Genomic DNA, 55634 nt, shown 5'->3' with positions numbered 1-55634 from the left:
ACAACGCGGAGCGTGCGGCGACGGGAATAGAGGGTCTGGAGAAGGCATTCTCCAGCCATTGGAGCATTATTCTGCTCGATATCATGCTGCCGGAGCTGAACGGGTTAGAGGTGCTGCATCGTATGCGTCAGAAGGATTCGAGCACGCCTGTTATCTTGCTTACCGCCCGCAATGCCACCGCAGAGAAAGTGAACGGTCTTGATCAAGGCGCGAATGATTATATAACCAAGCCCTTCGAAATGGAGGAGCTGCTGGCCAGAATTCGGGCTTGTATACGTCATTCCAAACGCGACATGACCATTTCTGCTATTTTTACAGATCATGTTCCCGTTTTACAATCGCGGGATCTTATCGTCAACCCCATAACGAGAGAAGTGACCCGCAGCCATATGAAAATTGATTGCACGCCAAAGGAATTCGAGCTCCTTGTTTATCTGTTGAACAACCGAAATCAAGTGATGACTCGCGAACAGATCATCCGTCATGTTTGGGGAAACGATTTTGCAGGAGATTCCAATATCGTTGATGTCTATATCCGTTATTTGCGAAAGAAAATCGATCATCCATTTACGGAAAAATTGATTCAGACCAAGCGGGGAGTCGGTTATGGCATTATGGAGAGCGGTTAATGAAAATTAAACATAAAATTACTTATATTACTACCTTATGGCTTATTCTTATCCTGATTCTCTTTAATATGATCGTTTACTTTGCTTTTCATCGAATAACGACGGAAAATGAAGAATATCTGTTAGCCGGCAGGGCCCAGGCGCTTCTGCAGAGAGTAAGTCCCGTTGACCTCATGCAAGGAGCTAAGAGTGAACTTCTTGAAAGCTTTTTACCGGATAACGGCTCAATCCGTTTAATAAATTCCGCCGGCCAAGTGGTTCAAGCTTTCAAAAATAACGATCAAATTGGGGCGGACAAATACATGGAGCTTGTTCAGACCCCGGTAACGGAAGAATATGAAACCGGGAAATTAAAATTGCTAACCGTGCGGATTCCCATCCTCTCCAATAACGAAGTCATCGGAAATTTGGAGATGGCTGAAGTATTGGACTCGCTTGAAGAAAATATCAGTATTCTCATTTCGATTATGGCGTTCACGACGCTGGGTGCCTTATGCATGAGCCTGATTAGCGGCGTATGGTTGTCCAAGTTCATATTGCACCCCATTTCCGGGATGATTCGCACGATGGAAGAAATTGAACAAAGTCTTGTTTTCCGGAAAATTCCGTTGAACCCCAATACTAAGGATGAGCTGACCGCCATGGCTTCCACGTTTAATCGGATGATGGATAGAATCGAGGATAGCTTCATCCGGCAAAAGCAATTTGTCTCCGATGCATCCCATGAATTAAAAACCCCTCTAACGATCATAGAAGGCTATTCCAGCATGCTGAGCAGATGGGGCTGGAAAGATCAATCCATTGGCTTGGAAGCGGTGGATGCGATCTACACAGAAGCTGTTCACATGAAGCGGATCACGCAGCAGCTTCTGGAGCTCGCTTCTATCGAGAATGAGCAGGAACCGGCTAAAGAAAGGATCGAGCTGGTCGCTTTCTCCGAAGGATGCGTTGCTTTACTCCGCAAGCTGTATAAGAGGAATATTGATGTTCAATCGGTATCGAATGAGTTGTATCTTAGAGCGGACCCCCTAAAACTCAAACAGCTTCTGCTGATTCTGTTAGATAATGCTTTAAAGTACAGTCAGACGGATATTCGCTTAACTTTATCCGAACATCCTCAGCAGCGCGGTGTTGAAATCCGCGTGATTGACAAGGGGATAGGTATACCGAAGGACGATCTTGACCGCGTATTCGAACGGTTTTATCGCGTGGACTCAGCACGTAATCGAAAATCGGGCGGAAGCGGACTGGGACTTTCTATCGCGAGAAATATCATTCGACTTCATCAAGGAACGATTGAAATCGTAAGCGACGAACATATTGGAACGGAAGTCATCGTGTTCATTCCTTATGAGTAGTCCTCGGCTTAGGTTTTGCTTTTTTTCAGGAAAGCGACGGTCTGCTCCAATTTTAAAAGATGCGTGCCTTTTACAAGGATTGCGGTGTCCGGCTTAATGGCGGCGGCCAGCGCTTTATGCAGCTCCGGCTTGGAAGTAAAGCAGCGGATCCGATTCGCCGGGAGCCCGGCTTCTTTGGCGCCTTGAGCGATATGCCGGGCAAGCGAGCCTACCGTGAACAATCGGGTGACCCGTTTCCGGGAGGCGTGCCGTCCGACATCTTTGTGTCCTTTTACAGCGTAATCGCCCAAGTCCTTCATATAACCGATGACCGCAATGGTCCGCTGCCGGCCGATGGAGGCAAGAACGTCCAGCGCCGCTTTGGCCGCGTTCGGATTGGAGCTGAAGGTATCGTCAATTAAGGTAACCCGATTCGGCAGTTCCGTCCGCACCAGCCTGCGGTAAGGGATCGGGTAGCGGGCCAATCCGGTCTTGATTTCTTTGGCGGTAAATCTCAGACGATGAGTGACGGCAATGGCATTCAGCGCATTATAAACGTTGTGGTCCCCCAGGCACGGAATAAAAAATTCCGTGTCTTTTCCGTCCAGCCGTACCCGAAAAGAGACTCCGCGGCGTGTGGAATGGATGCTGTGCGCCTTGTAATCGGCCTTATTCCGAATCCCGATTCGAATCCTTTTTCCTTGAAAATCTTGGGTCGCGAGCAGTCCGGAGTTGCGATCATCCGCATTCACCACGAGCGTTCCCTTCGGATTCATATACCGGATCAGCTCGGATTTCGCGCGGGCGATCCCTTCGACCCGATTCCCGACGTTGCCGATATGAGCCGTCCCCACGTTGGTTATAACTCCGATGCTAGGCTGAATTACTTTGCAGTGCGCTTTAATATGGCCGGGCTTAAGCATGCCGAATTCCAGCACCGCCGCCCGGTCTTGCTTACGGATCTGCTTGATGTGTCTGCGGGTAGAAGGAGGCAGGTTCTGATTGGAATGAGATTTGAATATGTTCCACCGCGTTCGCAAAATGGAGGCAATCATTTCTTTCGTTGTCGTCTTGCCTGCGCTGCCGGTTACGGCGATGACAGGGCGGCTGAATTTCGGCATGAACGTATCCCTCTTTCCCCGAAGGTTCTCTAGCTATAATCTATGCCGGACATAAGCGGATTGGAATGGGTGTTTGCCTGCCGTAACAATTCCAAATAGGCTTGCATTTTGTGTCACGGATAGGTACCCGCTCGTATATTGAATAGAGTTTTACAAAATTTAGCCAACGGGGAAAAGACGGGTGGAATTCGTTGAAACGATTACCCAATCTTACAAGATATGAATCGATCGGCATCAATCGAACGTTTAATGTGGCGGACGGCCATGCGCATCAGCCGCAAACCGCCGGGCAGCGGCAGATTGTAGGCCGCCTGCCGGAATTATTCTACGAAGCGGAAGCCCTGCGCCAGTCCGATCTGGAGGGGGAGTTTCGCCGTCTCTTCTTTAACTTGTCGGGACAGTTGTCCGCGGCGGATCTCCCGAGAACGTTGTTTTGTTATTCCGCATCGTTATCGACCGACTTGATCGCCACTTATTTGGCTGCGCACCGGCTGTCCGCCGCATTGCTGCATCCTTGCTTCGATAACCTGGCCACCATTCTGCGGAGAAGAAATGTACCGCTCACCCCCCTCTATGAACAGGAGCTGGCGCTTGACCGGTTGGAGGAAACTTGGGCGAGCTTGACAGCGGATGCGGTATTTCTTACGGTGCCGAACAATCCGACAGGCTTTGAATTATCCGTAGAGGCGTGGGAACGGATCGTAGGTTTATGCGGGAAATATGACAAGCTGCTGATTGTGGACTGCACCTTCCGTTTTTTCTCCAGGAACCGGTACTGGGATCAATATGAGCTGCTGGAGCGTTCCGGGATTCGTTATTTGGTCGTGGAGGATACGGGGAAGACCTGGCCGACCCAAGATTTGAAATGCAGCATTCTCGCCATGAGTGCGGATTTGCACGAGGAGATTCTGGAGCTTCATAACGATATCTTGCTGAATGTATCGCCGCTCATCCTGAAGCTGCTCATTGAATATATGAAGGATACGCAGAGGAATGGGCTGGCATCCGTTATTTGGGAGACGATCGACCGGAACCGCAGACAACTGCGGGAGGCAATTCACTCCTCTTGTCTAATAGTCGAGAATCCCACCTCTGCTATCAGCGTCGAATGGCTGAGGATCACGGACCCGGAGCAGCGCAGCGTGGACTTGGTGGACCGTTTAAACAGGCTTGGACTCGGAGTATTGCCGGGGGATCATTTCTATTGGGCGGATATGGGCGAAGGCGAGCGTTTCATCCGCATTGCGCTTGCGAGGAATCCGGTGATGTTCGCTGAAGCCTGCGGCATCTTGAGAATAGCTTTAGGCGGGAGCTGTCCGGCATGAGAATCATTTATTTGGATGAACCGACCTATCTGCCGGATTCATTTGTTCGCGAGATGGAGAAGCTGGGGGAATTCGAGGTTTATGACGATCGGCCGGATGAGGAAACGGCTGTTCGAAGGCTGTCGGCTGCAGACATTGCCATGGTGGAATGGACGCCCCTTCGGGCAAGGATGTTTCGGCAAATTCGAAGGCTGCAGTATATTAGTCTGGTCATGACGTCATGCGATTTAGTCGATTTGGAGGCCGCGGGAGCCGCGGGGATCCCTGTCTCGAACTGCCCCGTCTATTCGGCGCAATCGGTGGCTGAGCATGTATTTGCGCTGTTGCTCGCGGTGCACCGGAAGATCATTAAGGCGGATGCTCTCGTAAGAAAAGGGGGAAGCCATATTTACGGGCCTTTCCTGGCAAGCGAGCTCTCGGGGCAAACCTTCGGCGTCATCGGCACCGGCCGGATCGGGCAGGCGGCGGCCCGGATCGCCCGGGGCTTCGGGATGAAGGTGATCGGCACCAACCGCTCCGGCCGTCCTGCAGAGGGAATCGAATTGAAGGGGCTTCAGGAATTAGTGCGGGAGAGCGACGTCATTTCGCTGCATGTTCCGGCCAATAATTCGACGGAGGGCTTGCTGACGGCGGAGCTGCTGGCTTCCATGAAGCCGTCGGCGCTGCTGATCAATACGTGCCGGGGACGTTTGGTGGATGAGGGAGCCCTGTATACGCTGCTGAAGGAGAAACGGCTCGCCGGCGCGGGACTTGACGATGTAACGACGGTTCGGCACAACCCGTTATATGCGCTGGATAACGTCGTATTCACGCCCGGTACGGCATGGTATACCCGCACGGCGCGGGAAGCTAATATGGAGGAGCTGCTCGGAAACATTCAAAGCTACGTTCAAGGAGCGGTGCGGAATATCGTGAACGGGGAGTTTCTGGACGGAAAATGAACTGCAAAAAATGAAACGCGCGCCGGAACGGCGCACGCATGACATTATGCTAAAAGCTTCCGAATAGGCTCCCAGTAGTTGGCATGCCATCCGGATGCAAGGTGTTCGCCTTGGCCCTCCGGGAAACCGGCATGATCGAACACCAGTTGTGTTTCGGAGCCTTGCTGCACCAGCTCGAATTTGACTATCGAGTAATGGCCCTCAGCCCAATTAGCAGCGCGCCATGCTTGTACGATGCGCTTGTCAGGTACGAGTTCGATGGTGCGTCCCAAGATCATGCCTCCGAAGCAAGAGAATGTACCGCCTGCTTCCGGTACGATCTCGGTCGGTGCGCCGCCCGTAGCCTTACTGAATCTTTCGCTGCTGATGAGGACATCGTAAACTTGAGCAGGACTAGCTTTAAACGTAACTTCTTGATGGATCGCGGCGGACATCGTTACGCACCTGCCTTCAGCTGCTCGTCCTTATTCATTAACCATTGCTCCAGCATGTCAACGGTCATGCTTTTCAACATATCGGCGTGATCGTGGATGGCATGATGCCACACCGCAGCTTCTACTTTATATTTATTTTCGTCCGTTACGGAAAATCCGCAGTTGCAAGAAAGTGTAGTCATATGTTGGGAAGTCTCCTTTATATGGTTTTATCGGTTAATGCATAGGCTGTTCTGACCAAGGGTCGAGGCCCGGATCTTGCCCTTGCGCCAGCATTTGCAAGCGATCCATGTAATGCGTCCATCCCTGCTGATGGGATGCGATTTCCGTGACGGGCAAACCGTAATGAGTCAATACTAAAAGGGTGCCGTTATCTTTGGGTGCCAGCTTGAACTCAACGGTACTCGATCCCGGCGGTACAAGCTTCGACTTTTCCCAGCCCCATGTCATAACGATTTTCTCGTTCGGGACGATTTCTTTATACTCACCCGTCGCAATGTCGTTTCCGTTGACATCGATTCGGTATTTGCCGCCGATGCTTGGCTCGAGAAGAACGTGGCGTCCCATCCAACGAACCAATTTGTCGGGGTCGGTAAAGAACGAGAATAACGTTTCCGGACGGCATTCGATAAAAATTTCTTTCGTGATCACATCACTGCTGCTGATTGGATTCATGCTTTCTCCTTTCTTCCTGTTCCGCGGCTTCTTTCAACTTCATCAGGCTGTCATCCCAGAAGCTCTCGATATACTGCTTCAATTCGGCGAATCCTTCCCTCCTTATGCCGTAGAATCGTTTCGTACCCGCCCGCCTAACCACGACGAGCCCGGCTTCTTCAAGAACTTTAAGATGCTGGGAAATGGCCGGCGCCGAGATATCAAAATGCGACGCAATGGCGCTGGAGGTCAGTTCTCCATCACGGACGAGATGTAAAATATCTCTGCGCCTGGGTTCCGTTAATGCATGGATGGCTCTATCGATCATGTCATTAATTTAGCATATACTTAATTAAGTGTCAACTTAAATATAGAATGACTTTATAGCTAAGCTTGGGAAGAAGCGAAGCAATTTTGAAGATGGAACTGCTAATGCTATAATTCTAGAAAAATGAGGGGGAATGAGATGACAACCGTCATTGATAAGATTGCATGGATCTATATTGTTCATGGTCAAATATTAGGCGCCCGCTCCAAAGGAAAAGATATTTATTATTTGCCCGGAGGAAAAAGGGAGCCCGGTGAAACGGATGCCGACACTCTTTTACGAGAAATAGAGGAGGAATTATCCGTTCGAATCAAGCCCGAGACCATCTCGTATTTCGGAACGTTCGAAGCTCAGGCCCATGGCAAATCGGAAGGCGTTCTGGTCAAAATGGCTTGTTATACGGCGGATTTCGAAGGAGAGCTGAGTCCGGCTTCCGAAATAGAGGAATTGGTCTGGCTAACCTATAATGACCGGGAACGCGTATCCCCTGTTAACCAAATCATTTTTGAAAAATTACGTGCCATGCATTTGCTTTCGTAGAGTAGGCTGGCCGGATGCGATGAAAAAGTTGATGAAGGGTCCTCGATCGCGGAGGACTCTTTTTTGTTTGCTCGACCTTGCACGTGTTTACAAATGTCGACATCCAAGTTAACAGGATGTTGACAGAGCTTTTTTATAATAAAACGTAGACAAACCAAAATACATAACGTAGGGAGAGAATCGTCATGATTAGAAAAGGGTCAATATTGATGAGCTTGACGGCACTGCTCGTATTTAGCGGCTGCGGGACAAGCGGACAACCGTCGGCTAGCCAGGGAACCGGGGCGGCTCCTAAGCAAGAAACGCCTAAGCAGGATACGGCTGCGCTTTCGGGCAAATTATCGTTCTACACGTCTCAGCCGGAAGAAGATGTCACGAAGCTGGTTGCGGCTTTCAATAAGAAATATCCCGATGTGAAGGTGGAAAGCTTCCGTTCCGGCACCGAAGAAGTTACCGCCAAGCTGCAAGCGGAGAACCAGGCCGGCAAAGTGCAGGCCGATGTGCTCCTGCTGGCCGACTCCGTTACGTTCGAGGGCTTGAAGAAGCAAAACTTGCTGGCCTCCTATAAATCGCCCGAGCTGGCGAAAATCCCTAAAGATCTTGTCGATCCGGACGGCACTTACTCCGGGACGAAAGTGATGGCGACCGTACTGGCCGTCAATACGCAAAAAGTAAAAACGCTGCCGACCTCGTGGAAAGCGCTCGCCGCAGCGGATGCCAAAGACGCCGGCATCATGCCAAGCCCGCTGTACTCCGGCGCTGCCGCTTATAACGTAGGCGTCTTTTCCCGCACGGACGGATTCGGTTGGGACTACCTCAAAGGCCTCAAGGCGAACAACATCTCCGTCGTCAAAGGAAACGGCGCCGTGCTGCAGGCCGTAGCCGGCGGAGAGAAGCCGATCGGCATGGTTGTCGATTTTATGGTAGCCCGCGAGAAAGCGAAAGGCTCCCCTATTGAACTGGTCTACCCGTCGGAAGGCGTACCGGTCATTACCGAGCCGATCGGCATTGTGAAAAATGCGCCTAACGAAAAAGCGGCTAAAGCCTTCGTCGACTTTGTACTGTCCGAAGACGGCCAAAAGCTAGCTTCCAGCATCGGCTACACGCCGATCCGCGAAGGTGTGGAAGCGCCGAAAGGACTTAAAAGCATCAATCAATTCAAAGTGCTTTCTTCCGATATCTCCAAACTGACGGAAGCTCGCGAAGCGGACAAAAAACAGTTCACTTCCATCTTCGGACAATAAGAAAGCGGAGCGCTTTAAACTATGATCGATTCCAACCGGATTGAGCTTGAGAGGAAGGGGGAAGGGGAGAAATACGTCATTTTCTCCCGTCCCCTTTTGTTTTTGAAACAAGTATTGGTAGGCCTTGCCCTCGTCTTACTGCTCATATTTTTCGTGCTGCCGGTCGGTAAGCTCGCGGTATTAAGTATCCAGGGCAATGGCGGTCTCACGTTTGCGCATTACTCGGAGATGCTGCAGCAAAGCCGCCTGTGGAAGACATTGAACGATACGTTCGTCATTATCGTCGGCTCTTCTCTCGTCTCGGTTGCGCTTGGCGTGCTGGCCGCCTGGCTGATGGCTTACACCGACATGAAGCACAAGAAAGCACTGCACATGGCGATGCTGCTTCCCTTTATTTTGCCGTCTTATGTTCTGACGCTGTCTTGGTCTTCCTTCATGGGCAATCAGGGGCTCGCGGCCCAGCTGCTGCATCTGCTGAACCCGGACGCCAAGCCATGGAGCATGTACAGCTACGGCGGCATCATTTTTGTCATGGGTATCCACCACTTCCCGCTTGTTTATCTGCTGACCGTTGATATCCTGAGGAAGATACCCCGCGATTTGGAGTGGGCTACAAGAGCCAGCGGCGCCGGAAAATGGAAAACGTTCCGCCTGGTCACCTTTCCCTTGGCTTTACCCGGTCTGACCGCCGGCGGCTTGCTTGCTTTCCTGGCATCGCTCGACAACTTCGGAATCCCTGCGTTCCTGGGCATTCCCGCACATATATCCGTTCTGAGCACGTTAATCTATGAAGAAATTATCGGCTTCGGCCCTTCCGCCTTCGCCAGAGGAGCCGCTTTATCCGTCATGCTGGGGATGATCGCCATCCTCGGAACGCTTTTGCAATGGCTTGCCGTCCGAAAAATCAAAACGACCGATACCGTGATTGTGGATAATAGCCCGCGCTATGCGCTTGGGAGGCACCGAACTTCAGTCACAGCAGCCGTGTGGGTGTCCCTTGCGTTCATTACCGTTGTCCCGATCGCGTCCATGGTGGCCATCTCCTTGAAAAGAGCATATGGGCTTCCTTTTCAGCCATCGAATATGACGATTGTCAATTATACTTACATTTTGCTGGAAAACCCGAAGGTGTGGCAATCCATCCGGAATAGTCTGACGCTATCCATCGTTACCTTGGTCATCTGCCTGGTGATCGGTTCTTTACTAGCTTACGTGCGGGTGCGCAGGCCCTCATGGCTGACCAAGTCGGCGGAGCTAGCCGTTGCTCTTCCTTATACGCTGCCTGGCATCGTGTTCGGTCTTGCGATGATCCTCGCGTGGATGCAGCCCATCCCCGGTTGGAATCCCGGCATTTACGGCTCGATTCGCATTTTGTTTATCGCTTACGTGTGTCGTTTTATGATCCTGCAGGTGAGAGCGGGAATCGCGGCCTTTACCCAAATCGATCCTTCCATGGAAGAGGCGGCTCATATATTTGGTGCCGGTTTCTGGAAGAAGTGGTTTTTCATCCTGCTTCCGCTGCTGCTTCCGGGACTGATCAGCGGCGCGTTCCTCGTCTTCCTGACGGCGCTTACGGAGCTTACGGTATCCGCGCTCTTATGGTCGAGCGGCTCGCAAACGATCGGGGTTACGATATTCGGCTTCGAGCAGGCCGGCAACACGCTGTATTCCACGGCGCTGTCCAGCTTGATCGTTCTTTTGATTATGGCGGGTATGGGACTCTTGCATCTTATCCGGAAGCTCTCAGCCAGAAAAGGAGTTCAATCGTCATGAGCATTCAATTGACGGAAGTCAGCAAAACATTCGGAACCTTCCAAGCGCTGAAATCCTTGAATTTAACGATAGAGAAGGGCGAATTCATCGCCATTCTGGGCCCTTCCGGCTGCGGCAAGACAACCCTGCTGCGCCTGCTTGCAGGCTTCGAGCAGCCGACAACGGGCGAAATCCGCATGAACCGGCAAGTGGCGGCGAAGCCGGGCTTCAGCTTGCCGCCGGAGAAACGTCACATCGGCATGGTGTTTCAGTCGTTCGCCCTCTGGCCGCATATGAATGTGACGGAACACGTTCGGTTCCCGATTCGTCACCATCAGGAGACTCCGGCCCATATTCGCGATAAGGAGCAAGAGAGGATCGCGAGCGTGCTGCAGATGGTTGGCTTGTCGCAGCACGGAACCCGCATGCCGCACGAGCTGTCCGGCGGGCAGAAGCAGCGGGTGGCGATCGCTAGAGCGATCGCTTCGGAGCCGTCGCTGCTGCTGATGGACGAGCCGCTCAGCAGCCTGGATGCGATGCTGCGCATGGATATGCGCCGCGAGATTCAATCCATTCACCGGCAAACCGGAACGTCCATCGTGTACGTGACGCACGACCAGAGCGAAGCGCTCGCCATGGCGGACCGGATTGTCGTCATGAAGGACGGGGGGATCGAGCAAATCGGCGCGCCGCAGGACATTTACCTGCGCCCGCAGACCGAATTTGTCGCCAAATTCGTATCAAAGGCCAACCTGATCCGCGGGCGCTGGAATCATGATCGATTTGTACCGGCGGGCGCGGATGGCTCCGTGGAGTGGCAGGGAAGCCGCGTCGCCGAGTATTTTAAATCATGCGGGTTGTACCCGGTCCGGCCCGACCAGTTTCAGCTTGACTCCCCGGACCCATCCGGCATTCCGGGCGAAGTGACGAACGTTCAGTTTCAAGGGAAAGAATTCCATTATCACATCCGCACCGAGGACGGCCAGTGGGAGATCAGCTCCCCTCGGCAATTTCACCTGCGCGACAAGGTCTCGCTTCAATTGCCGGCTAGCGAACAGCTATAGACTTCTGCTGCTGCGATACTGTCTTCATTGTGTACAGCTTCCAGGCAGCCATAGTGATTGCGGCCGTTCCCGAGAATCCATAGCATTGCGAGGGTAGTCTTGACGGAGTCAGCTCCGAGGGATTACCCTCGTTGCTTTTCTGACAGATAACAGCCACGGCCGAAATTGAGGTAATAGATGTTACGAGTGGGGTGGGGTATCTACTTCCGTCGCTGTTGTCTGCAGGAAATTTTTTTCGAAGCTCTTAGCAGCGGGTATTTCCCGCAGACAAAGGCGAACGCTATCGCTCCTCCAGTATATACCCCCCGTATGTATCTATATTCTTGTCAAAAATCACTTTCTAGGGCACTCTGTGGGGCCGAATCGGCCCCTTATTTTTGTGTGTAAAGGGACATAAGGCCGCAACCTGATTGTTTCCTTGCCGATGTTTAAGTTTCTCGTGCGTTAGGGGGGCAGCGGTTTTCTTCTTGACTTAGAGCGCGCTCTAAGATGTAAACTGACGGTATGGAACCTTACTTAAGCATTCAATCCATTGCCGAGTTAACCGGAATTACAGCGTATACCCTGCGTTACTACGAGAAGAACGGTCTGATTCATGCTATTACGAGAGGCCCAAACGGCCGCCGCCTCTATTCCGAAGCCGACCTGGCCTGGATTCGTTTTTTGGTCAGGCTTCGGGCTACGGGGATGAGCATTCGGCAGATGCAGCAGATTGCCGAGCTAAGAAGACAGGGCGCCTCAACAACGAAGGAAAGAAGGGTGCTGCTTGAAGCTCATAGGAGCAAGCTGGCCGAACAGATCGGGAAGCTTCAGGAGCATCATGCGGCGATTCATGAGAAAATCAGGATTTACCGGGAGTGGGAGGAAGAAAATGAAAAGCGGGAGGAGGAGCGGCCATGAACCCAACCTATGACATCGGGAGAAGCCTGCTGCACGGTATTGACGAAGAAGCCATTCAAGGAGTCCTTCTTAGCCTGCAGGAGATGTCTCCGCATATCGGTCGATACATTGTGGAAGTGTTCGGGCAATTATTCAGCGATCCGGCACTCACCTATGCGCAGCGGGAATTGGTCATTATCTCGGCGCTAATCTCGCTGGGCGATTGCCCGAATCAGCTGAAGTGGCATATCGGTTTCGGCTTGAAGGCGGGGCTTATGCCGGAGGAGGCGGTTGAAATCGCCACTCACTGCATTCCATTCTGCGGCTTCCCACGCGCACTGAATGCCATCGGTGCGGCGAAGCAGGTCTTTGCGGAGCGGGGGATCGAAGTCCGCGTAGAGGATGAACTGGAGGATCACGTCCAGGCAAGACGGGAGAGAGGCCTCAAGAAGCTGGAGGAAATCGACGGCGAACACGGAGAAGCGGTCGTACAGTCGCTGCAAACGATGGCTCCAAGGCTCGTGGAGCAGATCGTGGAATTCACCTTCGGGGAAATCTACAGCCGGTCCGTACTGGATGTGAAGCAGCGCCAGCTTGTCACTATAGCCGCCTTAACGGCCCAAGGGGGATGCGAACCGCAGCTGCAGGTTCATCTGAATGCCGCCATTCGCGTAGGCCTGACCGAGCAGCAGGTGATGGAGGCTTTGCTCCAGTGTGCACCCTATGTTGGCATCCCCAAGACGATTAACGCCGTTCATGTTGCGCGAAATGTGTTCATGACGTAGATTGAACCGAGCGGCCGAATGGCTTATGATGGGTCTATGAAAAAAGGCTGGGAGGGAAACCATATGCTGACCGAGCTTCGAATCTACACCATTTATCCGGAACGAATGGATGCCATCCATGAGCGCTTCTCGAATCATACGCTCCACATTTTTAAGCGGCTGGGCATGAAGGTGACGAACTTCTGGGTAGACCGGAATGAGCCTAAGCTGTATTACACGATGGAATACGCCGATATGGAGGAACGGAACCGTCAGTGGGATCTGTTCAGGAAGGACCCGGAGTGGAGCGAAGTGAAGATGAGGTCGGAAGCAAACGGTCCGATCGTCAAGAAGATCGAGGAGATCTATATGCATCGGGCCGATTATTTTCAACATGAAGCGTAAGCGTTGAGCGCACCTATCCCTGCTAGCCGAGCGGCCAGCGGGGATTTTTTTGCCTGGAGCAAGTAGAGAACATTCCGCTTGATGGTGCTGCAATGGATTAATTTTGGCTTTGTTTGGTAGTTCGGCCTTTATTATGTTGCAGCGCGATGCGGCCAATCCCCACTTGCGGTTGATGGGACTGGCGCTCGTTTTATATGCGGAGGGCTTGATGAGCGTGAACGTTAACGGCAGCAATGATTTAGGTGGCGAATCATCGGCGGCCGCTACGGCTTTAGGAACATCGAAGGATTGGTCCTCGTTCGCCAAGACGAGCTGTCCGTTCAACTGTGCTTGCTCAAAGCACTTCTCCGCTGCGCAAGCTTCGAGGGTAGCCCGCCTCGCTCAGCACCTCATGGTGCTGATAGACGATAAGCGAGATGAGCGGCGTAACCTCCGGATGGTTCCGCAGCGGCTCATAAGCGGCCGTCGGATGCTCTCCGTATAGGCCTTAAGAAGCAATGAATGAGGTAATTTGCGGGGGTTTACGGACACAACAAAAAAGCCGGTTATTCCCTGAACTTGAGGGATAGAACCGGCTCGTTTCGTCGTTATCTTAGAGCGGCAAGGTCGAACTCCGGTACGAGCCCTTCCTGCGCCGCACGGCCGAGCAGCGCCTCAATCGCGCCGTAGCCGCTATCGCCGAGGTCGACGGTGAACTCGTTTACGTAGAGGTCGATATGCGCCTGCGCCACCTCCGGAGCCAGCTCCTGCGCATGGCTCATGACGTAAGCGCGCGACGCATCGGGATGCGCCCAGGCGTATTCGACCGAAGCGCGGGTCCACCGGGCCAGCGCATCAAGGTCCATGGATCTCCGGGCGATGATGGCTCCGAGCGGAATCGGCAGCTGCGTATCGCTCTCCCACCAGCTGCCGAGGTCGGTCAGCAGCTGGAGGCCATACGATGGATAGGTGAAGCGCGCCTCGTGGATGACGAGTCCGGCATCGATCCGGCCGTCGCGCACGGCGGGCATGATCTCATGGAACGGCATGACCACAATCTCGCCTACGCCTCCCGGCACCTGCTGCGCCGCCCATAGGCGGAACAGCAGGTAGGCGGTGGAGCGTTCGCTCGGCACGGCTACGCGCTTCCCGGCCAAGACGGCGGGATCCTGCACGCCCGCATGCCGGCTGCCCGTCAGCACCAGCGGACCGCAGCCCCGGCCGAGCGCGCCTCCGCAGGGGAGCAGCGCATATTCGGACAGCACCCAAGGAAGGGCGGCGTAGGAAATCTTCAAGACCTCAGGGCCGGTGCCGTTAGCCGCCAGATGGTTCGTAATATCAATGTCGGCATAGGTTACATCGAGCTTGGGCGCCCCCGGCACCAGGCCGTGAACCCAAGCATGAAAGACGAACGTATCGTTCGGGCAAGGAGAAAAAGCAATATTCATCTTAACACCTCCAGTAGTACGGGACCGGCGGCTTCCAGCGCTTGCAGCGCATCGCCGATCCGCCAGGCGCCCCGGTCCCGCGGGCCGACGGGGTTGGATATGGCCCGGAGCTCCAGCACCGGTACACCCCGGTCCCGGGCCGCCGAAGCCGCGCCAAAGCCCTCCATGCCTTCCGCGGCGGCGCCGGGGTACAGGGCGGCGAGCTTGTCCGCCGTTGCGGCTGTTCCCGTCACGGTCGATACCGTCAGAATCGGCCCGAAGCAGACGGCCCGTGCAGAGCCCTTCAAGGCTTCGGCCAGCCGGGCCGCGCGGCCTTCGTCGACCGGGACGCGGGCCGTACCGAAGCCGAGCTCGTCCAGGCTGCAGAAGCCGTCCGGCGTCTCGGCCCCCAGGTCGGCGGCGACGATCTCGCTCGCTACGACAAGCGAGCCCAGGGGGGCCTCAGCTGCGAAGCCTCCGGCGATGCCGGCGATCACGACGAGGCCGTAGTCGCCGGCGGCCAGCGCTTTGGCCGTACCGATCGCCGAGGCGACCGGCCCGACGCCGGCGGCGATCGCTTCGAACCTGCCGCTGCCGCCAAGGCCGCGGAGGACCGCATCCCGCTCGGCGGGAACCGCGGTAACGACGAGCACCCGCAGAGGGGAGTCTATAGGGGGATTCATGGGATTCATCACAGGTACGCTCCTTTTCGGCGGTTCCGCAGGCACTCGCGGACACCTTACTATACAAGGATAGCTCTATCCTCGTCCGGTGTAAAGCCGTGCGGAAACGGGCAGAGGGCGGGGTGCTTGTTACAGGCATATAAGAAAAAAGACGCTAGCCCCCATGGTCAAAGGACTTAGCGTCGTGAGGCTTCGCAACCGTTATTGTCCGGACTCCTTGCCGGCATCCACGAGTCTGGGGCCCTTCGGGCGCAGCGGCTCGGGATCGTCCGCTTCGACGAACTGCCTGAGCACCGTCAGCTTGTTATCCCAGAACCGCTCATAATACGCCAGCCAGCGCTTCAGCTCCAGCAGCGGCTCCGGCTGCAGGCTGTAGCGCGTTTCCCGGCCGACCTTCTGCTCCCGGACCAGACCGGCGTCCGACAAGATGCGCAGATGCTTGGATACGGCCGTACGGCTGATCGGGAAATGCCCGCTGAGCACGGTCACCGCCATGTCCTTGTCCCCAAGCAGCTGGAGCAGCCGGCGGCGGGTAGGATCGGCAATCGCTTGAAACACGTCATGCTTGGGCGAGGGAGCACTCATATCAGGCCTCGACGAATTGGCCGAGCCGCGGCAGGATGACCGCGCCCCAGCCATGATTCATCCGGTCGCGAACGACGCCGGTCGTTTCCCGGGCTTGAGGAAGTACGGCTTCCGCCGCTTTCCAGCCGGAGTGAACGAGCGTGAACTCCGTGCTGCCGCCCAAATCCTTTAATTCAAACGAGACGATCCAATCCTCTCCCCATGTGAACGCGAGGCGATGAGGCGGCTCGAGCTCCGTCACTTTGCAATAGGACGTGCCGTACGTCGATTCCAGCGTAAATTCGTGCCCCAGGGTTCGCTCGAACGTATTGGGCATCAGCCAAACGGCGATGCCCTCCGAGGTGGAAACGGCATTCCACACTTTCTCGATCGGAGCTTGGAAAACGACGGTATGACGGATATCGGGAACGGAAGTTTGCGGATTTCCTTGATTATTTGACATGGGTTTGTCCTCCATCTTAAGGCCCGACGGCGAGATCAGGCGCAACAATATACCTCATTATAAGAAACCAAAAGGTTTCGTGTCAAGGAAGCCGTCCGCCCAAGCTTCCCGGTGCCGTCCGCCAGAACCTTCCCTTACCTAATAACCCCGCTGCTCATGATCTTGACTTTGACGGTCACCTCGAACTTCAGGTTCGGGTAGCTTGCCAGCCACTCCTCCCACTCCTTGTCGCTGACATGCCCTAGCGCACGGTAGCGCAGGCCGAAGCCAATCGGGTCCACCCGGTGCTTCTGCATGACGGTTAGCAGGTGCTCGACGCGTTTGCCCGATTGCTCCCCGGCAAGCCGGCCCAGCTTGTCCCAGTCCGTACTGTAGATCGGCCCTTCCGCTTCCTCGGCCTGTCCCGTGAGGCTGATGTGCATTTTGATGGCGTCGGGCCTTCCTTCCGGCGTTTCGTGAATGGAATAGTTCATCTTGACGGAATTGACGGAAAGGACGATGTTTTTATTCTCCTGATCCTTGAAAGTAAGATCGAACTTCGAGAAGCCTGTCCCGAGCTCATGCAGGATGCGCGTTTCATCCGAATCGAGAATGTGTACCATCTTCTGCTTATCCAGCAAGGCGGCTTGGTCGATGATGAACGTATCGCCCGCCGTACGGATCACCGGCATATAAGGGTCCTTCCCCCGCTCGGACATTCGGCGCATAAGATCCGATAAGGTTTCCGTCACGATAAAAGCGGACTCCGTCCCTTCTTGATTGAAGCTGAGGAACAGGCTGTTGGCCGGCAGGCGCTCCGATTTGGGATTCGTCCCAAGCACGGCTGCGGCGGAAGGATCGCCGATGGCGGTGAAGCCGATCATTTGAATGTCCCTGCGGCGATTGAACCAATTCAGGGGACGCGTGATATTCTGCTCGGCCAGCGCTCTGCCGAAGACGAAAATTTTGGCGTGACCGAAATCCAGCTCCTTGTCGACCTTCGATTTCATTAATCGGACGGCCTCCGACACCGTTTCTCCGTCTTGGGTAATGAGCTCAAATGTATTTGTCCGTCCCGGCTCGATGCGCGGGGCGGGAATGCCGAGCTTCAGCGTGACCCGATAAGGCTTCTTCTCGTTGCCTGACGGATCGACGCCGACGGCCAAGACGAAAAACCGCTTGTCGATATCTTTAAAGCCGCAGCCGCCGAGCAGAAGCCCGAGCAAACCAAGCACCGCGAGCAGTCGCCTCATGCTTTCCGCCTCCTCCTTCGTGCGAGCCATACCATGAGGGCAACCAGCGACAGCTCGCTTACCAGCCGCAGAACAAACCAGTGCGAAGCCACTGCCGCCGACTGCTTCTCATTGAGGTAAACGGCAGTCCACAGCACGATCCCTCCCGAGAACAGGAAGACAAGCCAGGAAAGCCAGGAACCGCTCTGCCTATCGTTCTCATCCACATGGTTGAGGTGGAAAATCCCTTTGAACAGCTCGGCACCCACATGCCACGTTACGCTGACAAAAAGCAGCGATATGCTCAAATACAGCAGGAGAAATACGTAAAGCACCCGCTCGATGAAGCCGAATTCCATCCGCATTGAATCGGAGGTACTGACCCAGGTATAGATGTATTGATCGACACCGTAGGTCCCGTGGTAGCCGATCGGAATGAAGAAGCTGGTTGCCAGCACGAGCGTACCCAGTACGGGAACGGCCCAGAACCATTGGATGCGCTTCACGTCCTGGAAGGTCCGGTTGAAGATGGCCATATTGATATAGCCAGTAAAGACGTAAGTGGCCCCCGAGACGGAATTCAGGGTGGGCAGCTCGCCCATATAATGCGTCATGACCCTCACGGCGTCCCAATCCATGCTCTGGCTGCGTATCGCCTTATACAGAATGAAGACGATCAGGGGCAGGTTGATGATGATCACGATCTCCATCAAGTAGAGCACGGACCGGGAGCTGCCCGCCGCCACCCAGGCACTGACGATAAGGAAGAAGGCGAGCAGCGCTAACAAATTGAAATCCGGATTGACGAAGCGCTGAATGATGCGGGCGTACGATACGACGACGAAGCTTCCCGCCGCGATCCACATGGCCGCCAGGAAGATCAGGTAAGGCACCCGGAACCATGCGGGAAAAGCCGCTTCGAAGATTTCCGGCAGTCCTTGTCCCGGGAAGGCGAGAATGGATTTGGTGAACCAGTATGAGCTTAAGCTGCCGACCGCAATACTCACGATGATGCTCATCATGGCGCCGCTGAACCGTTCGGTGAGCAGCATTCTGGGAACGAAGACCACCGTATTGGTCAGCATGCACATCAGCACCATGTATATGAAGTAGCGGTTCAACCGGTATCACCTGCTTGGCTTTTTCTACGGCCGGCACGGGGCTCTTCGACATAGACTTTCAGATAAGGCAAGCCGAAGCTGCGAAGCTTCGTTAAATAGGCGATCAGCATAAAGAGACCGACCGTCGCACCTATAATGCCGAAGGCGGAGGCCAGTATAATGAGCACGTACTTTACCGCTCTCATGGCGAAGCTCATGGTATTGATCGGGATGACGAAATTCGAGATGGCCACGACCGATGTGATAATGATCATGATGCTGCTGACGAGCCCCGCCTGCTGCGCGGCCTGGCCTAGGATCAGACCGCCGACGGTGGTCGCCGTGGAGCCGATATATTTGGGCAGCCTGAGGCTCGCTTCGACAAGCGCTTCGATCATGAACAGCATGATCAGCACCTCCACATAAGAGGGATAAGGAACGGCCGCCCGGCTGCCGGCGATTGACATGGTGAGCTGCACTCTCGTAATTTCCGGGGTATAGGAAATGATGGAGATGTAGAGCGCGGGCAGCGTGATCGTGAGCAGCAAGCTGATATAGCGCAGGATCAGCAACGTGCGCGTAACCCAGAAAGTCTGATAAATATCGTCCATAGCCGACATAAAATCGAAGAAGACGGCCGGCAAAATCAAGGCGAAGGGGGATCCGGCCACGATGAGCACCATCTTCCCTTGAGACAGATTCAGGACGATCCGATCCGGCCGTTCGGTGATCAGCATGGTCGGGAAGAGCGTATGCCTCCGGTTATTCATCAATGTCTCCAACTGGCCCGCCGCTTGGAGAACGTCGATCTTCACCTTGCGAAGCTTCGCTTTCACTTTCGACAGTATCGCCTGGTCGACGATGGAGGTGTCATAGAGCATCGCAACCTGGGTGTTCGAGACTTCTCCGATCCGGTACATGTCCACCTTCAGCTCCGGTTTCGGATAGCGTGTCCGGATCGCATAAAGGTTCAGGGAGAGGTCCTCGCAAAGCGCCTTCTGCGGACCGAGCACCGTGCTTTCGATCTTGAGATCGCCGGGCTGCTCGTTCATCGATTTAAGCGCTGACATGAAGTACAGAGAGCTTCCGAACGCAATAAGGACGTAACCCTCGAACAAGGGAGAGCGAACATCCCCGAGCGGATCCGCGGGCTGGGCGCCGACGGTTTCCAGGCTCAACTGGAAATCTTGGAGCGTCTCGCTGCTCAGGAACGGTTCAAGGACCGTCTGACGCACGAGGTTCTCGTCGCACAGACAGGACAAGCGGTAGACTACCAGATTCCAACCGTCCTTCTGCAGCTCGGTTCTCTCCAGATCGTCCGTTCGGGGCAATTGGCTCCGAATTGCATTCATCATCGGGTTATCCTTCACGGGACCTGCCCCCTTTGCTCGTCATCGGTTCTCCTCGAACCGCCTTTGACCGGCAGCGGTCCAACTCACGGCCGGCGAAGCCAGGCGGAAGTAACAGCATTCCAATGCTAATGCCTATTTTCCCCAAGAGGGTGAAATGTATCCTTTATTCCGGAAGACCCGGGTGAGACAGCGACCTGGCGTTAAAACGGCAAAAAAAATAGAGCCTGCCTTGAGGCAAGCTCATCTTGGAATGGCTTCCGCTTATTCCTCCGGGAAGAGCGGCGTGGATAAATAACGTTCGCCCGTGTCGGGCAGCAGGACAACGATATGCTTGCCCCGGTTCTCCGGCCTTTTGGCCAACTGGACAGCGGCGTACACCGCGGCGCCGGAGGAAATGCCTACAAGCAAGCCTTCGATCCGCGCCAGCTGACGGGCTGTGTCGAACGCCTGCTCGTTCTTGACCTTCAAAACTTCGTCCACGACCCGGGCGTCGAAGATGTCAGGGACGAAGCCTGCGCCGATACCCTGAATCTTGTGCGGACCGGGGCGGCCGCCGGATAGTACGGGTGAGTCGAACGGCTCTACCGCTACGATGCGGACGCCGGGCTTGCGGCTCTTCAGCACTTCCCCTACGCCGGTAATCGTTCCGCCGCTGCCGACGCCGCTGACGAACAGGTCCACTTCGCCGTCCGTATCCCGCCAAATTTCCTCGGCCGTCGTTTCCCGGTGAACGGCCGGGTTGGCCGGATTGCTAAACTGCTGGGGGATGAACGCGTTCGGCATCTCCGCCGCGAGCTCCTCGGCTTTCCGGATGGCGCCGGCCATCCCTTCGGTTCCGGGCGTCAGTACCAGCTCCGCTCCAAGGGCTTTCATCAGCTTCCGCCGCTCAATGCTGAACGTATCCGGCAGCGTGATGATGAGCCGGTAACCAAGCGCCGCCGCCGCGAAGGCGAGCGCAATCCCTGTATTTCCGCTGGTCGGCTCGATAATAACCGAATCCCGGTTGATGCGCCCGGAGGCTTCCGCATCCTTGATCATGGCGAAGCCGATCCGGTCTTTGACGCTGCCGGCCGGATTGAAATATTCGAGCTTCGCTAGGAGCCGGGCTTCCAGGTGAAGGCTTTGCCGGTAGCGATTAAGCTCCAGCAAGGGGGTTTTGCCGATCAGTTCGGTTAAGTTTGCTGCAATATTAGGCATTCAAGATCCTCCTCATAATACATATCCGAGCGAATGAGTCGGCTTATTTTCTAACATAGCATGTTTGGTATGGAGGAGGCAATTCTTTCTTTCTTCCAGCGCAGCCTAATGGGAATTCCCGTTAGAGAGCGCTGGTGAAATAAGAAAAACTCCTTATCGGAGTCCTTCAAAGCAGCCAGACCGTTTTTAGAGGTCGTTTTTCTTGGTATAGAAAGTTGCAGTCCGCTTAAGCGCTTTAGCGAACTTAAACTTTCTTAACGTTCATAAAACCGCCCGGGACCAAGAGGTCCGGGGCGGCGGCGAAGAGTATAACGAAGCTTACAGCTGAGCTTGGATGTCCCGGATCAGATCGGCATACTCGTCTTCGCTAAGGTATACTTGACCGGGATTCATCTCGAACGGCTTGCCCCAGCTCGGGCCGCCTTCGTACTTCGGCACAATGTGGAAATGCACGTGCGGCATCGTATCGCCGTAGGCGCCGTAATTGATCTTGCCGGGCTGGAAGGCGCGCTCGACCGCGGCAGCCGCTTGCGCTACGTCCGCCATCAGCAGCTGGCGGCGCTCGTCGGAAAGATGGAACATCTCGCGTTCATGCTCGTTCAGCGCGACGACGACGCGCCCCCGATACGTTTGCTCCTTAAAGAGAAACAGCGTTGATACGCGGAGCTGGCCGATTTCGATCATCAGCTGATCGAGCCGCTCGTCCTTGGCGCAGTAAATACATGGATTCATAGGAAAGCCTCCCGGATAGGAAATCATGGTTCCTCTATTATCCTATTAAACTTCCTTCCCGGTGTCCATGGAGGATCGTGCTCGAAGGCTCACCCGTACGCCGGCGTCAGCGGCTGACTTCGGGCATGTATTTTTGGATAAAGCGGAAGAGGATCAGGTTTAACCCATAAATAACGATATAGGCGGGACCGGAATACCAGAGCTTCCAGCCTTTATAAGTAAAAACATGAAAGCCGTAAGCCGCTATGCCCTCTAGTCCCATGGTCACCAAGGCCCATGCCAGCATGTAACCGAACAGCTTCCATCCGTGGGGCTCCCAGTATGTATATCCGTACAGCATATAGAAAACGGAGGGCGGATACATGAAGAGATAGAGAAGAACGTCGAACCATTCGAATTCCGGACGGTCGTTGAAATCGTAGAGATCGAACGGGTCAATGCCGATCGAGAAATCCGCAGTGAACGCCAGAAGTCCGTTGAACAGCCAAATGATGAACAGCGTAACGAAAGGAAGACGCCGGGGAACCAGCAGAAGCGCTCCCCAGATCAGTGCGGAGACGATCAGGATGAACCATTCGTTGGCGTCGAAGCGGACGGGCGGATACAGGATCATGCCAGCACCTCCGCACGGCGGAGCCAGGAGCGGAATAGGACGGCGAATCCCGTCACGACAGTCACCAGGCAAGCGTTCTTGATCAGGATGAGGATGGAGCCTGCAGTCCAATGAACGTTGACGAGAATATGCATCGCGAATAAATAATAGGACTGCGCTGTGAGCAGCAGAATAGCTGCGGCCCAGACAAGCGCCCGGCGGACCGGACCTGCCTTTTCATGGAAGATAGCGCCGGCGGCATAGGTCAGAATTAGCGGCGCAACAAGGAGCTGGTCGACCTTCAAGGTCAGGAAATCCGTGACGCTGCCGCTGAATTGCAAGTATTGTAGATTGATAATAAGGATGGCATAAGAGAACTGCTGCAGGATAGCGGTCAGGAAGCAGACGGTTACCACTTCGAGCGGGTGCAAGGCGGTCCGCAGTACGGGAAGCCGCCAAAGTCCGAGGGCGCTAATCAAGAGCAAGGCAATCAAGCTGTACATCGAGTCGGCCTCCGCTGAATTGCTTTAACCTATATGTGGTTTATCATTCCCTATCCGTGTCCATTTATGCTGTGGCCGACCGCCTTTGGCAACGTTATTTCACCCGGAAAATGCTATAAAATGGCAAGCCGGCCTTTACTTCCATTCCATGGAAGCCGCTCACTCCGATTGCCATTTATTCATTGACGGATGAGGGTTCACCGTAATAAGATATACATTATTGCTTTAAAGCATTTTAACGTTACACTGGAGGTCTGCTAATGAAATCCGTCAAATGGTTATCGCTGCTCGTAGCCGTGCCGCTCATCTTCGCGGGCTGCGGTACGAAGAGCCCTGCTAATGACGCTGCGGGAGGCGCTTCCAAACCGCAGGACAAGAAGGTCGTCAAGATCGGCATTACCCAAATTGTCGAGCATCCTTCGCTTAACGCAACACGGGAAGGCTTCCTCGCCGCACTGAAGGACAGCGGGTATGTAGACAAAGATAACCTGCAGGTCGACTATCAGAACGCGCAAGGCGACAGCACCACGAATTTAACCATCGCTCAAAAATTCGCCGCCGATAAGAAAGATCTCGTGCTGGCGATCGCAACCCCGTCCGCCCAGGCGGTCGTTCAGAACGTAAAGGATACGCCGGTTGTGTTCGCGGCGATTACCGACCCGGTCGGCGCCAAGCTGGTGAAGAGCCTGGATAAGCCGGGCGGGAATGTCACCGGGGCGGCGGATACGCATCCAGATGCGGTACCGAAGCTGATGGATTTCATCGCTTCCGACTTCCCGAAGGTGAAGACTGTCGGGATCGTGATTAACGAAGGCGAGCCAAACGCCGCCATTATGGCGAAGACGGCGGAAGCGGCGCTTGCAAAGCACAACATCAAGCTCGTGAAGGCGGCCGTGACGAACAGCTCGGAAGTGAAGCAGGCGGTGGAATCGCTGGTGGGCCGTGTGGATGCCTTCTACATTACGCTGGACAACACGGTTGTCAGCGCGGTGGATTCGATTATTAAAGTAGCGAACGACAAGAAGCTGCCGTTCTTCTCGAGCGATCGGGATACCGTGGAGCGCGGTGCACTCGCCACTTACGGCTTCAAGTATTACGACCACGGCTACCAGGCCGGCAAGATGGCGGTCGAAATCTTGAAGAACGGGGCGAAGCCGGGCGATATGAAGGTCAGCTATCCGGATAAGCTGGACCTGATCATCAATACGGATGCGGCCAAAGCCCAAGGCGTAGAGATCACCGATTCCATGAAGAACAAGATGCAGGATAAGAAAAACTTGATTAGCGGAACGGCGAAATAATGCGGTACAGGGTGACCTTCTCCTCGCGGAAAGGTCATTCTTCATTCCTAAGAGGAGGAATCACGAATGCTTGATGCACTGACCGGCTCGGTAGAGCTCGGCCTGCTGTATGCCATTATGGCGCTCGGCGTCTATATTACTTTTCGGATATTGGATTTTCCCGACCTGACGGTGGACGGGAGCTTCACGACGGGAGGCGCGATCGCCTCGGTGATGATTGCGGGCGGGGCCTCGCCGGCGTTGGCGACTCTTTGCGCGTTTCTCGGAGGACTCGTGGCGGGGGCGATTACCGGCTTGCTTCACACGAAGGGGCGGATCAATGCGCTGCTGTCGGGGATATTGATGATGATTGCGCTGTATTCGGTCAATTTGCGCATCATGGGCAAGGCGAACATCCCGCTTCTTGGCGTGGATACGCTGCTGACGGACGTCAAGGTGCTGCTCGTCATGCCGTTCGTGCTGCTCGTCGTGAAATTCGCGCTCGACTGGTTCCTTCATACGGATCTGGGCCTTGCGCTGAGGGCGACAGGCGATAATCCGCGCATGATCCGCAGCTTCGGGGTGAACACGCACGGCACGATCATCGTCGGCGTCAGCTTGTCCAACGGCCTCGTTGCGCTGTCCGGCGCGTTGATCGCGCAGTATTCGGGCTTCGCCGACATTACGATGGGCATCGGCATGATCGTCATCGGACTAGCCTCCGTCATTATCGGCGAAGCGATCTTCGGACACCGCACGGTCATCCGGGCGACGTTCGCCGTAGTGCTGGGTGCGATCGTTTACCGCCTGGTTGTGGCGCTGGCGATCCGGATCGGACTCGAGCCGACGGATATGAAGCTGATGACGGCGCTCATCGTCATCGTGGCGCTGACGCTGCCGATGGTACGGGGATCGTTGCGCCAGAAGGCGCTCGTCCGCAAGCGGGCGGCGCAGCTGGAAGCTTCAGGCCGAGGAGGTGAGCGCTCATGCTGAGCATCGAACAAGTAACGAAGCTGTTCAACCCCGGCACGCCGGACGAGAAGGTCGCGCTCTCCGGCATCAACCTGCATCTGCGGGAAGGAGACTTCGTCACCGTCATCGGCAGTAACGGGGCCGGGAAGTCTACACTCATGAACATCATTTCGGGCGTAATGGCGCCGGACCTCGGCAAGGTGTCCATTGCGGGCCAGTCGGTCGGACACTTGCCGGAGCACCGCCGCTGCGATTGGATCGGCCGCGTATTCCAGGACCCGATGGCCGGTACGGCGCCGACGATGACGATCGAAGAGAACTTGGCAATGGCTTACCGGCGGGGTAAGCCACGGGGATTGTCCATCGGCGTCACCGGGAGGAAGAGGAAGCTGTTCCGCGAGCAGCTCAGCCGTCTCGGCATCGGGCTGGAGAACCGGCTCGGCGCGAAGGTCGGACTGCTCTCCGGAGGGGAGCGGCAGGCGCTGAGTCTGCTGATGGCGACCTTTACGGAGCCGCGCATCCTGCTTCTGGACGAGCATACGGCTGCTCTCGATCCTTCGCGAGCCGAGCTGATCACGAAGCTCACGAAGCAGATCGTAGAGGAGATGAAACTTACTACGCTCATGGTGACGCACAACATGGAGCAGGCGATCCGTCTCGGCAACCGGCTCATTATGATGGACAAGGGGCGAATCATCCTGGACGTGCCTGAGACCGAGAAGCCGGATCTCACCGTCGAGGGACTGCTGAATGAATTTGCTCGTATTCGCGGAGAGAAGTTCGTAGACGACCGCGTCGTCCTGGGATAAACCAAAAGAAGACCGCAGCTTGCGCTTCCGGTGGGGGAGCGGGACTGCGGTCTTTTTGCTTTCTTGACGCTGCGGAAGTGAATGGTCCTTCAAGCGCCACCCGGCTTTAGTTCACTTTGGCGCCGAGCGAGCGGGCAAGAAGAATGGCCTGGCCCGTATCCAAGCGGGCTCCCTTGACGTCGAGCGCCTTGAAATCGACGCCCTCCATCGCCGCTCCCCGCAGATCGGCGCCGCCAAGCTTCGCTTTGGCCAGGTTGGCCCGGGTGAAATCGGCATCCCGCAGGTCGGCTTTTTCCAGTCCGGCGGAATAAAGGTCGGCCTCCAGGAAGCGGATGCCCCGCAGGTTCTGCTTGGCAAGGTTCACATGCCGCAGCAGGGTGTAGGACCAGTCTCCGCCCCGGATCGTCATGCCATCCATATTGGCCTCGGTGAAATCGGAACCGACCATCTTGCATTCTTCAAGTTTAGCGACGAACAGGTTCGCTCCGTTGAACCGGCAGTTGGTGAAGGCCGAGCCCGTATGGACGGAGGCGTTCAGCTGCGCGTTCGTGAAATCGCATTCGATAAACCTGCAGGCGTAGGTATGGCTTTCCTCAAGACGGGTTCCCCGAAAGCGGCAGCGGATGAAGGTGCAGCCCCGCAGCTCGCCCTCCCGCAGATCGGACCCGCTAAAATCGGTTTCGGTATACTCCCGGTCCATATATTGGTACATCAGAAAATTCACTTCCCTATCCTATTCGTTCGACAATATGTAAACATACTATAATTCAGCCCTGCGGAGAATTCAAGACGATTCCGTATAACCGCACCGCAGCGGTGGGACATTAGTTCTGGGGAAAGCTGCAAAATCGGGAAAACGACGATAAAGTCAGGGAGGATACTTATGCGCAAAAGCATCTGCGCTCTGGCCGCCGCCGCTTTGTTATACGTAACGGCACTGCAGCCTGCGGCGGCGGAAGATACGGGGACTCCGCATCATTTTGGGTTCAGGAAAAGCGTGGACCATAAGCTTCCGTCCATCGACGACGAAGGATTCAAGGAAGAGCTGCAGAAACATGAAGCCATCTTCCTCGGAGACACAAGCCGCAAGGAGCTCTACCTGACGTTCGACAACGGCTATGAGAACGGATATACGCCGAAGGTGCTCGACATGCTGAAGGAGAAAGGCGTTCCTGCGATCTTCTTCGTCACGGGGCATTATTTGAAGGATAAGCCGGACCTCGTGAAGCGGATGGCGGCCGAAGGGCATTTGGTCGGCAATCATTCGTGGAGCCACCCCGACATGTCCCAAATATCCGAAGCGCAAATCCAGAAGGAGCTTGACTCCGTGAAGGCCGAGATTATCCGGCTGACCGGGCAGCAGGAGGTGCGGTATCTCCGCCCGCCGCGGGGCATATTCAGTGAACGGATGCTCGCGGCGACCCGCCGTCTAGGCTATACGAACGTATTCTGGTCGATCGCTTATAAGGACTGGGACACGAAGGCGCAGAAGGGATCGGGTTATGCGTACGAGAAGGTCACGGAGCAGCTCCATCCCGGTGCGGTCATCCTGCTGCATACGATATCCAGAGACAATGCGGAGGCGCTCGGCCGCATTATTGACGCAGCCCGGAGCCAGGGATATGAGTTCAAAAGCTTGGACCAGCTGACGGCCCGGACTTATTGAACGAGGCAGCCGCCATCCAGCGGAACGTAGGACACCCTCACCCGGGTGTCCTGTTCGTTATGCTGCATTTTCGGGCGAAATAGCCGGTGATGCCCGGACATGCAGACCCCTTGCTGCCGTCTATAGGGCAGCGTCAAGCACGAATCGTCACGCGTGTACCGATGGGAACAAGCCGGGCGAGCGTCAGCACGTCGGCGTTATACATCCGGATGCAGCCGTGGGAGACCGCATGGCCGATGGATGCCGGGTTGTTGGTGCCGTGAATGCCGTAGTGTGGCTTGGACAGACCCATCCACATTACCCCGAACGGACCGCCGGGATTCGGTACTTTATTGATAATCCGGAAATCCCCTTGGGGGGATTGCGTCAGCATGGCTCCGACGGCGATCGGGTACGTCTGAACGACCCGGTCGTTCTCCAGCAGATGCAGCCGCCGCTGCGAAACATCTACGATGATCCGGTAAGCCATAGATGGACACCTCCGCTCATGTGTAAGCAGCATTTGCTATAGCTTATGCGCGGCGCGGACGGTGGGCGTGAGGCAAATGCCCGGGGCTCGGTAGGTTCAGCGGGCATATGCGGCTCCTTCTGGCGGGAGCGCATTGGCTTCAAGGGGGATCCCTGGACTATAATGAAATCATCTAGGGCAAGGAACCGAACTATAGGAGGGATGAGGGATGAGTTCATCGGCTCAAGTAGAGCAAGTTCAGCTGGCTACCTTTGCGGGAGGATGTTTCTGGTGCATGGTGACGCCGTTCGAGGAGCTGCCGGGCATCATTCGCGTCGTATCTGGCTATACGGGGGGCCATACGGAGAATCCGACCTACGAGGAAGTATGCTCCGAAACGACGGGCCATGCGGAAGCCGTGCAAATTACGTTTGATGCGGGCATCTTCCCTTACGAGAAGCTGCTCGAGCTGTTCTGGCAGCAGATCGACCCGACGGACGAAGGAGGACAATTCCATGACAGGGGCTCGTCCTACCGGACCTCGATTTTCTACCATACGGAGGAGCAGCGGGAGAAGGCGGAGGCATCAAAGCGCAGGCTGGAGGAAAGCGGCCGTTTCGACCGTCCGATCGTAACGCCGATTGTTCCGGCCGGCCCGTTCTATCCGGCGGAGGAGTACCACCAGGATTACCATAAGAAAAACCCGTTCCGTTACAAAATGTACCGTAAAGGCTCGGGCCGGGACGCTTTTATCGACATGCATTGGCGCGGTCCGAAGGACCTCGGCTCGCTGAAGCGGAAGCTGACGCCGTTGCAGTATGAAGTCACCCAGAATAACGGGACGGAGCCTCCGTTTAAGAACGAGTTTTGGGACAACCATCGTGAGGGGATCTACGTGGATATCGTCTCGGGAGAGCCTTTGTTCAGCTCGCTGGACAAGTACGATTCGGGCTGCGGCTGGCCTAGCTTCACTAAGCCGATCATAGCTGCGAACGTGAAGGAGAAGTCGGATCTCAGCCATTTCATGGTCCGAACGGAAGTACGCAGCCGCGAAGGCGATTCGCACCTCGGCCATGTATTCAGCGACGGGCCGGCGCCGACCGGCTTACGTTACTGCATCAACTCGGCCGCCCTTCGGTTTATCCCGAAGGAAGAGCTGGAGCAGGAAGGCTACGGAGTATACATGCGTTTGTTTGAGCAAGCTTAATAAAAAGCGGGCCAGAGCGCCGCAAAGACCCTTTCCCGGACGGAGAAAGGGTCTTTGTGCGTTGATAAGACTTTATAAATTTTACAACTTATAGCTTCGCATCAACCTTGATAAACGCGCTGGTCCTTGTAAGACAAGGACGGCGTAGCCGTTTATCCTGGTGCAGCCGGAGCGCCGTACCCAAATTTGTCCCGAAGGGATAATCATACAGGATGGCCGGTGCACGGGAGCATACTGTATTAGGGACAGGAGTGACCTAGCAATAGGCGAAGGAGGTGAAGGGGTTGCCCAGAACCATTTCCGATAAGTGGCTGAAAACCGGGGTGTTGTTAAAGCATAAAGGAATTGCCGGCTGTATCCCGGAGACCCAGCGTTACAGCGAACATCGGCTGCGTCACATGCTGGACCGTTACGGAAGCGTAGTGGCGAAGCCTGCGACAGGCACGGGTGGACGGGGGCTGATGCTCCTGCGGAAGCACCGCGGCGGATATTCGTGCCACTATTATGGCCGAATCAAGCGGGTCGGCTCGTTCCGGGAGCTGGCAAGGCGTGTGGACCGGATTCGCCGGCATCGGTCGTACCTGCTGCAGCAGGCGATCCAACTGGCCTCCATCGGGGGCCGACCCGTCGACTACCGGGTAAAGACGATCCGGCGGTCGGGACGCTGGCGTATCAGGGCGATCGTGGGGAGGCTGGCCCGTCCGGGCCTGTTCGTAACCAACTTGTGCCGGGGCGGCCTTCAGCTTCGAGCCAATAAGGCGATCCGGCGTTCGCTTTCGGTCAATCCCGCGCGTAAGATACGGGAGATGCAGCGCTTGACGTATCAATCCGCCTCCCTGCTCAGCCGGGCGTTCCCGGGGCTGGATCAGCTCGGCTTCGATTACGGGCTCGATACCCGCGGCCGGGTCTGGATGTTCGAGGTGAATACGAAACCGAAATAACGGGGGAAGCTCTGCTTGGTGGATGAAGCAGAGCTTTTCTTATTGGCGCAGCCGGATGTGCGAATGGCCGCCGGATACCGGGAGGACGCTATCGCAATTAATAATCGAAATGAAAAGTTAACGTTGACGTCAACGTTAACTAAGTCTATAATCATTTGTATTGAAACAGGAGAAGGGGGCTGATGATGCTGCAATTCAAGATCGAGGACGTAGCCAGGGAGACCGGGCTGACGAAACGGACGATCCGGTATTATGAGGAAATCGGCATTCTGGCTGCGCCGCAGCGCAGCGAAGGCGGCGTCCGGCTGTATACCCGGGAGCATATCGATAGGCTTAAACGGATTATCGATGCCAAAGACGTGCTCGGCTTCTCGCTTCAAGATCTGCAGCGCTACCTCTCGTTCAGCGATGAGCTGAGCGAGCGCCGGCAGAGCTATAAGGACGCGCTGGACCGGGAAGACCGGACGCGCCGGCTGCTGGAGCTGGAGCGTATGCTCTCCGAGCAGCTGGAGCTTTTGGAACGGAAGGCTCAGAAAATTATGGAGGTCCGTTCCGAACTGGAGTCGCTGCATGATCGGGTAACGAAGGGTCTTGCCCGGCTCGCTTCGGAGGCGGAGCAGGAATGAAATCTTTGAACCCATACGATTCGGAGGAATGAATATGTTAAGCAAAGAACAGGCGGCGCCTGAATCGCCGCTCTCTTCCGGCGGCCTCTTCCACCAGCCTAAAGCGGTGTGGGCGGTCGCTTTTGCATGTGTCATCTCATTCATGGGACTGGGTCTGGTCGACCCAATCCTTCCGGCCATTGCCAGCAAGCTGCAGGCCACACCGAGCCAAGTGGCTCTCTTGTTCTCCAGCTATAACCTGATTACGGGGCTGGCAATGCTGATTACCGGGGTGACGTCAAGCCGGATCGGGCCCAAATGGACGATGTTGGCAGGAATGCTGATCATCGTCGTGTTCTCGGCGCTGGGCGGCTCGGCCGGCAGTATCTGGCAGATCGTCTGGCTCCGCGGCGGCTGGGGGCTTGGCAATGCGTTGTTCATCGCAACGGCGCTCTCAGCTATCGTCGGGCTGTCTTCGGGCGGCACCGCCAAGGCCATTATTTTGTATGAGGCGGCGCTGGGTCTCGGTATTTCCGTTGGCCCGCTGCTGGGCGGGGAGCTTGGCTCCATCTCTTGGAGGGGGCCCTTCTTCGGCGTCAGCGTACTGATGGCCATCGGCTTCATCTCTGTAATGGTGCTTATGCCGAAGGTTCCGAAGCCGAAGGTCCGCGGCACCTTGAAGGATCCGTTCCGGGCGCTGAAGTATCCCGGTCTGCTGACGCTCGCGGTGACCGCGCTGCTGTACAACTTCGGCTTCTTTACGCTGATGGCGTACACGCCTTTCGTAATGAATTTGGATGAGCACGGATTAGGTTACGTCTTCTTCGGATGGGGCGTCATGCTGGCTATCACGTCGGTCTTCGCTGCGCCCAAGCTGCTGAACCGGTTCGGAACGATCCGTTCCATGATGGCGATGCTAACTTTATTTGCAGCCGATCTGCTAATTATGGGATGGTTTACTTCATCGAAAACAACGGTCATCCTGGCCGTCATCCTCGCCGGAGTGTTCCTCGGCATCAATAATACACTGATCACCACGGCCGTCATGCTGGCCGCACCCGTCGAACGGTCGACCGCTTCCGCAGCCTACAGCTTCGTCCGTTTCTTGGGAGGAGCGGTCGGCTCCTGGCTTGCCGGCAAGCTGGCCGAATGGTTTAACCCCCATGTGCCGTTCTACTTCGGGGCGCTGGTCGTGTTCTGCGGGGTGCTGATCATTTACGCCCGGCGCCGTTATTTGGAGCATATCGACGGCGCTGAGGCAGGTCATTAATTATACGGGGCAACCCTTAACTGAACGTCATCTCCGTCCCCAGTCCTTGATCCTGCCGCAAGGGGAGCGGCAACCGGCCTTCTTCGGGAGGCCGGTTTTTTTTCGTTCGTGTCCTTCATGCATTCGTTCCCCGGTACTACGGCAAGTTAGTACTATCCGAAAACAGCTGAGACGGTACACAATATAAATATGGAACCAGGTACTAAGAGGAATTGTCCGAAAGGAAGTGGCAAGATCCGCCTCCCGCGGAATAGGTTAAAGATATAGTAGTGTTTCGTACCGTGTTTCCGGATGAAATACACGCAAAGAGAGCCGCGGCGGACGAAGGAGACGCCGGGCGGGGAAGGAGCCCTTGTTATGCTGTACGCCATCGTTCGTTTGCTTGGCCGCGCGTTGTTCCGGCTGCGTCTGTCAGGACTCGGCCGGCTTCGCTTTGAAGGTCCGGCGATCCTTATGCCGAACCATTTATCGTTTCTGGATGCGCTGCTGCTCGCGGCGTTCCTGCCGAAGGAATTGACCTTCGTCATCAATACGGGGATCGCAAAGAAGCTGGGACCCGTCGTCCATCTGTTCCGGCATATTGCGGTCGACCCGCTGAACCCTTATTCGGTCCGGACGATGGTTCGAATCGTACGCGCAGGCACGCCGCTCCTGATCTTCCCCGAAGGGCGCATCACCGTAACCGGCGGTCTGATGAAGGTGTACCCCGGCATCGGCTATATCGCGCTGCGGACCGGGGCCAGACTGTATCCGATCGCCATTAACGGGCTCGAGCGGAGCAAGCTGTCCCGAATCGGAGATAAAATCAAGACCGTCTGGTTTCCTGAAGTGACGATCGATATCGGAGAGGCGTTCGAGCTTCAGGCTCAGCCGGAATTACCTATGCGCGTGCAGAAGGAGCGCGCTGCCGACCGAATCCTGCGCGAGCTGCAGGAGCAGCTCGTCACAAGCCGGCTCCGTCCGGACGTGAACCTGTTCGACGAGCTGCGGGCCCAGGCGAAGCGCAGCGGATGGGGGCTACCGGTTTGCGCCGACTCGGGGCAGACGCTGACTTACCGCAAGCTGCTCATCGCTGCGTACCTGTTCGCCCGGAAGCTGTCTCGCCCGCTTCACGGACAGGAGCGTGTCGGGCTGCTGCTGCCGAACTCGGCCGGCCACGTGATTGCGTTCTTTGCACTAGTGCGGCTTGGCAAGACACCGGCGATGCTGAACTTCTCCGCCGGGCAGATGAGCCTGCAGGACGCCTGCGAAACGGCGGACCTCCGGACAATCGTCACGTCGAGGGAGTTCATCGAGAAAGCGAACCTTGGGCCGCTCGCGGAAGCGCTGGAGCAGCGGGTCCGGCTGCTGTATCTCGAGGATGTGCGCGGGCAGGTGCGGTGGAGCGATAAACTCGCAGGTCTGCTGGATTTGTTGGACGGAAGAAGAGCCGTTAAGGGCGCAGGGGAGGTCGTGCTGTTCACCTCAGGGAGCGAGAACAAGCCCAAGGGTGTCGTGCTCGGCCACGGCAATCTGTTCGCCAACATTCAGCAGGCGCGGACGCTGTACGATTTTACGGCGAAGGATACGCTCTTCAATGCGCTGCCCATGTTCCATAGCTTTGGACTCACCGCAGGCACGCTGCTGCCGCTGCTGACTGGGGTGAAGGTGTTTCTGTACCCGAGTCCGCTTCATTATAAAATCATCCCGGAGCTCGTCTACGACCGGAACGCGACGATTCTGTTCGGCACGTCCACGTTCCTTGCCGCTTACGGACGCATGGCCCATCCGTACGATTTCCGCTCGCTGCGCTACGTCGTGGCCGGGGCGGAGAAGCTGAAGCCGGAGGTGATGGAGCAGTGGAGCGCCAAGTTCGGCCTCCGTATCTTCGAGGGCTACGGCACAACGGAGGCTTCCCCGGTGCTTTCCATCAATGCGCCGCTCGGCTGCAAGCAAGGGACGGTCGGCCGGCTGCTTCCGACGATCCGTTACCGGCTGAAGGAGGTGGAGGGCATTGAAGAGGGCGGCAGTCTGCAGGTGTCCGGGCCGAATCTGATGAAGGGGTACCTGATTCACGGCCAAGGGTTCGTCCCGCGGGAGGAATGGTATGACTGCGGAGACGTCGTGACGATCGACGGCGAGGGCTACCTTCGCATCGTGTCGCGGCTGAAGCGCTTTGCCAAGGTAGGGGGCGAGATGGTGTCCCTGAACCTCGTGGAGGAGCTGGCACAGCAGGCATTCGGCGGCGGCGGGTTCGCGGCGGTGTCCGTCAGTGACGGGCGCAAGGGGGAGCGGATTGTTTTATTCACGACGGAGGATGCGGCGGCTCCGGGCTCTTTCAAACAGTTTATCTCTGCGGGCGGCTATTCCCCGCTGCTTGCGCCCTCGCGCATCGAGCGGGTGGAGCGGCTGCCTCTGCTTGGAAGCGGCAAGACCGATTACGTGGCGTTGAAGAAACGGGCGGAGCCGTCACTTGTCTGACCCAAGCCACCTTGATGAAGGAGCGTAGCCCATGAACGAGATCCAACGATCGCTGCGGTCGCTGTATGTTTCGCAATTTTTATCCGCTTTTGTCGACAACGTCGTTTTCTTCGTCATTCTGGGGCTATTAAGCCGGCGGGGAGCGGTGAATCCCGAAGCCGGCATGCTGGTCGTACAGATGGGATTTCTGTTGTCCTACATTGTATTCGCGCCGTTCGTGGGTACCTTCACCGATAAGAACAGCAAAGGCTTCACGCTGCTGATCGGCAGCCTCATCAAGCTGGCGGGCACCGCTTGCTTATTCACGCCGCTCCCTCCGCATTGGTCCTATATGATCATCGGCATCGGGGCCGTTCTGTACGGCTGCGCGAAGTATGCGGCGATCAAGGGCATTGCGGGAAGCGATACGCAGCTGCTGCTGAAAGCGAACGGGTACCTTGAGTCCGGCACGATCGTTGCGATCCTGCTCGGCACAGTAGCCGGGGGCTTCCTGTCCCGGACGCCGCTCGCCGGTTTAGCCGTTTGCGTGATCTTGTACCTGATCTCCGCCGCCGCGACCCGATGGGTTGTTTGCGAGGATACGAATCCGAGCCTGCGGTACGGAGAATCGGCGAAAACTTTCCTGAGAGATGTGAAGCGGCTGTTTGCCAATCCGAGAGCGCGTTTCTCGCTCATTGGAACGAGCTCCTTCTGGATGGTGTCCTCAGTGCTGCGCATTACGTTCCTGATCTGGCTTGCGCAGCGGCTGTACATCGAGGATACGTTCCTGCAGTCGGCCATCGTGGGCTCCACAGGCATCGGGATCGTGGCGGGGGCTCTGCTCGCGCCCTATCTCACCCGTCCCGGCAAGCTGAGCCAAACGACGTATTACGGCCTTGCGATGTTCGCTTGCATTCTGCTGGCGCTAGTCCCGCTGCATTGGGGCGTGACCGTGGGCTGGCTGCTGCTGATCGGAGCGCTGGGCGGATTATTCCTGATTCCGATGAATACCGCGCTGCAGGTGGCGGGCCATCCGCTCGTCGGAGCGGGCAAGACGATTGCGATCCAGAATTTCACCGAGAATTCGTTCATGATCGCAGGCATTGCGCTCACCCGTCTCGTCGTTACCGCAGGAGCCGATATTACGCTGACGATCGGCGGGGCGGCTGCCGTATTCGGATTGTTGATGGCGGGCCTGCTGAGGCTGAGCTCGAAACGTTCCGCGGGCGTGTAGCGCCGGCAGGTGAAGAACCGATCTCGCCCTCGGCGATATCCCCTCGCATAAGGCTGTTCCTTACTGGTCCATGGGCCGGAAAGGAACAGCCTTTTTACGTTGATAAGAATTTATAAGTTTTCGTAACTTACAGCTTCGCATCAACCTTGGTAAACGCGCCGGTCCTTGTAAGACAAGGACGGCGTAGCCGTTTATCCTGCATATGCGATCGGACTATTGATCGGCATCGAGCTCGTAAAGGACCGAGCGACAAAGGAGCAGGCGGAGAACGCGATGTACCCCAGCTTGGAGCCCACTTCTATAAAACAAAGTAAATAAAACTAAAACAGTAATAAAAACAATTTATTAATGTGTATTTAACATGTATTTTACAAAAGGGACTTATAGTTAGACGTGTGAGGCCAAACGAGAATTCGATTTAAAGGGAGAGAAAATGAAGCAATGAAAAAGCTAATACCTGTAATCGCAGCAAGTCTGATGACGTTCTCCATTCTTACCGCCTGCGGCAAGAGTGATACCGGCGTGCAGCAATCCGGCAGTGCAGGGAAGGCTTCGGCCACTGCTGAATCGAACATCGACACCAAGAGCAAGGATTTGACGATCTACACCGCACTCGAAGACGACCAAATCAAAGCTTACTTGGACTCGTATAAGAAAAAATATCCCGACGTAAAGCTTAACATCGTTCGCGATTCGACGGGCGTTATTACGGCTCGCCTGCTTGCGGAGAAGGACAACCCGCAGGCCGACGTCGTCTGGGGAACGGCTGCGACGAGTCTGCTCGTGCTGGATCAGAACAGCATGCTGGAAGGCTATGCGCCAAAGGGCGTGGAACGGATTCAACCGGAATTCAAGGACAAGAACAGTACGCCGCATTGGGTTGGCATTGACGCTTGGGAAACGGCGATCGTCGTGAACAAGAAAGAGCTGGAGAAGAAAAACCTTGCCATTCCAAAATCGTACGCCGATCTGCTCAAGCCGGAGTATAAAGGCATGATCACGATGCCGAACCCTTCGTCCTCCGGTACGGGCTTCTTGACCGTCAACGGTCTGATCCAGCTGATGGGCAAGGACAAAGCCTGGGACTACATGAACAAGCTTAATGACAACGTCGCGATGTATGTCCATTCCGGCTCCAAGCCGGCGAAGCTGGCGGGCACAGGCGAATATCCGATCGGTATTTCCTTTGGCTATCGCGGGATCCAGGAGAAGAAGAACGGTTCCCCGGTTGAGGTGGTGTTCCCGCAGGAAGGCTCCGGCTGGGATGTGGAAGCGAACGCGCTGATGAAGAAGAAGACGATCAAGCAAGCGGCTAAGGATTTCCTCGATTGGGCGATCACGGACGATGTGATGAAGGAGTACAACAAGAATTATGCCATTCTCGCGGTCAAATCCGATTCGAATGCCATTCCGGAAGGCTACGAGAAGGATCCGCTCAAGCAGCTGATCAAAGTGGATCTGAACGATGCCGCGAAGAACCGGGACGGCATCCTGGCTGAGTGGGACAAGCGTTATAATGTCAAAAGCGAACCGAAATCATAAGCAGCCGCAAGCGGCAGAAAAAGCTGCATGGGACCGTCCCGTGCAGTTTTTTCGTTGATAAACGCGCCGGTCCTTGTAAGACAAGGGCGGCGGAGCCGTTTATCCAGGTCGGCTGAGAGTGAAGTTATTGCAACCAAAAACAACTAAAACAAGATAAATAACACAAAATATACATGCATTTAACCGTGAATTAACAAATCGAAATTATAATGGACATATGACATCCGAAGATGAAACCAAACAAAGGAGGCACATATGACGTCATCTTATTTGACCTTAGATGGAATTGATAAGCTGTTCGGTTCGTTTACGGCATTAAAGAATATTCGATTAGATATCCGCAAGAACGAATTCATCTGCCTGCTCGGCCCCAGCGGCTGCGGCAAATCGACGCTGCTGCGCATCATTGCAGGGCTGGAGAAGCCTACAAAGGGGAGGCTCCTGAGAGACGGACAAGACATTACGTCGTTCTCTCCCGCGGGCCGCAATATCGGGATGGTGTTCCAATCGTACGCTTTGTTTCCCAATTTGACGGCATTTCAGAATGTGGCGTACGGCCTGCAGGGCAAAGGCTTCTCCAGGAAGGAAATCGAAGAGAAGGTCAAGGAAGGACTCTCTCTCGTCGATCTCGAGAATGTGCACGCCAAGTACCCGGCGCAGCTGTCCGGCGGGCAGCAGCAGCGGATCGCGTTGGCCCGGGCGATCGTCCTTTCTCCCGATTTCCTGCTGCTTGACGAGCCGCTTTCAGCGCTCGACGCGAAGGTACGGGAGAAGCTGCGCGAGGATATTTGCGAGCTGCAGGAGCGGCTGGGCATTACGACGATCATGGTGACCCATGACCAGGAGGAGGCGCTCACGATGGCGGATCGCATCGTCGTAATGAAGAATGCCGAGATCGTACAGACCGGTACGCCGCAGGAAATCTACGAGCAGCCGAATACGCCGTTCGTTGCCGATTTCATCGGAGCGATCAATTTCATCGATCCGGCCGGCCTGAAGCACGGCTCGGAACCGGGATCGCGCATCGCGGTCAGACCGGAGCATATCCGAATAGCGGCTTCCCCAAGCGAACGAAGCTTCAAGGCGCTTGTCAAGCATGCAGAGTTCCGCGGATCCTTCTACCGTCTGACCCTCATCGTTGAGCCGGACGGGAGACTTGCTGCGGGACAAGTGCTCTCCGTCGACGTTCCGGCCCCGGCCGCGGAGCAGCTTAGGCTTAGCCGCAATGCGGCGGTTTTCATCGAGCTGCAGGAGGACAAGCTCGTTACCTTCGCCTCCTCCGCATTAGCCCATGCATAAAGGAGCCGTTCGGATGTTACCCGCAAAGTTAGAGCAGCGTAAGTTGGGGTTCAGCCAGGATACGCTGACGAAGCTCTTGATCGCCGCGGCGGTGCTGACGCTGCTGCTCACGATTCTCGTTCCCCTCCTGTTCTTGTTCGGCAAGGCATTTCTGGGCAAAGACGGCGAGTTCGCAGGACTTGCCAATTTCGTTAAGTACTTCTCGACACCGGCGCTGTCCGCTTCGCTCATGAATACGGTTTTCATTTCCGTCGTTTCGACCGTCATTGCGGCGCTGCTGGCGTTCGTTTACGCCTACGGCATCTCCCGGACATCGATCCGCGGCAAGGCGGTCCTGCGCTATGCGGCGCTGCTCCCGTTGTTCGAGCCGACAATGATGCACGGGATAGCGCTGACGTACTTATTCGGCAAGCAGGGACTTGTCACCAAAGGCTTCTTCGGACTGCTGCCCTTCGGTATCGACATTCATTTGTACGGGCCGGTCGGCATTATTTTATCGGAGATCATCTACCTGTTTCCCCAGGCGTATCTGATCTTCATCACGGCATTGTCCATGTCAGATTACCGCTTGTATGAAGCGGCGGAGACGCTTGGCGCCGGGAAGCTCCGGACGTTCCTGACGGTGACGCTGCCGACGGTCAAATACGGCTTAATCAGCGCGTTATTCGTCTGCTTCACAGCCAGCTTCACGGACTTCGGGGCGCCTCAGGCGGTCGGCGGACAATACAACGTGCTCGCGACGGACATTTATAAGCAGGTCATCGGACAGCAAAATATGCCGATGGGCGCGACCGTAGGCATTCTGCTCACGATCCCGGCCTTCATCGCCTTCGCGGTCGACCGTATCATCGAGCGGAAGCAGCGTGCGATGATGTCGGCCCGGTCTACCCGCTACCGGGTGGAAGAGCGGAAGGTGCGGGACCGCCTCTACGGCACGCTGTGCACAGTCATCGCCATTGCGCTGCTGCTGCCGCTCGTTACCGTCGTATTCGCTTCGCTCGTGAAGGTATGGCCGTATGAAATTACGCCGAGTCTGAATCATTACGACTTCTCGCGGGTGGCCGCAGGAGGGCTGGAGCCGTTCTGGAACAGCATCAAGGTGTCTCTCTTGACCGCCGTGGCCGGAACGGTCGTGACGTTCGTCTTCGCTTATCTGATCGAGAAGACGCGGCACTACGGGGGACTGCGGCAGCTTGCGTACTTCCTGTCGATCCTGCCCATGGCGCTGCCCGGGATGGTCATCGGTCTGGCTTATATTTTCTTCTTCAACCATCCGGACAATCCGCTGAACGGATTATACGGAACCGTAGCGATCTTGGTAATCGCCAACGTCATCCATTTCTATTCCGTGCCGTTCATTACGGCGACGGCCTCGCTGAAGAAGCAGGATAAGGAGTTCGAGCTGGTATCGAATGCGATGCGAGTGCCGTTCTACCGGACCTTCCTGCGGATTACGGTGCCGCTCTCGATGCCGGCCATTATTGAGATCGTCATGTATTACTTCGTGAACTCGATGGTTACCGTGTCCGCGGTCATCTTCCTGAGGTCCGCCGACTACAATCTGGCTTCGGTATCGATCGTCAACATGGACGATGCGGGGGATGTCGCCGCAGCGGCCGCCATGTCCACATTAATCGTGGTGACGAATATCGTCGTGCGAGCTTTGTATGAACTGATTGTAAAGTCCGTTAGAAAGCGGACCGAAGCTTGGCAAATTCAAAAATAAAGGGAGGCGCGACTTATGCGCGTGCAAGGTGTCATTTTGGACTGGGCAGGGACGACGATCGACTACGGCTGTTTTGCTCCTGTAGCCGTATTTGTGGATATTTTCAAGAATCGGGGCATTTCCATCACGATGGAGGAAGCGAGGGAGCCGATGGGACTCCTGAAGTGGGATCACGTGCAGGCGATCTGCAGGATGGAGCGCGTGGCGGGCCTTTGGAAGACGGCCTTCGGGCAAGAGCCGACGGAAGCGGACGTCCATTCGCTGTATGCGGATTTCGAGCAGCAAATTTTCGAGGTGCTGAAGGAATATACGGACCCGATTCCGGGCGCGATCGAGCAGGTAGCCCGGCTTCGCCGGCAAGGGATCAAGATCGGCTCCACCACGGGCTACACGATGGAGATGATGCGGACCGTAACGGCGGAGGCGAAGCGCAAGGGCTATGTGCCCGACTGCCTCGTTACACCGGACGAAGTGCCGCAGGGCCGGCCGTATCCATGGATGATCTACGAGAATGCGATTCGTCTCGGCATTTATCCGATGAAGCATATCGTTAAGGTGGGCGATACGCTGAGCGACATCCGGGAAGGCGTGAATGCGGGCGCCTGGACCGTCGGCATCCTGAAGGGCGGCAGCGAGCTCGGCATGAGCGAGGCCGAGGTGAATGCGTGCGATCCGGACGAGCTGGCTGTGAAGCTGGCCGAGGTGGAGCGCCGATACCGCAAGGCGGGAGTGCATTATGTAATTGAGAGCATCGGAGCGTTAGATCCGGTAATCGAGGAAGTCAATGCCCGTTTGCAGGCAGGGGACCATCCTTCAACTTAAGGATCGAACGGCTTGTTGGAGCACTACATAGCCATAACAAAAGGAGAGAAAGTACAAATATGACAGATCTGCAATTGCCGGATAATCCGTATTTGCTCCTCACACCGGGGCCCCTCAGCACAACGAAGCGGGTCAAAGCCGCCATGCTGAAGGATTGGTGCACGTGGGACAAGGAGTATAACCAATTGGTGCAGGGCATTCGCGCCAAGCTGACGAAGCTGGCTTCCACGGAGCCGGGACGTTACACCGCCGTGCTGATGCAGGGCAGCGGCACCTTCTCCGTGGAGAGCGTGATCGGCTCGGTCGTACCGGACGGAGGGAGGCTGCTCGTGCTTGTCAACGGGGCTTACGGCAAGCGGGTCGCGCAAATTGCCGAGGTGCTGCGGATCGACACGACCGTGCTCGATCTGGGCGAGACGGGCTATGCCGAACCGGCCGAAGTTGAAGCCGCGCTTGCAGCCGACCCTGCGATTACGCACGTCGCGTTTGTCCATGGCGAGACGACAACCGGCATGCTGAACCCCCTTTCCGAGCTGGCGCAGGCCGTTAAGCGGAGCGGCCGGATCTTGATCGTCGACGCGATGAGCAGCTTCGGCGGAGTGGAGATCGATATGGCTGAGCTGGATATTGATTTCCTGATCAGCAGCAGCAACAAGTGCATCCAAGGCGTACCCGGCTTCGGATTTATCGTGGCGAACCGGGAGCGGCTGGAGCGCTGCAAAGGCGTTGCCCGTTCGTTGTCCCTGGATCTGTTCGATCAATGGGACACCATGGAGCGGCAGGACGGCAAGTGGCGCTTTACCTCGCCGACCCATGTCGTCCGCGCATTCGACGAGGCGCTCCGCGAGCTAGAGGAGGAAGGCGGGATCGCCGCACGGCAACGTCGCTATACGCGGAATCATCAGACGCTGGTGGAAGGGATGGAGCGCCTGGGCTTCCGGACGCTGCTGCCGAAGGCGATGCAGTCGCCGATTATTACATCCTTTTATTATCCGGAGTCGGAGAAATTCAGCTTTGAGGCATTTTACCAATTGATGAAACAGGAAGGCTTCGTGCTTTACCCAGGCAAAATTACCGCGGCGTCGACGTTCCGGATCGGCCACATCGGCGATGTGCGTCCGGAAGATATGGAGCGATTGCTCGAGGCTGTCGAGCGAAACCGCTTTTGGCTGTAAGTGCAGCGTGTTTAGAACCGGGAACTGGCCCTAATATCCATTCTCCCGAGGAGGCAATTGAGATGAAAGTATTTTGTTTAGGCGGTGCAGGACGTATTTGCCGCGAGGCGATTCTTGATTTGGTGCAGTTCTCAAGCTTCGATCAAATTACGGTAGCGGATTTCAATGAAGAGGAAGGCTTGAAGGTGGTTGCCTGGCTGAACGATCCGCGCGTGGATTTCGTAAAGGTGAACATTTTTGACAAAGCGGCGACGGTCCTGCTCATGAATGGCTATGATGTGGTCATGGACGGCACGACCATTACATTGAACGGTCTGTCCACCGCCTGGATCGCGGAAGCGGGCTGCCACGGGGTGAATCTGAACGGCTTCGGCGAAGAATACGCGTCTGACGAGCTGTTCAAGCGTCATGGCAAAACGTTCATCCCGGGCTTCGGCATGACGCCGGGCGTCACCCAAATGATGGCGATGCACGCCGCGAATCAACTGGACGAGGTGGATACGGTTCGCGTGAGCCACGGCTCTTACCGTCCGATCGCGTTCTCCAAGTCCATCACGGAAACAACGACGTACGAGTACGATCCGAATCTGGAGGGACGCGTCGTGTACGAGAACGGGCAATTCGTCCAGGTGCCGCCGTTCGCCAGACCCCTGGAGGTGGAGCTGCCGCAGCCTTACGGCAAGAACGTGCAGTACATCATTCCGCACGCGGAGACGAAGACGCTGGCGGAGGCGCTAGCCGCTAAGAACGTCAAGCTGATCAAGGTGCGGGGCACTTGGCCGCAGAAGAACATGCAGCTCGTCCGTGCGCTCTACGACTGGGGCTTCATGCGGAATGAGCCGATCCGCGTCGGCGATACCGAAATCGGCATCATGGATGCGATCGCTCAGTACCTGTATAATTCGAAGGAAGGCCAGGAAACCGAGCTGTACGGCTATTCCCTGCACGTGGAGGTATCCGGCACGAAGGACGGCCGGCAGGCAACGCATACGATAACGCATACGCATCCGGCCTCCGACGGCTCCGTGGAGGGCTGGGAGAGACTCCGGGCTTACACCCGGAACGTCGGCATTCCGATGGCCATCGCCGCGGAGCTGATCGCGAAGGGCGAGGTGCAGCGCACCGGGGTGACTATTCCGGAGCATGCGTTCGACCCTCAGACGATTTTCCGCGCGTTGGAGCGGCGTGGTATCATAATTCACGAGCATGTTGAGAAAAAGTAAATAATGACAAGCTTTTGCAAGGCTGTTTATAATGGGTGACAGAAGTACCACATTCATGGAGGAGGATCCTCTGAAGTGTCATTAATCGGCGAGGAACGTAAGGATCTCATCCTTAATATGTTGAATCTGGAAGGAAAAGTCAGAACTGTAGACCTGGTGGACAAGCTCAAGGTATCCTCGGAAACGATCCGGCGTTACCTGGAGGAGCTGGAGGCGGAGAACAAGCTGAAGCGGGTGTACGGCGGCGCCGTCAAAATCAATCTGGCCCGTGAGGAGCCCGCCCATTTCAAGCGGGAGATCACGAGAGCCGAGGAGAAGCGGCGCATCGGGCGCGCGGCGGCTTCGCTCGTGGAGGACAATGACGTCATCTTCGTCGATGACGGGACGACCACCCAGCAGATGATCCATTACCTGCTCGGCAAGAAGAACATCACCGTGCTGACCGTATCCGTGCCTGTGCTGTACCTGCTCATCGACTACCAGAATAAGGATTTGTTCTCGGGGGAAATCTATTTCATCGGCGGCAAGGTGAACAGCAAGCATTCCCGGGTATCCGGTGCCATAGCGGAGAAGATGATCGAAACGTTCTACGCCGACAAAGCGTTTATCTCGATCGACGGCATCATGATGGGCAAGGGCATCACCGGCTTTGACGCGGAGCGGGGGCAGCTGGCCCGGAAGCTCATCGAGCACTCCAAGCAGAGCATCGTGCTGTCCGACCATTCCAAGTTCGGGGAAGTGCAGTTCTATAAAATCGCCGACCTCAAGGAAATCGACCTCATCATCAGCGATTTCCCGGTGCCCAAAGAGTGGGAGCAGTACTTGGCGGAGAAGGGCGTGAACTGGATTCATGCGGAATAACGGTTATGTGCCGGGAAGCTGAAACCAGGGGAATGAAGCGCTGAAGGTGCTGGAGATAAACGAAGTGCATAGGTATTGAAACGCTAGAATGACCGAAGAAGCTCATTTCCTGCTGCTGCAGGAGATGGGCTTTTTTGGTTGATAAGAATTATAAGTTTTCGTAGCTTATAGTAGGTAGATGAGTAAAATTATGACGTTGTTATGAACAATATGAACAAATTATTGCGCATTATTAAAATATATGTTACATACTAATTAGACGTTTACGAAGAAAGGGATGAACTGCATGATCCATGAACGCGATGTGATGCAAGCCCCGCATAGTTTGGTTACGACGGGAACGGTCCATCTGAATTTATCCGCTGACGAATTAGTCCGGCTGGCCTTGAGCCGACGCGAGGGCGTTCTGTCCTCCGCTCAGGCGTTCCGCGCGACGACGGGGAAATTCACGGGGCGTTCTCCCAAGGATAAATATATTGTGCGGGAAGCCTCCGTGTCGGAGCATGTGGCCTGGGGGCCCGTTAATCAGCCGATCTCCGAAGCGCAGTTCGACAGCTTGTACCGGAAAGCACTTCAATATATGCAGGACCGCGAGCTGTTCGTCTTTGACGGGTTCGCGGGAGCGGACGACGAATACCGGCTGCCGATTCGCGTGGTGAACGAGTACGCCTGGCATAATCTGTTCGTCCGTCAACTGTTTATTCGTCCGGATGCGGCGGAACTGGCCGCACACCGGCCGCAGTTCACGGTTTATGCGCTCCCCGGGCTGAAGGCGGATCCCGCGTCGGATGGAACGCAGTCGGAGACATTCATTATTATTTCGTTCGAGCGGCAAATCGTACTGATCGGCGGCACCGAATATGCCGGCGAGATGAAGAAATCGATCTTCAGCGTGCTGAACTACCTGCTGCCGATGCGCGGCGTCCTGCCGATGCACTGCTCCGCCAATGCCGGAGCCGACGGGGACGTAGCTTTGTTCTTCGGATTATCAGGCACCGGCAAAACAACCTTGTCCGCCGATCCGGAACGCAGCCTGATTGGGGACGACGAGCACGGCTGGTCGAAGCGCGGCGTCTTCAACTTCGAGGGCGGCTGCTATGCCAAGTGCATCGGCCTGTCCGAAGCGAAGGAGCCGCAGATTTGGAACGCCATCCGCTTCGGCTCCGTGCTGGAGAATGTGGTGTTGGACCCGACAACGGGGGAAGCCGATTACAACGACGGCTCGCTGACGGAGAATACGCGCGCGGCGTATCCGGTGGATTATATCCCGGGCGCACTCATTCCGGGCATAGGCGGACATCCGAAGGTGATCATATTCTTGACGGCGGACGCCTCGGGCGTGCTGCCGCCGATCGCCCGTCTGACGAAGGAGCAGGCGATGTATCATTTCCTCTCGGGCTACACGTCCAAGCTGGCCGGAACGGAGCGTGGCGTCACGGAGCCGGAATCGACCTTCTCCGCTTGCTTCGGCTCGCCGTTCCTGCCGCTTAGACCGAGTGTGTATGCAGACATGCTGGGCCGCAAGATCGAGGAGCACCGCGTACGCGTGTATCTCGTGAACACCGGCTGGTCCGGCGGACCTTATGGAGTCGGGCAGCGGATGAAGCTGGCCTACACCCGCGCGATGGTGACGGCGGCTATCAACGGCTCCATCGAGCGAAGCGCCTTCAGCGCGGACCCGGTATTCGGCCTCGCCGTGCCGGAGGCGGTAGAAGGGGTTCCGAGCGAGGTGCTGCAGCCGAGCCGCACTTGGGCCGATCATGCCGCTTACGATGCGAAGGCCCGCGAGCTTGCGGAACGCTTCAGCCGGAACTTCGAGAAGTTCCCGGATGCACCCGAGGCGGTAAGAAAGGCGGGTCCGCGGACGGAATAGCCGCAGGCTTATCGCAATTAATATCCGGGGTAAATTCATCCCATGCTATTATAATCCCGATCCAAAAGAACCTTCAGCTTCCACTGTTATAGTGGTCTGAAGGTTCTTTTGCACATAGTGAAAAGTTTTTTGGCTCTTTTATTTGCTACTTCTGCAGCTGGCTCAGCTCCTGCCAATATTGCACCAGCGTCGCAATGCCCTTATCGAAATTTTCCAAGTGAAAATGCTCGTTGGGGGCATGCATATTTTCGCCGGGCAGGCCGAAGTCCATCATGACCACGGGCGCTCCGAGCACGCGGGAGAATACCTCCACGATCGGGATGGAACCGCCGCTGCGGATATAGACGGGCATCTTCCCGAAGCCGGTCTCATAGGCCGCCGCTGCCGCCTGAATGTAAGGGTGCTCCGGCGAAATGTAGAACGGCTTGCCGCGGTGGGTTTGCTGTACCTTTACCGTGACGCCTGCCGGCTTGTGCTTCGCGATATGCCGCTCGATCGCCTGCATGATCCGGTCCGGGTCCTGCTGATCGACGAGCCGGCAGGACAGCTTGGCGGACGCTGCCGAAGGGACGATCGGCTTCAGGCCTTCGCCCTGATACCCGCCGTAAATGCCGTTCACTTCGAGCGTGGGCCGTGCCGTCGTCCGTTCGAGGAACGAGTACCCCGCCTCGCCGGTCAGCTCCGGCACCGCCAGCTCGCCTGCGAGCTTGACGTCGTCCAGGCTCAGCTCGCGAAACGCCTCCCGTTCCGTCTGGGATAATACATTCACGCCTTCATAGAAGTCTTCGATCGTAATATGGCCTTCGGCGTTCCGCATGGAGGATAGCAGCTCCACCAGCGCGGTGGCGGGGTTTGCAACGCCGCCGCCGTACAGGCCCGAGTGCAGGTCGTTCTTCGGACCTTGCACGTCGAGCTGGAAGCCGCACAGGCCGCGAAGACCGTAGCAAATCGAGGGCACGCCCTCGTCGTGCATCGGCCCGTCTGAGATGACGATCGCGTCCGCCTTCAGCAGCTCAGCTTGCTTTTCCAGGAACGCCGGAAGGCTGGGGCTGGCGATCTCCTCCTCGCCTTCGATGCAGAACTTGACGTTTACCGGGAGCTTCCCCTGCGTCTGCAGGAAAGCCTCGACGGTCTTCACGTGGGTGTACAGCTGAGCTTTATCGTCCGTCGCCCCGCGGCCGTACAGCTTGCCGTCCCGGATGACGGGCTCGAACGGCTCGCTGGTCCATTGCTCCAGCGGATCGGCCGGCTGCACGTCGTAGTGGCCGTAAATGAGCGCCGTCGGCTGGCCGGGCGCATGCAGCCAGTCGCCGTACACGACCGGGTGGCCTGCGGTCGGAAGCACCTGGACGTTCTCGAGTCCCGCTTGCCTCAGCTGCGCCGCCAGCCATTCGGCCGCGCGGGCCATGTCCGGCTTATGCTCAGTGCTGGCGCTCACGCTCGGGATGCGGACGAATTCCATCAGCTCCGCCAGATGGCGGTCGCGCTCCTGGGCTAAATACGCATTAATCGGGGAGGTCATCGGTTACAGTCTCCTTTACTGAACAAATCGAATCCTGCCTTCACTATACCATAAGCACCGTCCAACCTTGAAACCGGGCCGCGGCATGCTCACGGTTAACTTCGGCTCATCTCGATCAAGGCATGGATCGTCTTCCAATTCCGCGTCGTGGCGTACACGTCCAGCTTCTTCTCGAGAAAGCTGTTGGACAGCGGCGTCTTGCCGTAGCCGTTCCGGCACAGCACGTAAGCCTCCCGGCCCAAGACGCGAACCTCGTCATCGCCCCGACGGGATGCTTCCAGCTTCGCTAACGCTTCCGGGGAAGGTTCTCCGAACAGGAAAGTAACGTAGGGAGGCTCGCCCTCAGAAGCGTCTGCCGCGCCAAAAGGGTTCCGGGCTGCGATCTCCTCCAGCTCCCGGGAAGTTCTCACGAGCACTTTCACGTTATAACTGAGCTCCTCCCGGATCCTTCGCTCTACCGCATCCGCAACGGCCGACGCCGGAGCGTCCGTATCAAATACCACATTGCCGCTTTGGATGTACGTTCGTACCTCCCGGTAGCCCAGCGCTTCAAACAACGCCTTTAACCGGTCCATCTTAATCATGTTTTTACCGCTGACGTTGATACCGCGCAGAAGCGCAATGACCGGCATGCCGCTCACTCCTTATCGATCTTTTATGGACAACTTGGATAGCTCTATCTTGCGAGATGGGACGGACATTGTAAATACATGGGTATTAAAAACAGCCCGCATTTCTCACCGGGAAGGCGAGTAATGCGGGCTGAAGCCAACAGGTTGGCAGCTTGCCGGCCGCTTTGCCGGCGGCGAAGCGGCCAGTTGATCAGGGGATTGGCCAGCCGCCAAGCGTAATTAGCGGAGCTGCGAGAGGAAGCCAGCCAAGTCCGAAGCGGCTGTCGATGACGATTCCGCCGAGAGGCAGGCTCCTCCGGCTTGCCGTTCGCGAGCGCGCTGATCAAGTGCGATCAGCGCCAGTGGGAACCGGGCTGAATGCAGTAAGGACATGTTACGGATCAATAGGCCCTTTCATACTGCTTCGGCACATTCACCTTCTCGCGGCTTACGGCTTGAATGGCGTGAGTGGCCCAATACGGATCGCGCAGCATGCCGCGGGCGACGGCCACGAGATCGGCATCCTCGTTCGCTACGGTCGCTTCCGCCAGCTTGGCGTCCTCCAGCATGCCGACGGCGATGACCGGTACCTGCAGCGCCTCCTTAAAGGCTCGGGCCATCGGTACCTGATAGCCCGGATAATTGCCCGGCTTCCTTGCGCCGGCAGGACCTTCGCCGCCGCTGCTCACGTGGAAGATGTCGACGCCGGCCTCTTTATACTTGCGTCCGATTTCGATGCTGTGCGCCAGATCGTAGCCTCCGTCGATATACTCGACCGCGGAGATTCGCATAATAAGCGGCATGCCCGCCGGCATGACGCTTTTGACCGCCTGGATCACTTCGACGCCGAAGCGGGACAAGTCTTCGCCGTACGCGTCCGTCCGGTTGTTGATGGCCGGTGAATGGAATTGGTGGATCAGGTAGCCGTGCGCCCCGTGAAGCTCGATCGTATCTACGCCGGCCTCGACGGCTCGGCGCGCGGCGTCCTGGAATTTGACGACCATCGCCTGCACCTCTTCGGTCGTTAGCGGTCTAGGCTTTTTGAATTGATCGCTGACCGGAATGTCGGAAGGGCCGACAGGGACGGCGGCGTCCTCCGCCTTGCGTCCGGCATGGGCGATTTGGATGCCGATGCGGGAGCCGTATTTTTGCACTTCGGAAATAATGCGTTTGAACGCCGGGATGTGAGCATCCGACCACAAGCCGAGGTCGTAATCCGAGATGCGGCCGTCCGGCTCGACGTCCGTCATTTCCATAATGATCAGCCCGCTGCCGCCGACGGCGCGCGAAACGTAGTGGACGTAATGCCATTCGTTAGGGATTCCGTCCTTCGCTTCCACCGAATATTGACACATCGGAGGCATAACGATGCGGTTTTTAAGCTCCAGGTTGAGCAATTTAAAAGGGGAAGATAAATGTGGCATGCTTTTCTCTCCTTTTTGATCTGTATTTATTTTCTTTACAGTTCCTATTTTAGCAACCTTAGTTCCTGTTGGGAAGTAGTGATTTTCAGTTCACCTTGTTTCCGAAAGGGAAGCTTTGCGCTATACTTAGGATGATTGCTGTGAAAATGAACTTGCGAAAGAAGCTGATTTTCTTTTGGATACCCTAGAGCCGCTGAAATTAACGAAAGGCACCCCGGGTGAAATATGCCCGATCGAAAAGACCATTGACGTCATCGGAACCAAATGGACGTTCCTTATTCTCCGCGATCTGCTGATCGACGGGACGCTGCGGTTCAGCGATTTGTTAAAATCGATGGAAGGCATCAGCCCCAAAACCTTGTCGCTGCGCCTCAAGCAGCTGGAAGAGCAAGGCTTGATCGAACGCATGGTATACCCGGAGGTCCCGCCGCGCGTGGAATATACAATTACGGACAAAGGAAAGCAGCTGGAGAGCATCTTCATCGAGCTGAAGCGGTTCGGTCTGACGTTGCCTTAAAAAAAGATACCGGTCTGCTTCCCGCTTCCGGTATCTTTTGCATAAACCTTATTTAGTATGTCCCGCCGGCCATCACTTCATCATAGCTTGGCATCCCTTCCTGCGCGCCGAAGCGGGTAACGGACAGGGAGGCGGCTTTCACGGCAAAAGCGGCGGCCTCCTCCACGCTCCACCCCGAGGCGAGGCCGAAACCGAACGCCGCATTCAGCGCGTCCCCGGCTCCGGTCGTGTCCACTACGTTCACGACCGGAGCCGGGACCGTGCGCAGCGTACCGTCCGCGGCGAGGTACGAGCAGCCCTTCGCGCCGCGAGTAACGAGCACGGCCGGGCCGTGCTCCGCCTGATAGCGCTGCAGGGCGGCCTGCCACTCCGTTTCCGTCTGCGGAGCGGAGCCCGAGAGCGCCGCGAACTCGGTTTCGTTCGGCGTCACCCAGTCCGCGAGCGACAGAAGCTCGCGGGACAAGGGCTGCGCCGGCGCGGGATTCAGCACCGTGACGACCCCGGCTTCGCGCGCCAACTCCAGCGCGCGCTGCACGGCCGGCAGCGGGATCTCCAGCTGCACGAGCAGGAGCCGGGCTGCGCGGATCGCTTCGGCGTGCCGCTCCACGTAATCCGGTGTGCAGGCGGCGTTTGCTCCAGGGACAACCGCGATGCAGTTGTCCTCCGGCGTGTGGTAAATGCTCGCTATGCCCGTAGGCTCGCCGGCCAGCACGGCGAGGCCTTCGGTACGCAGACCGAGCGAGCTGAATTTGTCCGCGATTTGGCGGCCGAAGACATCGTCCCCCACCGCGCCGATATGTGCGACCTCCGCGCCGAGCCGGGCGCAGCCGACCGCCTGGTTCGCGCCTTTGCCGCCCGGCATATACCGCACATCCCGGCCGGACACCGTTTCCCCCGCTAGAGGCATACGTTCCATCGTTACGACAATATCCATATTCAAGCTGCCGACTACGGTAATTTTTGGCTTCATTCCAGCATCTCCTCCGGTATCAACGAATCTCGTGTCCATTGTATCAGATCAAAAAGAGGCCCGCATCCGAAAGATGCGGGCCTTTCAATTGTATATAACAAAGGGGGGTCTTCTCCTATAGTATAAACAAGCATTGTTAAAGTCAGATCAACGGAACATTACAAATTGATTACAAGGGATTGCATAAGGCTTCGGCCCGGGAATTACGCCGCTGCCTCTTATTCGTACGGCCGATTCAAGGCACCATTCGTTATAAGGAACGCCCGTGGACAACGAAACCAAAGCCGGAAGCAATAAGCCGTACCCAACCGATCGCGGATATCCATAGCGGAATGCTGATCAAGAGGCCGATCAAGAACCCTATCGGGAATTTGTTTTCCATCTCACGGTACCTCCGTCCTTCCTTGCACTTTGAGCAGGCTTGTCATATGTACAGGATAGCAAAGCTTTATTTGAAATATTTTAGCGGCGTGTTAGAAATTCGTTAGATTCAGGGATTGAAGCCCGCATAAAAAAAGAGACCCGAAGCCGGGGGGCTGCAGGTCTATCAAGGTATATATCAAAAGGGGTCATGAACACAGTATAGTTCCCAAACCTTAAGAGAACCTGAAAATCAAGTTTCAATTGTGTGACAAGCTCAATTTGAAGGAGGCCGGCTTGGTCCGAATCTCGCCCGGTATGCGGTGGGGCTGCAGCCGAAGAAGGCGGTAAACTGCTCGCTGAAGTAGAATGGATTCGGAAAGCCCGTATCTCCGGCAATTTCGGCGATGGGGCGGTCCGTATAGAGAAGCAGGCGGGAAGCGTGGCGAAGCCTCATCTTCAGGTATGTCTCAAGCAGAGAGTCGCCCGTCTGTTTCTTGAACAAGTGGGCGAGGCGCGAAGAAGATAGATGGACCCGGGCGGCCAGCCCGTCCACCGTATGCTTCGCCGTCAAATCCTGCTCCAGCACCCGCAGCACCTGTTCCACCCGGCTATCAAGCTCCCGGCGCTCACCTTTCTCCGTTCGCTGGGCAAGCAGCAGCAGAATTTCCTCCAACGCATTCATGGCGAGCCGTTCCCCGAGTGGCGATAGTCCCCGGCTATCCGCAATCATGCGGCCGAATGTCGCGCGAATCCGTACTTCCGCCTCCGTTCCGGGCTCAACATCGTGCTCCAGCAGCCCCGGCGTCGTTTCCCTCCACAACAGGAGAGGCATCCAGCTCGCAGGAGGAACGAAATGCGTCCACAGAAATTCCCATTCGCCTCCGTCTCCCGTCGCGTAATCGTGCATGGTTCCGGGCTTCAGCAGCCGGAAATCGCCGGCGCGGCATATATGCTCCGCTGCATCGCCTGCTGTGCGGAAGCGTCCTTCTCCCGACAGTGTATACGCCAGCAGCCAGTCCCGCGTACCGTTAGGTCGGAATACCCGGTAATCACTCTTTCTACGGAAATGATCGCAAATCAGAAGGCCGGGCGGCGGGGCGGCATCCTCCTGAGATACAGCAGAATTGTTAAGGTCATCGGCCATATTGTTAATTCCTCCCGGTGATGGCTTTATCTACAATAAAATCATCATAGCACGATATTATAGGCGTAAGGAGGCGGTTTCATGACATGGGGGCTCAAAGTTCTTTCTGAGGAGCAGAAGCAGCAGTTTGACCGAGAAGGTTTTCTGGTCATCAAAGACATTTTCCGGCGGGAGCTAGTCGAGGAGATCAAGCGCTATTTCATGGATTTGCAGGCAAAAGGGGAGCCGGTACCCGGGTACTTTCATCCGGTCGGCGAAGCGGAGGCGGGAGGGGATATCCTTCGCATGTATCCCCGAGTCATGCATCCGCACAGGTTCAGCGCCATGGCGTTCCGCTATTTGATTCATCCGACGGTGATGGACATCTTGGAGGACCTATTCGGCGAGGAGGCGCTGGCGGCGCAGAGTATGTTCTATTACAAGCCTCCGGGGGCCAAGGGGCAGGCGTTGCATCAGGACAATTTCTATTTGAAGGTGGAGCCCGGCACCTGCATCGCCGCCTGGACGGCTATTGACGCGGCCGACGAGGAGAACGGCGGGCTGTTTCTTGTGCCCGAGTCGCAGCTCGGAGACATCCAATGTCCCCATCCGTCGGATCCGGCCGTATCGTTCACCCGCGAGGAAGTGAACGTGCCGGAAGGGCTGAGGCCCGTACCGGTCGCGCTGCAGCCGGGGGACGTGCTCTTCTTTAACGGCAGCGTGATTCACGGCTCTTATCCGAATACTTCGGCGGACCGGTTCCGGCGCGCGTTCATCTGCCATTACGCCGGCGCCTCGACGTCCAAGGCAGGGAAGTATTACAAGCCGATGTTCACCCGGGAAGGAGCGCCCGTTGCTATCGAGGACAACACGGATGCAGGGCCCTGCGGGACGGAATATACGACTGCCGGACCGCATTAGGACATAGAGACGAACAGGGAGGAAGGAGCTAGCTTGCCGGCGAGCTCCCTTCCTCCCTGTTCGCATCGGCCGGGCTGGTGCCGAATAAGGCTTGAAGCGAGTCGCTGCTGACACGGATTCCGGAGGTTGCGACCCGGCTGAGCTCGAACCTGGAGATGAGCTCAGCCGCCTTCAATGGTTCGGGGCGGTCCGTCAGGCCGGCCCAGTAAGCCAATCGCCCGATGACGGCTTCGGGCGGCGTACCGGCTGCGCGGATTCCGGCTACCGTGACGGCCTCCCGGCGCTTGGACAAGCGTTCGCCGTCCGGGCCGAAAAGCAGCGGCACGTGGGTGTAGCGGGGCGGCTGAAGCTGCAGCGCCTCAAACAGCAATAGCTGGCGGGGCGTGGAGTCCAGCAGGTCCGCACCGCGGAGCACATCGGTGATGCCCATGGCGGCGTCATCGACGACCACGGCCAGCTGGTAGCAGAGAATGCCGTCGGCCCGCCGGACGACGAAATCTCCGCCGTAACCTGCCGGGAGCTTTTGCGGCCCTTGGATGCCGTCGGTAAATGATAGGCCGTGGTTCGGCAGGGCGAACCGAAGGGAGGGCGCTTTGACTGCTTCGCGCGCCGCCCGTTCCTGTGCCGTGAGCTTGCGGCAGCGGCCCGTATAAACCGGCCCCTCGGAAGAGAGGCCGTGCGGCGCGCTGGCGATGGAGTGCAGCTCGGCCCTGCTGCAGTAGCACGGATACAGGCGGCCTTCCCGCCGCAGCCGTTCGAGCGCATCCTCGTACAGCTTCAGCCGCTCGCTTTGCGTGTATGGGGCGTAAGGGCCTCCGACATCCGGCCCTTCATCCCAATCGATCCCGAGCCAGCGCAGGTCGTCCATGATCTGCAAAGCATATTCCGGACGGGACCTCGGCTTGTCGATATCTTCCATGCGCATGACGAATTGCCCGCCCGCCTGACGGATTTGCAGCCAGGACAGCAGGGCCGTGTAGGCGTTGCCGAGATGGAGCAGCCCCGACGGCGTCGGGGCGAATCTTCCGCGGATCATCGTCGATCACCTCGCTGGGTATACAAAAAAGAGCAAGGACGACGTCCTGCTCGGTGAATTTCAATCTATAGGTTCGTTCTTATGCTAACGAAGCTGATGCTTCGACGAACCCTATGGGTTCTCATCCCTTACAGGAAGTAAATCATGGCGGAGCCGACGGGATTCGAACCCGCGGTCTCCTGCGTGACAGGCAGGCATGTTAGGCCTCTACACCACGGCTCCACATTGATCATGTCCTTCTCAAAAACAGGGACAAGCAGTATCATACCATGCTTCGGCGGGTCTTACAAGTATTTTATTGTCGAATGTGAGAATGAACGGGCGTTCGAGAGCGGATGCCGTCGGTATCGGCGCTACGTAAACTGCTATCCTTTCAATGACGCTTGCGAAGGGAGGAAACGAACCATTATGATAGTAGCATTGATAGATTCATAGAACAGAAGCGCGAGGGGATAACGATGCCGTACGAGAATCGGGTCAAGCCTGCGGCCATGCCAGCTACGGCGCAAGAAGCCGTTTCACGAGAACTCATGGA

General features: G+C 56.5%; 58 protein-coding genes and 1 tRNA gene (2 of these 59 cut by a window edge). 33 read left to right on the top strand and 26 right to left on the bottom strand.

Features of this window, described 5'->3' with window-relative positions:
• Nucleotides 1-629 carry the 3' portion of a response regulator transcription factor gene (locus O9H85_RS25885; RefSeq protein WP_269884308.1) on the top strand. Its footprint begins 79 nt before the window's first position, so 629 of the gene's 708 nt are visible here — the last part of the coding sequence; the start codon falls outside the window, past its left edge; the stop codon is at nt 627-629.
• Entirely contained in the window at nt 629-1987 is a 1359-nt protein-coding gene (locus tag O9H85_RS25880) for a sensor histidine kinase (protein WP_269884307.1), read from the top strand. Before O9H85_RS25885 ends, O9H85_RS25880 begins: the two co-directional genes overlap by 1 nt.
• Nucleotides 1988-1995: 8 nt before the next feature.
• On the opposite strand, the gene O9H85_RS25875 is transcribed toward O9H85_RS25880, so the two are convergent.
• Complete coding sequence (locus O9H85_RS25875) at nt 1996-3087, bottom strand: UDP-N-acetylmuramoyl-tripeptide--D-alanyl-D-alanine ligase (protein WP_269884306.1); 1092 nt, start codon at nt 3085-3087, stop codon at nt 1996-1998.
• A gap of 191 nt (nt 3088-3278) precedes the next feature.
• Here O9H85_RS25875 and O9H85_RS25870 point away from each other — a divergent pair, with 191 nt between their 5' ends.
• Together O9H85_RS25870 and O9H85_RS25865 are read left to right on the top strand one after the other, a co-directional pair.
• Nucleotides 3279-4412, top strand: coding sequence for an aminotransferase class I/II-fold pyridoxal phosphate-dependent enzyme (locus tag O9H85_RS25870; protein WP_269884305.1), 1134 nt, complete (start codon nt 3279-3281; stop codon nt 4410-4412).
• Entirely contained in the window at nt 4409-5353 is a 945-nt protein-coding gene (locus O9H85_RS25865; protein ID WP_269884304.1) for a 2-hydroxyacid dehydrogenase, read from the top strand. Before O9H85_RS25870 ends, O9H85_RS25865 begins: the two co-directional genes overlap by 4 nt.
• 44 nt (nt 5354-5397) lie before the next feature.
• On the opposite strand, the gene O9H85_RS25860 is transcribed toward O9H85_RS25865, so the two are convergent.
• From O9H85_RS25860 to O9H85_RS25845, 4 genes are read right to left on the bottom strand one after another with little or no spacing between them, the layout of a single operon-like run.
• Nucleotides 5398-5787: an SRPBCC family protein gene (locus tag O9H85_RS25860; RefSeq protein WP_269884303.1), complete on the bottom strand. Its 390-nt coding sequence runs from the start codon at nt 5785-5787 to the stop codon at nt 5398-5400.
• A gap of 2 nt (nt 5788-5789) precedes the next feature.
• Nucleotides 5790-5969, bottom strand: a complete 180-nt coding sequence (locus O9H85_RS25855) for a hypothetical protein (protein WP_269884302.1) — start codon at nt 5967-5969, stop codon at nt 5790-5792.
• Between the two features lie 34 nt (nt 5970-6003).
• Nucleotides 6004-6462, bottom strand: coding sequence for an SRPBCC family protein (locus O9H85_RS25850; protein ID WP_269884301.1), 459 nt, complete (start codon nt 6460-6462; stop codon nt 6004-6006).
• Nucleotides 6440-6769 carry an ArsR/SmtB family transcription factor gene (locus O9H85_RS25845; RefSeq protein WP_269884300.1) on the bottom strand — a complete coding sequence of 110 codons (330 nt, stop codon included), beginning with the start codon at nt 6767-6769 and terminating at the stop codon, nt 6440-6442. Before O9H85_RS25845 ends, O9H85_RS25850 begins: the two co-directional genes overlap by 23 nt.
• A gap of 138 nt (nt 6770-6907) precedes the next feature.
• Here O9H85_RS25845 and O9H85_RS25840 point away from each other — a divergent pair, with 138 nt between their 5' ends.
• The 8 genes from O9H85_RS25840 (at nt 6908) to O9H85_RS25800 (ending at nt 13901) form a co-directional block, all read left to right on the top strand.
• A complete protein-coding gene (locus tag O9H85_RS25840; RefSeq protein WP_269884299.1) occupies nt 6908-7309 on the top strand; it encodes an NUDIX hydrolase in 402 nt (133 codons plus the stop codon).
• A 185-nt stretch (nt 7310-7494) separates the two neighbouring features.
• Nucleotides 7495-8553: an ABC transporter substrate-binding protein gene (locus O9H85_RS25835; protein ID WP_269884298.1), complete on the top strand. Its 1059-nt coding sequence runs from the start codon at nt 7495-7497 to the stop codon at nt 8551-8553.
• 21 nt (nt 8554-8574) lie between these two features.
• A complete protein-coding gene (locus O9H85_RS25830; RefSeq protein ID WP_269884297.1) occupies nt 8575-10326 on the top strand; it encodes an ABC transporter permease in 1752 nt (583 codons plus the stop codon).
• Nucleotides 10323-11369 carry an ABC transporter ATP-binding protein gene (locus tag O9H85_RS25825; RefSeq protein WP_269884296.1) on the top strand — a complete coding sequence of 349 codons (1047 nt, stop codon included), beginning with the start codon at nt 10323-10325 and terminating at the stop codon, nt 11367-11369. The genes O9H85_RS25830 and O9H85_RS25825 overlap by 4 nt, the downstream gene beginning before the upstream one ends.
• Nucleotides 11370-11873: 504 nt before the next feature.
• A complete protein-coding gene (locus tag O9H85_RS25820; RefSeq protein WP_269884295.1) occupies nt 11874-12269 on the top strand; it encodes a MerR family transcriptional regulator in 396 nt (131 codons plus the stop codon).
• A complete protein-coding gene (locus O9H85_RS37545) occupies nt 12266-13033 on the top strand; it encodes a carboxymuconolactone decarboxylase family protein (RefSeq protein WP_333474266.1) in 768 nt (255 codons plus the stop codon). Before O9H85_RS25820 ends, O9H85_RS37545 begins: the two co-directional genes overlap by 4 nt.
• A gap of 63 nt (nt 13034-13096) precedes the next feature.
• Nucleotides 13097-13417, top strand: coding sequence for an NIPSNAP family protein (locus tag O9H85_RS25805; RefSeq protein ID WP_269884294.1), 321 nt, complete (start codon nt 13097-13099; stop codon nt 13415-13417).
• Nucleotides 13418-13526: 109 nt separating this feature from the next.
• The gene (locus O9H85_RS25800) at nt 13527-13901 is read left to right on the top strand and encodes a hypothetical protein (RefSeq protein ID WP_269884293.1); all 375 of its coding nucleotides are present in this window, start codon (nt 13527-13529) and stop codon (nt 13899-13901) included.
• 103 nt (nt 13902-14004) lie between these two features.
• Here O9H85_RS25800 and O9H85_RS25795 read toward each other — a convergent pair whose 3' ends face one another.
• From O9H85_RS25795 to O9H85_RS25745, 11 genes are all read right to left on the bottom strand, one after another.
• The gene (locus tag O9H85_RS25795) at nt 14005-14844 is read right to left on the bottom strand and encodes a 1,4-dihydroxy-6-naphthoate synthase (RefSeq protein ID WP_269884292.1); all 840 of its coding nucleotides are present in this window, start codon (nt 14842-14844) and stop codon (nt 14005-14007) included.
• The gene (locus tag O9H85_RS25790; RefSeq protein ID WP_269884291.1) at nt 14841-15515 is read right to left on the bottom strand and encodes a futalosine hydrolase; all 675 of its coding nucleotides are present in this window, start codon (nt 15513-15515) and stop codon (nt 14841-14843) included. The genes O9H85_RS25795 and O9H85_RS25790 overlap by 4 nt, the downstream gene beginning before the upstream one ends.
• 192 nt (nt 15516-15707) lie before the next feature.
• Nucleotides 15708-16091 (bottom strand): ArsR/SmtB family transcription factor, encoded by a 384-nt coding sequence (locus tag O9H85_RS25785; protein WP_269884290.1) that lies wholly within the window; start codon nt 16089-16091, stop codon nt 15708-15710.
• A gap of 1 nt (nt 16092) precedes the next feature.
• Nucleotides 16093-16533, bottom strand: a complete 441-nt coding sequence (locus O9H85_RS25780; RefSeq protein WP_269884289.1) for an SRPBCC family protein — start codon at nt 16531-16533, stop codon at nt 16093-16095.
• Nucleotides 16534-16667: 134 nt separating this feature from the next.
• Nucleotides 16668-17765, bottom strand: coding sequence for a Ger(x)C family spore germination protein (locus O9H85_RS25775; RefSeq protein ID WP_269884288.1), 1098 nt, complete (start codon nt 17763-17765; stop codon nt 16668-16670).
• Complete coding sequence (locus tag O9H85_RS25770; protein ID WP_269884287.1) at nt 17762-18865, bottom strand: GerAB/ArcD/ProY family transporter; 1104 nt, start codon at nt 18863-18865, stop codon at nt 17762-17764. The genes O9H85_RS25775 and O9H85_RS25770 overlap by 4 nt, the downstream gene beginning before the upstream one ends.
• Nucleotides 18862-20214, bottom strand: coding sequence for a spore germination protein (locus O9H85_RS25765; protein WP_269884286.1), 1353 nt, complete (start codon nt 20212-20214; stop codon nt 18862-18864). Before O9H85_RS25765 ends, O9H85_RS25770 begins: the two co-directional genes overlap by 4 nt.
• 243 nt (nt 20215-20457) lie before the next feature.
• Nucleotides 20458-21393 (bottom strand): cysteine synthase A, encoded by a 936-nt coding sequence (gene cysK / locus O9H85_RS25760; protein WP_269884285.1) that lies wholly within the window; start codon nt 21391-21393, stop codon nt 20458-20460.
• A gap of 318 nt (nt 21394-21711) precedes the next feature.
• Nucleotides 21712-22125: an HIT family protein gene (locus O9H85_RS25755; RefSeq protein ID WP_269884284.1), complete on the bottom strand. Its 414-nt coding sequence runs from the start codon at nt 22123-22125 to the stop codon at nt 21712-21714.
• Between the two features lie 106 nt (nt 22126-22231).
• Nucleotides 22232-22738: a hypothetical protein gene (locus O9H85_RS25750; protein ID WP_269884283.1), complete on the bottom strand. Its 507-nt coding sequence runs from the start codon at nt 22736-22738 to the stop codon at nt 22232-22234.
• A complete protein-coding gene (locus O9H85_RS25745; RefSeq protein ID WP_269884282.1) occupies nt 22735-23220 on the bottom strand; it encodes a hypothetical protein in 486 nt (161 codons plus the stop codon). The genes O9H85_RS25750 and O9H85_RS25745 overlap by 4 nt, the downstream gene beginning before the upstream one ends.
• 260 nt (nt 23221-23480) lie before the next feature.
• On the opposite strand from O9H85_RS25745, the gene O9H85_RS25740 reads away from it, so the two are divergent.
• The 3 genes from O9H85_RS25740 (at nt 23481) to O9H85_RS25730 (ending at nt 26281) form a co-directional block, all read left to right on the top strand.
• Nucleotides 23481-24521: an ABC transporter substrate-binding protein gene (locus O9H85_RS25740; RefSeq protein WP_269884281.1), complete on the top strand. Its 1041-nt coding sequence runs from the start codon at nt 23481-23483 to the stop codon at nt 24519-24521.
• Between the two features lie 66 nt (nt 24522-24587).
• Nucleotides 24588-25493, top strand: a complete 906-nt coding sequence (locus tag O9H85_RS25735) for an ABC transporter permease (protein WP_269884280.1) — start codon at nt 24588-24590, stop codon at nt 25491-25493.
• Entirely contained in the window at nt 25487-26281 is a 795-nt protein-coding gene (locus tag O9H85_RS25730) for an ABC transporter ATP-binding protein (RefSeq protein ID WP_269884279.1), read from the top strand. The genes O9H85_RS25735 and O9H85_RS25730 overlap by 7 nt, the downstream gene beginning before the upstream one ends.
• 106 nt (nt 26282-26387) lie before the next feature.
• On the opposite strand, the gene O9H85_RS25725 is transcribed toward O9H85_RS25730, so the two are convergent.
• Nucleotides 26388-26993 carry a pentapeptide repeat-containing protein gene (locus O9H85_RS25725; RefSeq protein WP_269884379.1) on the bottom strand — a complete coding sequence of 202 codons (606 nt, stop codon included), beginning with the start codon at nt 26991-26993 and terminating at the stop codon, nt 26388-26390.
• 171 nt (nt 26994-27164) lie between these two features.
• Here O9H85_RS25725 and pdaA point away from each other — a divergent pair, with 171 nt between their 5' ends.
• Nucleotides 27165-27947, top strand: coding sequence for a delta-lactam-biosynthetic de-N-acetylase (pdaA, locus tag O9H85_RS25720; protein WP_269884278.1), 783 nt, complete (start codon nt 27165-27167; stop codon nt 27945-27947).
• A 133-nt stretch (nt 27948-28080) separates the two neighbouring features.
• Here pdaA and O9H85_RS25715 read toward each other — a convergent pair whose 3' ends face one another.
• A complete protein-coding gene (locus O9H85_RS25715; RefSeq protein ID WP_269884277.1) occupies nt 28081-28416 on the bottom strand; it encodes a L,D-transpeptidase in 336 nt (111 codons plus the stop codon).
• Nucleotides 28417-28624: 208 nt separating this feature from the next.
• On the opposite strand from O9H85_RS25715, the gene msrB reads away from it, so the two are divergent.
• The 14 genes from msrB (at nt 28625) to pckA (ending at nt 46612) form a co-directional block, all read left to right on the top strand.
• Nucleotides 28625-29602: a peptide-methionine (R)-S-oxide reductase MsrB gene (gene msrB, locus O9H85_RS25710; RefSeq protein ID WP_269884276.1), complete on the top strand. Its 978-nt coding sequence runs from the start codon at nt 28625-28627 to the stop codon at nt 29600-29602.
• A gap of 275 nt (nt 29603-29877) precedes the next feature.
• A complete protein-coding gene (locus O9H85_RS25705; protein ID WP_409348205.1) occupies nt 29878-30543 on the top strand; it encodes a YheC/YheD family protein in 666 nt (221 codons plus the stop codon).
• 182 nt (nt 30544-30725) lie between these two features.
• Nucleotides 30726-31169, top strand: a complete 444-nt coding sequence (locus O9H85_RS25700; RefSeq protein WP_333474265.1) for a MerR family transcriptional regulator — start codon at nt 30726-30728, stop codon at nt 31167-31169.
• A 34-nt stretch (nt 31170-31203) separates the two neighbouring features.
• Complete coding sequence (locus tag O9H85_RS25695) at nt 31204-32418, top strand: MFS transporter (RefSeq protein WP_269884274.1); 1215 nt, start codon at nt 31204-31206, stop codon at nt 32416-32418.
• Nucleotides 32419-32775: 357 nt separating this feature from the next.
• On the top strand, nt 32776-34878 hold the full coding sequence (locus O9H85_RS25690) for an AMP-binding protein (protein WP_409348206.1): 2103 nt from the start codon (nt 32776-32778) through the stop codon (nt 34876-34878).
• 31 nt (nt 34879-34909) lie between these two features.
• On the top strand, nt 34910-36091 hold the full coding sequence (locus tag O9H85_RS25685; protein WP_269884272.1) for an MFS transporter: 1182 nt from the start codon (nt 34910-34912) through the stop codon (nt 36089-36091).
• Between the two features lie 441 nt (nt 36092-36532).
• Nucleotides 36533-37633: a putative 2-aminoethylphosphonate ABC transporter substrate-binding protein gene (locus O9H85_RS25680; RefSeq protein WP_269884271.1), complete on the top strand. Its 1101-nt coding sequence runs from the start codon at nt 36533-36535 to the stop codon at nt 37631-37633.
• 255 nt (nt 37634-37888) lie between these two features.
• Nucleotides 37889-38932, top strand: a complete 1044-nt coding sequence (locus O9H85_RS25675; protein WP_269884270.1) for an ABC transporter ATP-binding protein — start codon at nt 37889-37891, stop codon at nt 38930-38932.
• A gap of 13 nt (nt 38933-38945) precedes the next feature.
• The gene (locus O9H85_RS25670) at nt 38946-40658 is read left to right on the top strand and encodes a putative 2-aminoethylphosphonate ABC transporter permease subunit (RefSeq protein WP_269884269.1); all 1713 of its coding nucleotides are present in this window, start codon (nt 38946-38948) and stop codon (nt 40656-40658) included.
• 15 nt (nt 40659-40673) lie between these two features.
• Nucleotides 40674-41480 carry a phosphonoacetaldehyde hydrolase gene (gene phnX, locus O9H85_RS25665; protein ID WP_269884268.1) on the top strand — a complete coding sequence of 269 codons (807 nt, stop codon included), beginning with the start codon at nt 40674-40676 and terminating at the stop codon, nt 41478-41480.
• A gap of 59 nt (nt 41481-41539) precedes the next feature.
• The gene (gene phnW / locus O9H85_RS25660; RefSeq protein ID WP_269884267.1) at nt 41540-42655 is read left to right on the top strand and encodes a 2-aminoethylphosphonate--pyruvate transaminase; all 1116 of its coding nucleotides are present in this window, start codon (nt 41540-41542) and stop codon (nt 42653-42655) included.
• A gap of 62 nt (nt 42656-42717) precedes the next feature.
• Nucleotides 42718-43878 (top strand): saccharopine dehydrogenase family protein, encoded by a 1161-nt coding sequence (locus O9H85_RS25655; RefSeq protein ID WP_269884266.1) that lies wholly within the window; start codon nt 42718-42720, stop codon nt 43876-43878.
• A gap of 75 nt (nt 43879-43953) precedes the next feature.
• The gene (locus O9H85_RS25650) at nt 43954-44739 is read left to right on the top strand and encodes a DeoR/GlpR family DNA-binding transcription regulator (protein WP_269884265.1); all 786 of its coding nucleotides are present in this window, start codon (nt 43954-43956) and stop codon (nt 44737-44739) included.
• A 286-nt stretch (nt 44740-45025) separates the two neighbouring features.
• Nucleotides 45026-46612 carry a phosphoenolpyruvate carboxykinase (ATP) gene (gene pckA, locus O9H85_RS25645; protein ID WP_269884264.1) on the top strand — a complete coding sequence of 529 codons (1587 nt, stop codon included), beginning with the start codon at nt 45026-45028 and terminating at the stop codon, nt 46610-46612.
• 145 nt (nt 46613-46757) lie between these two features.
• On the opposite strand, the gene O9H85_RS25640 is transcribed toward pckA, so the two are convergent.
• From O9H85_RS25640 to O9H85_RS25630, 3 genes are all read right to left on the bottom strand, one after another.
• Nucleotides 46758-48134 carry a dipeptidase gene (locus tag O9H85_RS25640; protein ID WP_269884263.1) on the bottom strand — a complete coding sequence of 459 codons (1377 nt, stop codon included), beginning with the start codon at nt 48132-48134 and terminating at the stop codon, nt 46758-46760.
• Nucleotides 48135-48229: 95 nt separating this feature from the next.
• The gene (locus tag O9H85_RS25635) at nt 48230-48766 is read right to left on the bottom strand and encodes a DUF1697 domain-containing protein (RefSeq protein WP_269884262.1); all 537 of its coding nucleotides are present in this window, start codon (nt 48764-48766) and stop codon (nt 48230-48232) included.
• A gap of 380 nt (nt 48767-49146) precedes the next feature.
• The gene (locus O9H85_RS25630) at nt 49147-50169 is read right to left on the bottom strand and encodes an NADH:flavin oxidoreductase/NADH oxidase (protein WP_269884261.1); all 1023 of its coding nucleotides are present in this window, start codon (nt 50167-50169) and stop codon (nt 49147-49149) included.
• 175 nt (nt 50170-50344) lie between these two features.
• Here O9H85_RS25630 and O9H85_RS25625 point away from each other — a divergent pair, with 175 nt between their 5' ends.
• Nucleotides 50345-50686, top strand: coding sequence for a winged helix-turn-helix transcriptional regulator (locus O9H85_RS25625; RefSeq protein ID WP_269884260.1), 342 nt, complete (start codon nt 50345-50347; stop codon nt 50684-50686).
• A gap of 52 nt (nt 50687-50738) precedes the next feature.
• Here O9H85_RS25625 and rbsK read toward each other — a convergent pair whose 3' ends face one another.
• The 3 genes from rbsK to O9H85_RS25610 all read right to left on the bottom strand — a co-directional run bounded on the left by rbsK (nt 50739) and on the right by O9H85_RS25610 (nt 53163).
• Entirely contained in the window at nt 50739-51656 is a 918-nt protein-coding gene (gene rbsK / locus O9H85_RS25620) for a ribokinase (protein WP_269884259.1), read from the bottom strand.
• Nucleotides 51657-51906: 250 nt separating this feature from the next.
• On the bottom strand, nt 51907-52038 hold the full coding sequence (locus O9H85_RS25615) for a hypothetical protein (RefSeq protein ID WP_269884258.1): 132 nt from the start codon (nt 52036-52038) through the stop codon (nt 51907-51909).
• A 255-nt stretch (nt 52039-52293) separates the two neighbouring features.
• The gene (locus tag O9H85_RS25610) at nt 52294-53163 is read right to left on the bottom strand and encodes a helix-turn-helix domain-containing protein (protein ID WP_269884257.1); all 870 of its coding nucleotides are present in this window, start codon (nt 53161-53163) and stop codon (nt 52294-52296) included.
• Nucleotides 53164-53244: 81 nt separating this feature from the next.
• On the opposite strand from O9H85_RS25610, the gene O9H85_RS25605 reads away from it, so the two are divergent.
• On the top strand, nt 53245-54063 hold the full coding sequence (locus tag O9H85_RS25605) for a phytanoyl-CoA dioxygenase family protein (RefSeq protein ID WP_269884256.1): 819 nt from the start codon (nt 53245-53247) through the stop codon (nt 54061-54063).
• A 28-nt stretch (nt 54064-54091) separates the two neighbouring features.
• Here the strand turns inward: O9H85_RS25605 and gluQRS are convergent, their stop codons facing one another.
• Complete coding sequence (gene gluQRS, locus O9H85_RS25600; protein WP_269884255.1) at nt 54092-55099, bottom strand: tRNA glutamyl-Q(34) synthetase GluQRS; 1008 nt, start codon at nt 55097-55099, stop codon at nt 54092-54094.
• 145 nt (nt 55100-55244) lie between these two features.
• Nucleotides 55245-55321 (bottom strand) — tRNA-Asp (locus tag O9H85_RS25595).
• A gap of 236 nt (nt 55322-55557) precedes the next feature.
• On the opposite strand from O9H85_RS25595, the gene O9H85_RS25590 reads away from it, so the two are divergent.
• On the top strand, nt 55558-55634 hold the 5' end (the start) of the coding sequence (locus tag O9H85_RS25590; protein WP_269884254.1) for a hypothetical protein. The gene runs 151 nt beyond the window's last position; only the first 77 of its 228 coding nucleotides appear in the window; it begins with the start codon at nt 55558-55560; its stop codon lies off the right edge, out of view.

Origin of the sequence: Paenibacillus gyeongsangnamensis (assembly GCF_027533625.1) — a bacterium.
GTDB classification, from domain to species: domain Bacteria; phylum Bacillota; class Bacilli; order Paenibacillales; family NBRC-103111; genus Paenibacillus_G; species Paenibacillus_G gyeongsangnamensis.
This window is presented reverse-complemented; position numbering and strand designations above follow the sequence as displayed.

Excerpts from the sequence above, each read along its gene's own strand:
- O9H85_RS25780 (WP_269884289.1), bottom strand. The coding sequence starts at position 16,533 with ATGTCAAATAATCAAGGAAATCCGCAAACTTCCGTTCCCGATATCCGT.
- O9H85_RS25690 (WP_409348206.1), top strand. The coding sequence starts at position 32,776 with ATGCTGTACGCCATCGTTCGTTTGCTTGGCCGCGCGTTGTTCCGGCTG.
- gluQRS (WP_269884255.1), bottom strand. The coding sequence starts at position 55,099 with ATGATCCGCGGAAGATTCGCCCCGACGCCGTCGGGGCTGCTCCATCTC.
- O9H85_RS25740 (WP_269884281.1), top strand. The coding sequence starts at position 23,481 with ATGAAATCCGTCAAATGGTTATCGCTGCTCGTAGCCGTGCCGCTCATC.
- O9H85_RS25745 (WP_269884282.1), bottom strand. The coding sequence starts at position 23,220 with ATGTACAGCTTGATTGCCTTGCTCTTGATTAGCGCCCTCGGACTTTGG.
- O9H85_RS25790 (WP_269884291.1), bottom strand. The coding sequence starts at position 15,515 with ATGAATCCCATGAATCCCCCTATAGACTCCCCTCTGCGGGTGCTCGTC.
- O9H85_RS25855 (WP_269884302.1), bottom strand. The coding sequence starts at position 5,969 with ATGACTACACTTTCTTGCAACTGCGGATTTTCCGTAACGGACGAAAAT.
- O9H85_RS25610 (WP_269884257.1), bottom strand. The coding sequence starts at position 53,163 with ATGGCCGATGACCTTAACAATTCTGCTGTATCTCAGGAGGATGCCGCC.
- O9H85_RS25655 (WP_269884266.1), top strand. The coding sequence starts at position 42,718 with ATGAAAGTATTTTGTTTAGGCGGTGCAGGACGTATTTGCCGCGAGGCG.
- O9H85_RS25750 (WP_269884283.1), bottom strand. The coding sequence starts at position 22,738 with ATGATCCTGTATCCGCCCGTCCGCTTCGACGCCAACGAATGGTTCATC.
- O9H85_RS25670 (WP_269884269.1), top strand. The coding sequence starts at position 38,946 with ATGTTACCCGCAAAGTTAGAGCAGCGTAAGTTGGGGTTCAGCCAGGAT.
- O9H85_RS25605 (WP_269884256.1), top strand. The coding sequence starts at position 53,245 with ATGACATGGGGGCTCAAAGTTCTTTCTGAGGAGCAGAAGCAGCAGTTT.
- O9H85_RS25735 (WP_269884280.1), top strand. The coding sequence starts at position 24,588 with ATGCTTGATGCACTGACCGGCTCGGTAGAGCTCGGCCTGCTGTATGCC.
- O9H85_RS25840 (WP_269884299.1), top strand. The coding sequence starts at position 6,908 with ATGACAACCGTCATTGATAAGATTGCATGGATCTATATTGTTCATGGT.
- msrB (WP_269884276.1), top strand. The coding sequence starts at position 28,625 with ATGAGTTCATCGGCTCAAGTAGAGCAAGTTCAGCTGGCTACCTTTGCG.
- O9H85_RS25680 (WP_269884271.1), top strand. The coding sequence starts at position 36,533 with ATGAAAAAGCTAATACCTGTAATCGCAGCAAGTCTGATGACGTTCTCC.
- phnW (WP_269884267.1), top strand. The coding sequence starts at position 41,540 with ATGACAGATCTGCAATTGCCGGATAATCCGTATTTGCTCCTCACACCG.
- O9H85_RS25635 (WP_269884262.1), bottom strand. The coding sequence starts at position 48,766 with ATGCCGGTCATTGCGCTTCTGCGCGGTATCAACGTCAGCGGTAAAAAC.
- O9H85_RS25775 (WP_269884288.1), bottom strand. The coding sequence starts at position 17,765 with ATGAGGCGACTGCTCGCGGTGCTTGGTTTGCTCGGGCTTCTGCTCGGC.
- O9H85_RS25875 (WP_269884306.1), bottom strand. The coding sequence starts at position 3,087 with ATGCCGAAATTCAGCCGCCCTGTCATCGCCGTAACCGGCAGCGCAGGC.
- O9H85_RS25850 (WP_269884301.1), bottom strand. The coding sequence starts at position 6,462 with ATGAATCCAATCAGCAGCAGTGATGTGATCACGAAAGAAATTTTTATC.
- O9H85_RS25755 (WP_269884284.1), bottom strand. The coding sequence starts at position 22,125 with ATGAATCCATGTATTTACTGCGCCAAGGACGAGCGGCTCGATCAGCTG.
- O9H85_RS25835 (WP_269884298.1), top strand. The coding sequence starts at position 7,495 with ATGATTAGAAAAGGGTCAATATTGATGAGCTTGACGGCACTGCTCGTA.
- O9H85_RS25730 (WP_269884279.1), top strand. The coding sequence starts at position 25,487 with ATGCTGAGCATCGAACAAGTAACGAAGCTGTTCAACCCCGGCACGCCG.
- phnX (WP_269884268.1), top strand. The coding sequence starts at position 40,674 with ATGCGCGTGCAAGGTGTCATTTTGGACTGGGCAGGGACGACGATCGAC.
- O9H85_RS25830 (WP_269884297.1), top strand. The coding sequence starts at position 8,575 with ATGATCGATTCCAACCGGATTGAGCTTGAGAGGAAGGGGGAAGGGGAG.
- rbsK (WP_269884259.1), bottom strand. The coding sequence starts at position 51,656 with ATGAAGCCAAAAATTACCGTAGTCGGCAGCTTGAATATGGATATTGTC.
- O9H85_RS25685 (WP_269884272.1), top strand. The coding sequence starts at position 34,910 with ATGAACGAGATCCAACGATCGCTGCGGTCGCTGTATGTTTCGCAATTT.
- O9H85_RS25675 (WP_269884270.1), top strand. The coding sequence starts at position 37,889 with ATGACGTCATCTTATTTGACCTTAGATGGAATTGATAAGCTGTTCGGT.
- O9H85_RS25785 (WP_269884290.1), bottom strand. The coding sequence starts at position 16,091 with ATGAGTGCTCCCTCGCCCAAGCATGACGTGTTTCAAGCGATTGCCGAT.
- O9H85_RS25615 (WP_269884258.1), bottom strand. The coding sequence starts at position 52,038 with ATGGAAAACAAATTCCCGATAGGGTTCTTGATCGGCCTCTTGATCAGC.
- O9H85_RS25845 (WP_269884300.1), bottom strand. The coding sequence starts at position 6,769 with ATGATCGATAGAGCCATCCATGCATTAACGGAACCCAGGCGCAGAGAT.
- O9H85_RS25825 (WP_269884296.1), top strand. The coding sequence starts at position 10,323 with ATGAGCATTCAATTGACGGAAGTCAGCAAAACATTCGGAACCTTCCAA.
- O9H85_RS25630 (WP_269884261.1), bottom strand. The coding sequence starts at position 50,169 with ATGCCACATTTATCTTCCCCTTTTAAATTGCTCAACCTGGAGCTTAAA.
- O9H85_RS25640 (WP_269884263.1), bottom strand. The coding sequence starts at position 48,134 with ATGACCTCCCCGATTAATGCGTATTTAGCCCAGGAGCGCGACCGCCAT.
- cysK (WP_269884285.1), bottom strand. The coding sequence starts at position 21,393 with ATGCCTAATATTGCAGCAAACTTAACCGAACTGATCGGCAAAACCCCC.
- O9H85_RS25880 (WP_269884307.1), top strand. The coding sequence starts at position 629 with ATGAAAATTAAACATAAAATTACTTATATTACTACCTTATGGCTTATT.
- O9H85_RS25725 (WP_269884379.1), bottom strand. The coding sequence starts at position 26,993 with ATGTACCAATATATGGACCGGGAGTATACCGAAACCGATTTTAGCGGG.
- pckA (WP_269884264.1), top strand. The coding sequence starts at position 45,026 with ATGATCCATGAACGCGATGTGATGCAAGCCCCGCATAGTTTGGTTACG.
- O9H85_RS25820 (WP_269884295.1), top strand. The coding sequence starts at position 11,874 with ATGGAACCTTACTTAAGCATTCAATCCATTGCCGAGTTAACCGGAATT.
- O9H85_RS25860 (WP_269884303.1), bottom strand. The coding sequence starts at position 5,787 with ATGTCCGCCGCGATCCATCAAGAAGTTACGTTTAAAGCTAGTCCTGCT.
- O9H85_RS37545 (WP_333474266.1), top strand. The coding sequence starts at position 12,266 with ATGAACCCAACCTATGACATCGGGAGAAGCCTGCTGCACGGTATTGAC.
- O9H85_RS25715 (WP_269884277.1), bottom strand. The coding sequence starts at position 28,416 with ATGGCTTACCGGATCATCGTAGATGTTTCGCAGCGGCGGCTGCATCTG.
- O9H85_RS25805 (WP_269884294.1), top strand. The coding sequence starts at position 13,097 with ATGCTGACCGAGCTTCGAATCTACACCATTTATCCGGAACGAATGGAT.
- O9H85_RS25695 (WP_269884274.1), top strand. The coding sequence starts at position 31,204 with ATGTTAAGCAAAGAACAGGCGGCGCCTGAATCGCCGCTCTCTTCCGGC.
- O9H85_RS25795 (WP_269884292.1), bottom strand. The coding sequence starts at position 14,844 with ATGAATATTGCTTTTTCTCCTTGCCCGAACGATACGTTCGTCTTTCAT.
- pdaA (WP_269884278.1), top strand. The coding sequence starts at position 27,165 with ATGCGCAAAAGCATCTGCGCTCTGGCCGCCGCCGCTTTGTTATACGTA.
- O9H85_RS25865 (WP_269884304.1), top strand. The coding sequence starts at position 4,409 with ATGAGAATCATTTATTTGGATGAACCGACCTATCTGCCGGATTCATTT.
- O9H85_RS25700 (WP_333474265.1), top strand. The coding sequence starts at position 30,726 with ATGATGCTGCAATTCAAGATCGAGGACGTAGCCAGGGAGACCGGGCTG.